We start from the raw sequence: 57,058 nt of genomic DNA on the forward strand, positions 1-57,058 counted from the left end.
GCCGATTACTCATCGCCTGGTCTCCGCTACGGTGATAGCGCCCACCGCGCTGGAAGCCGACGGCTGGGATACCGGGTTGATGGTGTTGGGGACGGAAAAAGCGCTCAAACTGGCGGAAGAAAAAGGCTTGGCGGTTTACCTGATCAGCAAAACCGATGATGGGTTCAGCGCCGTAATGACGCCGCAGTTCAAGGCGTTTCTGGTGAAATAGTTTCTGTGCGGTAAAGACGGGGCGCAGTGCACTGCGCCCCGCTTGCTTATCCTTTTCGGTGCAGTAACAGGTAGACCACAGGAACCACCAACATCGACAACAGCGGTGCACTGAGCATGCCGCCAATCATCGGTGCCGCAATGCGCCGCATTACCTCAGAACCGGCACCGTTACCCCACATGATCGGCAATAGCCCGGCCATAATGGTGGCAACGGTCATCACTTTTGGTCGCACCCGCAATGCCGCCCCCTCGGTGATGGCATCCATCAGCTGTTTTTGCGTGAGCGGCTGTCCCGGCTGGCGATGTTTTTCCAACGCATGGTTCAAGTACAGCACCATTATCACGCCGAATTCCGCCGCCACACCCGCCAGCGCGATAAAGCCAACTGCCCCGGCCACCGACAGGTTGTAGTTCAGCAGATAGAGCAGCCACACCCCGCCGATCAGCGCAAACGGCAGCGTCGCCATGATCAACAACGCATCACGCACGCTGCTGAAGGTGACAAACAGCAGCACGAAAATGATTGCCAATGTTACCGGCAGTACGATTTTCAACTGAGCGCTGGCACGTTCAAGATATTCAAACTGCCCGGACCAGCTCAACGACACCCCGGCCGGCAGCTTGACCTGCTGCGCGACGACCTGCTGCATCTCTTCCACCGCCGATTTGAGATCGCGCCCGCGCAGGTCGACATAAATCCAGTTGGAGAGCCGCGCGTTTTCACTTTTCAGCATAGGCGGCCCTTCGCTAACCCGAATATCCGCCAGCATCGACAGCGGCACCTGGCCGCCGCTGGCGGTCAGTACCGGTAACGCCTGCAACTGCTGTACCGAATCACGCACCTCACGCGGATAACGCACATTGATCGGGTAACGCGCTCGGCCCTCGACGGTTTCGCCAATGTTTTCGCCGCCCACCAGCGTCGCCACCATGGATTGCAGCTCTTTCACCGAAACGCCGTAGCGCGCAGCCCGCTGACGGTCGATATCGATATCCACGTAGCGGCCGCCGGTGATGCGTTCTGCCAGCGCCGAAGTGACGCCCGGCACCTGCTTCACCACCTGCTCAATCTGCCCGGAAATCCGTTCGATATCGGCCATGTTATTGCCGTTCACCTTGATGCCCACCGGACTTTTGATTCCGGTGGCCAACATGTCCAGCCGATTGCGGATCGGCGGAACCCAGACGTTGGCAATACCCGGCACCTTGACCATCGCATCCAGTTCCGCCACCAGCTTGTCCATGGTCATGCCTGGTCGCCACTGGTCACGCGGTTTGAAACGAATGGTGGTTTCCAGCATGGTCAACGGCGCGGGATCGGTAGCACTTTCCGCCCTGCCGGCCTTACCGAACACCGTCGCTACCTCCGGCACGGTTTTGATCAACCTGTCGGTCAGTTGCAGTAGCCTGCTGGCCTCGCGCGCAGACATCCCCGGCAGCGAGGAAGGCATATACAACAGGTCACCTTCGTCGAGCTGCGGCATAAATTCGCTGCCCAACCGGCTAAGCGGATAGGCGGTTAACAGCAACAGCAGGCACGAAATCCCCAGCGTGGTTTTTGGCCGTGCCAACACCGACGCCAGCACCGGCTGGTACAGGCGGATCAGCCAGCGGTTGATCGGATTGGCATGTTCGTCGGGAATGCGGCCGCGGATAAAGTAGCCCATCAGCACCGGCACCAGCGTAATGCCCAGACCGGCCGCCACCGCCATGGCGTAGGTTTTGGTGTAGGCCAGCGGGGAGAACATCCGGCCTTCCTGCGCCTGCAGGGTGAACACCGGAATGAAGGACAGCGTGATAATCAGCAAACTGCAAAACAGCGCCGGCCCCACCTCCACCGCCGCCTGCTCTGAAATGCGCCAATAATCCGTCGACGTCGGCTGCTGTCCGGGATGGCGTTGCCGCCACTGCTCCAGCACCTTATGCATGTTCTCAATCATGACGATGGCCGCATCCACCATGGCGCCAATGGCGATGGCGATTCCCCCCAGCGACATGATATTGGCGTTTACGCCCTGGTAATGCATCACCACAAAGGCGCCAAGAATACCGAGCGGCAGCGTGATCATCGCCACCAGCGCCGAACGAAAATGGAACAGGAACAGCGTGCACACCAAAGCCACCACGATAAACTCCTCCAGGAGCTTGTGGGACAAGGTTTCAATTGCATGTTCGATCAGTTGGGAACGGTCGTACACGGTCACAATTTCCACACCCGGCGGCAGGGTCTGCTGAACCTCCTGCAGCTTGACCTTCAGCGCGTTGATGGTTTCCAGGGCATTTTTGCCGTAGCGCATCACGACGATGCCGCCCGCCACTTCGCCCTCGCCGTTCAGCTCCGCCACGCCCCGGCGGATCTCCGGCCCTTCGCGCAGTGTTGCCACTTGCGACAGCAGGATCGGCACACCGTCACGCACGGTGATTACCACGTTGGCAAAATCGCTGAGTTTTTTCAGGTAGCCCGAGGTGCGAACCATATACTCCGCCTCCCCCATTTCCAGCAGCGCCCCGCCGCCTTCCTGGTTGGCGTCCTGAATGGCACTGACTACCTGTTGATGGGTGATGTTCAGCGCGCGCAGGCTGGGTGGATCCAGCACCACCTGATATTGGCGTACCATGCCGCCCACGCTGGCCACTTCCGCCACGTTAGGGACGGTTTTCAGTTCAAACTTCAGCGTCCAGTCTTGCAGCGCGCGCAGGTCGGCCAGGCTGTGCTTGCCGCTTTTATCCACCAGGGCATACTCGTACACCCAGCCGACGCCGGTGGCGTCCGGCCCCAGTGCCACCTTCACCTGCGGCGGCAGTGAGGATTGCACCTGGCTGAGCGCCTCCAGCACCCGCGAACGCGCCCAGTACAAATCGGTGCCGTCCTCAAACAACACGTAGACGTAGGCGTCGCCAAACATGGAAAAACCCCGTACCGTTTTGGCCCCCGGCACCGAGAGCAACGTGGTGGTCAGCGGATAGGTCACCTGATCTTCAATCACCTGCGGTGCCTTGCCCGGATAGGTGGCACGGACAATCACCTGTACGTCGGACAGGTCCGGCAGCGCATCCAGCGGCGCTTTCTGCAATGCCCAGATCCCCCAACCGGCCAACAGCACCGAAGCCAGCAGCACCAAGAGCCGGTTGCGCAGCGACCAGCGAATCACGAAAGCAATCATAAGTGGCCCCCGTGTTCAGCGCTTGTCGGCACGATTTGGCTGATATGTGAACCTTGTTCATCAACGCTAAAGTGGATTTTTACGCTATCACCGGGTTTGATACCGGCAGGTATTCCCCCTGGCGGCAGGGCAAAATCCATGGTCATCGCCGGCCACTGCAGCTCCGGCACGGGGCCGTGGGACAGCGTGATGGTGCTCTCGTTCACGGCATCCACCACCCCCTCGGCCTGGTATTGTTTCACCTCGTTTTGCGCCGCCATTTGTGGCAAGGCACTGCGCATGCTGGCCTCGGAATCAATCAGGAATTGGCCGGAGGTCACTACCCTTTGCCCAGCATTCAGCCCACGTTTGATTTCTACCCAGCCGTCCTGCACACGACCGGCCACCACGTCAACCGGCGTGAAGTGCCCATTGCCTTCGGCGATCAACACCCTATTGCGATCGCCGCTGTCGATCAGCGCCTCCTGCGGTATCGCCAACACCGGCTGGCCGAGGTTGCCGTGCGACAATGTCAGTTGCAGATACATGCCCGGTCGAAGCTTTTGTTGAGGGTTTTTCAACAGGATGCGCGCTTTGAAGGTTCGGGTCAGCGGATCGACATTGGCCAGCAGTTCGCTCACCTCGCCTTCAAATCGTTCACCAGGCCAGCTGGCGGAAGCGGCCTGCACCTTATCGCCCACTTTCAACAATCCGGCCTGCGCCTGTGGATAATCGGCAACGATCCACACCGGATCGAGGCTGGCTAGTTCAAACAGCCCCTGCGCGGCCGTCACCTGAGCGCCCTCGAGCACGCTCAGCTTATTCACAAAACCATTTTCCGGTGCCGCTATCTGCACCCGCGGTTCGGGTTTACCTGAACGTTCCACCTGCCGGATCACCACCTCGGGCATAAACAGCAACTGCAACCGCTGGCGTGCAGCGGCGGTCAGAGCGCTATCGCCCAGTTTGCGTATTGCCAGATATTCCTGCTGTGCCGCACTCCAGTCGGGGATCCACAGCTGCGCCAGGGCTTCGCCCTTTTTCACCTGTTGCTGACTGGCACGCACGTAGAGTTTTTCCACCAGTCCGTTGGCGCGGGCGGCGACAATCTGAACCCCGCGTTCATCGGTGGCGACGCTGCCGAAAGCGTTCAGTTGTGGCTCCAGTTGGCGCAATTGTGCAGCTTCGGTGCGAACGCCCAGGTTCTGCTGTTGCCGGGCGCTGATGGTCACGCCCCCTTCCGGCTCAGCCTCATCGGCATAGCGCGGCACCAGTTGCATATCCATAAAGGGCGATTTACCCGGTTGGTCAAAACGCTGCCCCGGCATCATCGGGTCGTACCAATAAAGCACCTGCCGCTCACTCTTGACGGCCGGCGCAGGCGCTTCTCCCGCTGCGCCAAACCAGTATCCCGCCAGCCCAGTGCCAATCAGCGCCGCTAACAGCGCCAGCTTGAATTGTATTTTCATTGCATTGATTCCTGAGGGGTGAGATAGCGAATGGCGGCCCAAATCTGTGCCAGTTCCCTGGCAGCCTTGCCGGCGCTGAGGCGACTGTCGAGCAGCGCCCGCCGAGCTTCCAGTACCGCCGACAAATCGCTTTTACCGCTGCGGTACTGCGCTAACAGCAAAGTGACCCGCTGTTGTTGCAGGGGAATAGCCTGCCCCTGTTGGCGCTGCCACTGCGCCTGAGCCGCCTGATATTGCGCCAACAGCGTATCGAGCTGTGCCTGATGATCACGGATCAACAACGTGAGCCGATCGGTGGCCTCCATGCTGCGGGAAACATCAGCGGCATAGTCCTTATCCTGCCGCTGCGAGCGGAACAACGGCAGATCGACGGTAAACATCACCCCGGCCAAATCCTCGTACTCGTCGGCCCGTTTGCCGTAATACACCTCGACGCCGACGTCCGGTATCGCCGCCACCTCTGATTGCGCCGAACGCGCCTTGGCGACGTCCGCCTCACGGCTGGCCTGCAACACCTCGGGGTGTTGACTGATGGCCTGCCGCAATACTTCGCTGTCCGCCGGTAAACGTTCAAAGCGCGGCATGGCCCCGGCGGTATCCGTCGCAGACAGGCCGGTCAACTGCGTCAGACGCGCCTGCGCGACAGCAACATCACGCTGCGCCTCGCTGATGCGATCCTGCATGCTTAGCAGCGTCAGCCTGGCATCCAGCACTCCACTCGCTGGGGTTCCCCCACCGGCTACCGCAGCACGCTGAGTGGCAATCTGGCGTTCACTCTCCGTCACCAGGGCTGAGGCATCCCGCAGGGTTTGCCGGCTCAACGCCAGCGCCAGCCAGGCCTGCGCGGTTTGCTGTTGAAGGCGAGCGCGAATGGTGGCGCTGCCCGCATCCGTCTGGCTGGCTTCGGCGCGCAGGGTATCCGCTTTACGCTGACGTTTGGTGCTGCTGACGTAATCCTGCATGATGCCGATTCGTCCCATGGTCATGCCTTCGCGGGTAAAACGCTGAGCGTTGCCGCCCTGCACCGGCACGTTTTCAATGCCGAACTTCAGCTTGGGATCGGGCAACTGCATTGCCGAATCCGCCATGTTCTGCAAGGCGTCAACCTGATGACGATTAGCGGATAACTCCGCCGAATAACCTTCGGCCGCCGTCAATGACTGTTGCAGCGTCAGATCCGCCGCCAGGGTGGCCGGTGCCCAACAGGCAAGCAGCAGCCAGCCCACCCGCCAAGGGTGAGAAAGGATAATGGTCATAACGCCTCCGTTATGGTCGAGCAGCGGCGATGGCGATCAGCTGATAACCGCCGTCGATCGGCAGGAAGCTGAAATCAACCTCGGTACCCACCGGCAAGACGGCGAATGAAGGCGATGAAGGGAGCAGGAAGCTCATGGTCATTGGCGGCCAACTGAGTGCAGGAATGGCCTGGTGCGCGATAGACACCTTTCGCTCATCCCAGCTTTTGACGACGCCCTGGCTGTGGATTTCAACGGCAGTTCTTGCGGCAGGATCCTGCATTGCCATATCGGCAGCGCTGGCGCTAAAGGAGAAAAACAGGGCGATCACTACGGCAGCAAATACATTACGCATAACGGGTACTCCATAAAATAGTTAACAAACGCGGAAAACCGTCGGGGACGGCAAAGCGGTTGTCAGAACTATTCACGGAACCGGCAGAAAACGATCTCTGCCGGCGGACCTGTTATCGGGGGCGTTTGCCAGGTATTGGAGGGGACTGAGCGAGACGGGAAAGGCGTAATAACGGCCAATTCGCTGCTGGTGGGCAGCGCAGCCAACGTCAGGTTGCTGTGATCCTGTTGGGCTGACTCCGGAACGCAGTGTTTCTCACACAGCGGCTCTTGGGTTTGCATCTGCTGCTGCGACGGCACGCTGTTTTGCATATGCATCATATGCTGAGCCATCGGCGCTTCACCGCTGAACTGCAGGTTGCAGTTGTGGCTGGCCAACGCCAGTTGAGTATTCAACAACAACCAGCTGACGACCAATAACCATGCGCAGGCCCGCTTTTTAGCAAAGCGCAGGCGGTGCATGGATAAGGAGATGGACGCCAAAGCCGACATCAGATCGTTCCAGAGTGGGAGATAGCGGGAGTATATCGACCCGGACCGGGCGCAGGAATGGAATTTACATCCGCTGACAAAGAACTGCTCATCTGTGGGCCGGTAATATAAATGCCATGACTTCAATCAACTGGCGGCGGATTACCCAAACAAAAAGCCCAGCAGATGCTGGGCTTTTAAACCGGGAGACTCTCCGACGGAAGGTTATTTGGTCAACGCGATAATACCCAGCGTCAGACCGGCAACTGCCGCTGCCCCACCGGCGATGGCGCCAGCGGTTTCCCAGTTGTCCTGCGTGGTGCCTTTCATGCAGGTATTGGTGTGCACCAGACGGCCCTGGTCGTCATAGACCGGGACACAAGGGGAATCGGTCGCGCACCCAGCCAGAATGACCGACAGCAATCCAACCGCAATTAACTTTTTCATACTCTTGCCTCAATGTTCGATCACTCTGAAACGCTACGCCGAGTGATATTCGCGCTATTGAGCCATTGTATGCGCAAAAGGCTGAACAAAGCGTTAATGATCCGTCAGGAGATGTAATTTGGGATAACTCCTAGCGGTCCGTCGGCAGGGATTGCAGGCAATAAAAAGCCCGCAAAAATGCGGGCTTGATTCGGAACCTTGAGGCCGGAATTACTTCTGCAGCTTACGCATCACCAGCGTGGCGTTGGTGCCGCCGAAGCCAAAGCTGTTAGACATCACGGTGGTCAACTCGCGTTGAGTTGGCTCAGTCACGATGTTCATGCCAGCGGCTTTCTCATCCAGGTTATCGATGTTGATGCTCGGCGCGATAAAGCCGTGCTCAACCATCAGCAGGCTGTAGATCGCTTCCTGCACGCCCGCGGCACCCAGTGAGTGACCGGTCATGGCCTTGGTGGAAGAGATTGCCGGGGTGTTGTCGCCAAACACTTCGCGAATGGCACCCAGCTCTTTCACGTCGCCCACCGGCGTGGAGGTGCCGTGAACGTTCATGTAGTCGATTGGGGTATCAACGCCCTGCAGCGCCATCTTCATGCAGCGCACCGCGCCTTCACCTGATGGAGCCACCATGTCGGCACCGTCGGAGGTCGCACCGTAGCCGATGATTTCAGCATAGATGTGCGCACCACGCGCCAAAGCGTGTTCCAGCTCTTCAACCACCACCATACCGCCGCCGCCGGCGATGACGAAACCGTCACGGGCAGAGTCGTAAGTACGAGAAGCTTTTTCAGGGGTGTCGTTGTAGCTGGTGGACAGTGCGCCCATCGCATCGAACTCACAGGCCATTTCCCAGCACAGCTCTTCGCCGCCGCCGGCAAAGACCACGTCCTGTTTGCCCAGTTGGATCAGTTCAACCGCGTGACCAATGCAGTGTGCAGAGGTTGCGCAGGCAGAGCTGATGGAATAGTTAACGCCACGAATTTTGAACGGGGTTGCCAGGCAAGCGGAAACGCCTGAAGCCATAGCCTTGGTCACCATGTACGGACCCACGCCGCGCAGGCCTTTGGCACGCATGCCATCGGATCCGGCAACCTGGTTGCGCGGAGAACCACCACCTGAGCCAACAACCAGACCGGTGCGATCGTTGGAAACCTGATCGGCAGCCAGACCTGAGTCCTTGATGGCTTCTTCCATGGAAAGATAGGCATAAACGGACGCGTCGCTCATAAAGCGCATCACTTTACGGTCAATCAGACCCGTAGTGTCCAGTTTAACATCGCCCCATACGTGACTACGCATGCCGGAATCTTTCAGCTCCTGGGAGAAAGTGATCCCAGAACGACCTTCCTGCAGGCTCGCCAGGACCTCCTGCTGGTTGTTACCAATGCTGGAGACGATTCCCAGGCCAGTAATCACTGCACGTTTCATTCAATACCTCTTCCACAATTTTACATTCGGGATTTTGCATCGCACTTTAGCGTACAGATGTACGCCGAACAAGTCCGATCAGCGTTTTTCAGCTTTATTCTTATCCAGTTTGCGCCATAGCGCCAGCGCCGTTAGAATCCCGTCACCCCTTGAGTTACGAGCAACTAACCGTGAGCCACGCCCCGATCCAAACCGCAGCGTTATCCTGGAATGAACAGGGTACACCTGTTTCGAAACAGTTTGATGACGTCTACTTTTCCAATCAGGATGGGCTGGAAGAAACCCGCTATGTGTTTCTCATGGGCAACCGACTGCCGCAACGTTTTGCCGACCACCCTCGCCCGCTGTTTATCGTGGCGGAAACCGGCTTCGGCACCGGGCTTAACTTTTTGACGCTGTGGCAGGCCTTTGCCGGTTTCCGCACGGCGATGCCGGACGCCCCGCTTCAGCGCCTGCACTTTATCAGCTTTGAAAAATTCCCGCTGCTGCAGGCCGATTTGGCGGCGGCGCATGCCCGCTGGCCGGAACTGGCGCCATATGCCGATGAATTACGCGCTCAATGGCCGTTGCCGCTGCCGGGCTGCCACCGCCTGCTGCTGGCCGAAGGGCGCATCACGCTCGATCTGTGGTTTGGCGACGTGAACGCGTTACTGCCTCACTTCGACGCCAGCATGAACCGTCAAATCGATGCCTGGTTCCTCGATGGCTTCGCCCCGGCAAAGAACCCTGATATGTGGACGGAGCAGCTGTTCACCGCCATGGCGCGCTTTGCCCGGCCGGGCGGCAGCCTTGCCACCTTTACCGCCGCAGGCTTCGTGCGTCGCGGCTTACAGCAGGCAGGGTTTGATGTCATCAAAACCAAAGGCTTCGGCCAGAAGCGAGAGATGCTGACCGGCGAGTTGCCTGCCGATGCGCCGGCCGTCGCTCACCCTGCTCCCTGGCTGATGCGCCCGGTGGCGGAGAATACCGATGATATCGCCATCATTGGCGGCGGCGTCGCCAGCGCGCTAACCGCCCTCGCCCTGTTGCGACGCGGCGCAAAAGTCACGCTGTATTGCGCAGATCCGCAGCCGGGCGAAGGGGCATCAGGCAACCGTCAGGGCGCACTCTACCCTTTGCTGAACGGCCGAGCCGATGCGCTGGAAAATTTCTTCAGCGCCGCCTTTCCGTTTGCCCGTCGTCAGTACGATGCACTGGTACGACAGGGCGTGGAATTTGACCATCAATGGTGCGGTGTGAGCCAACTGGCCTTTGACGAGAAGAGCGCCGGGAAAATTGCCAAGATGCTGGCGGTTGAATGGCCGCAGGCGCTCGCCATGCCGGCCGACCGCGCTACGCTCAGCGCCTTGTGTGGCGTCGACAGCGGTTTTGGCGGCATTAACTACCCGCAGGGTGGCTGGCTATGTCCGGCCGAGCTGACGCGCAGTGCGATTGCGCTGGCGCAACGTCAAGGGATGCGCTGCCATTATAACGCTACGCTCAGCGCTCTGACCGCCCAAGAAGCAGGCTGGCAACTCAGCTTTAGCCAAGGTGAAATTCGGCAGCATGCGACGGTGATTCTGGCCAACGGCCATCGGTTGTCCGAACTGACGCAAGGTGAAGCGCTGCCGGTTTATGCGGTGCGCGGTCAGGTATCCCATATTCCTACCACGCCGCAGCTGAGTGCATTGAAGCAGGTGCTGTGTTACGACGGCTACCTGACGCCGGTGAATGCCAATAATCAGCAGCACTGTATCGGCGCCAGTTACCAGCGCGGCGAGACCGCCACCGAATACCGCGAAGAAGAGCAGCAGGAGAATCGGGCTCGCCTGCTGCGTTGCCTGCCGGATCAAACCTGGCCGCTGGAGGTGGACGTCAGCGACCGCCAGGCCCGCTGCGGCGTACGCAGCGCCACTCGCGATCACCTGCCAATGGTAGGTGCAGTGCCCGACTACCAGGCCACGCTAACGCAGTACCAGGATCTGCAACGTCAACACCAACGCGGTGAAGCTATCGCCAATGCGCCGAGCTACCCCAATCTGTTCATGATTGGCGGGTTAGGCTCTCGTGGGTTGTGCTCGGCCCCGCTGGCGGCAGAGATTTTGGCGGCGCAGCTGTTTGGCGAACCTTTGCCGGGCGACGCAGACCTGTTAGCGGCGTTGAACCCGAATAGAATGTGGGTAAGGAAATTACTGAAGGGACGTGCGGTAGCGTAAGAAAAATCACGCAGGGCGCCAGCGACAGCACCCTGCAGAAGCACTATCAGGCGGTAGGCAATGCCGTTTTGTACAGCGTTTCCCACATGCCATACACCAACGCCTGATCCGGTGGTGACAGTTCACCAGCGGCAATGGCTTTATGCAGGCTGCCTTCCACCTGCGCCTTCAGCGCTTCAGCGGAGTGTTCACCCAGCTCTTCGACCTCGGCAACCGCCAACGTCAGATGACCGCGCAGGTAGCCACCGGCAAACAGTTCATCATCGCTGGCGTGCTCTACCATGTCATCAATCAGCGCCAAAATGCGCGCTTCGAATTCTGCGATCATCAAATTTCCTCTCATACCCTTCATCTTTCAAACTCTAGCGTTGTTGGCTGCGCTCACGCACCCCAGTCACTTACCTGAGTAAGCTCCTGGGGATTTGTTTGCTTGCCGCCTAGCTACAGCTTGGAAGCTAATGGGTATCTATTTTCAGTTAAACATATATACCCGTCATACTTGAAGCTGCTTCTTTGTTGGCTGCGCCGACTCGCCCCGGTCACATAGTGGACTATGCTCCCAGGGACTCGCAGGCTTGCCGCCGCGATGCAACTCCAAGTATTTAGGGTATAGTCAGTTGAGATCTTCCGGATAGGGAAAATGCTCCGCCGCCAGCGGTGGCGTATTGTAAAACGATTGTAACGCCTGAATAAAGCGCGCAGGTCTTGTGGGTATTCCCTGCTCCAACAGCAGCAGCACCCGTTCGCGTACCTTGCGTTGGAAGGCAATGCGGTCCGGCTCGCAGTCACCGTTGAGGTTGTCGCAACTGACATTGAACGGGAAACCGGCGGCGACGCAGAACATCCATTCCAAAGATTGCGGTTTAATTTCCACCGCTTCAAATTCACTTTGCGTCTGTGCGTCTCGCCCGTCCGGGCAGTACCAGTAACCGAAATCTACCAACTTGCGGCGCTGTTCGCCGGCGATGCACCAGTGCGAGATTTCATGCATGCCGCTGGCGTAATAGCCATGAGCAAAAACGATCCGGTTATACGGCAGCTGATCGTCGGCCGGCAAATAGATCGGTTCATCGTCGCCTTTGACCAGTCGCGTGTTGTATTCATCGCTGAAGCACTGATTAAAAATTTCAATCAGTTGCTCATATTGATGGGTAGCCTGTGTGTCTGACATAAATAAAAATCCAATAACCACAAAAATAAAGAGGTAATTATTTCATTTTACCGCTCTTTTAGCATGCTAAAAATGCAGGGCCAGCCACTGCTGAATTTCAGCGCCGTGGTTGTCGTACAAGAGCTTGCAGCTCATCACCAGAGAAACGATGACGATCATCGGTCGGATCAGCTTTTGCCCGCGGGTCATCACCATGTGAGCCCCGAGGCGCGCACCGAGCACCTGCCCAACCAGCATCACCAGGCCAATGCCCCACAACACTTTGCCGCCAATGATAAACAACACCAGGCTGCCAAAGTTGGAAGTGAAGTTCAGCACCTTGGCGTGCGCGGTGGATTTGGCCAGGTTAAAACCGCACAGCGTCACGTAGGCCAGCGCATAGAAGGAACCGGCACCGGGCCCAAAGAAGCCATCGTAAAAACCGACGCAGCCACCGGCCACCAGCCCGAACGGCAAGGCGCTCAAACGGCGCTGCCGATCGTTTTCCCCCAACCGCGGCGTCAGCAGGAAGTACAGGCCGATGCCGATCACCAATAACGGCAGCATTTGCCGCAGCAGATCGGTGCGCATGTGCTGCACCAGCACAGCCCCGGCAACGGAACCGATCAGGGCCAGTAAAATGGTCAGCTTCTGATCGTTGAGATCGACCGCTCGTCGGCGGATAAAATACAGACTGGCGGAGAGGGAACCGCCCACCGACTGCAGCTTGTTGGTCGCCAGCGCCTGCGCCGGGGGAACCCCCACCGCCAGCAGCGCCGGTACGGTTAACAGCCCGCCGCCGCCGGCGATAGAGTCGATAAAACCTGCGAGTAACGCCACCACAAACAAAACCCCGAGCATCTCGGGGCCTACGACGAACCAGTCCATTTATACCCCTCTTACTTGAAGCTGCATCTGTGTTGGTTGCACTCACTCACCCGAATCACTTACTCGTGTAAGCTCATCGGGATTCCTTCCCTTACCGCCTTGATGCAACTCCAATTACTTTGGGTATATTATTCCGCAGCGAAATGGTTATCCAGCAAAGCCTGACAGGTCGGCGGTAACGGCGGCGGCACCGGTTTACCCGGTTTGGCGCTCGGCTGATGCGGCACGAACCAGCTTGCCAGCTCGGCACCGCAACCGTCGCCCGGCGGCGGCGTATCCTGTTCTTTACATTCCAGGCTGCCTGCCGGGCAGCGCAGACGCACGTGCATGTGGGCACGATGACCAAACCACGGGCGCACCTTGTGCAGCCAGTCGCGATCGGCACCGGCATCCAGACACAGACGCTGCTTGATCGCCGGGTTAACGAAGATGCGCGTCACTTCCTGATCCTGTGCCGCCGCTTTGATCAACGATTCAATCTGCGGCTGCCACTGGCGAGCAACCACCTGCTTGCCGTCGCTGGAAACCAGATCGATCGGCTGCGGCTTCAGCAACTGCTGCGCACTCCAACGCTGGCGCGGCAACTGTAACCAGATGTCGACATCAAGCCCGGACTGATGGCTGGCATGGCCGCTGCTAAAGCGCCCACCGGCCGGCATTGCCATATCGCCGATCAGCACCGTGCCCAAATTTCTTTGGCTGGCTTTGCTGCTCAGCCGCTGGATAAACGCCAGCAGATCCGGGTGGCCGAAGTAGCGGCGTTGATCGGGTCGCATCACCTGATAATCCGGTGAGTTCAGCGGTAACGGCTGAGCGCCGATAATGCAACCATTGGCAAAACCGCCCACTGCCTGCGGCGCGCCGGCCACCGGGTGGTCGATCTTCTGCCACGGCGTCAGCGCCAGGGCGGAGCCCGAAACCATCAGGGCAAGGATGCCCAACATCCAGTTTTTCATGGGAGTTACCAGCGTGGAACGTTAGAGACCACATCACCGTTTTGCGCACGCTGGCGCAGCAGGTGATCCATCAGCACAATCGCCATCATCGCTTCGGCAATCGGCACCGCACGAATGCCTACGCAAGGATCGTGACGGCCACGGGTGACCATCTCCACCGCTTCGCCCTGACGGTTAATGGTTCTGCCCGGCACCATAATGCTGGAGGTAGGTTTCAGCGCCAGGTGAGCAATGACCGGCTGACCGCTGCTGATGCCACCGAGAATGCCGCCTGCATGGTTGCTCTGGAAGCCTTCCGGAGTGATCTCATCACGGTTTTCGCTGCCGCGCTTGTTGACCACCGCGAAACCGTCGCCGATTTCGACGCCTTTCACCGCATTGATGCTCATCAACGCATGCGCCAGATCCGCATCGAGGCGGTCAAACACCGGCTCACCGAGGCCGACCGGCACGTTTTCGGCAATCACGCTGACCTTGGCGCCAATGGAGTCGCCCTCTTTCTTCAGCGCACGCATCAGTTCATCCAGGGCTTCCAGCTTATCGGGATCCGGGCAGAAGAACGGGTTCTGTTCAACCTGCTCCCAATCTTTCAGCTCGCAGACCACGTCGCCGATCTGCGCCAAATAGCCGCGCACCTGTACGCCATATTTCTGCAGCAGGTATTTCTTGGCAATAGCCCCTGCCGCAACGCGCATGGCGGTTTCACGAGCCGAAGAACGACCACCGCCGCGATAATCGCGCACGCCGTATTTTTGCTCGTAGGTGTAATCCGCATGCCCCGGACGGAACACGTCTTTGATAGCGCCGTAATCTTGTGAACGCTGGTCAGTGTTTTCTATCATCAGCCCAATGCTGGTGCCGGTGGTCACACCTTCAAACACGCCGGAAAGAATACGTACCTGATCCGGTTCGCGACGTTGAGTGGTATAGCGAGAGGTGCCTGGACGGCGACGGTCCAGGTCGTGCTGCAGATCGGCTTCGGTAAGCGGGATACCCGGCGGTACACCGTCTACGATACATCCCAGCGCCACACCGTGAGATTCACCAAATGTGGTGACGCGGAAAATCTGCCCAATACTGTTTCCTGCCATCGCGGCTCCTTACCCTTAATTATTATCTTTGTGGGGCCCGCCAAAGCAGGCCCGAAGAATGCTTAGCTGCGGTAGAGGCTGAAGTGCTCTTTGCAATCCACCAGTTGCTGCTTGGTCAGCATGAACACGCCGTCACCGCCGTTTTCAAACTCCAGCCAGGTGAACGGAATATCCGGATACTGTTCCATCAGATGTACCATGCTGTTACCCACTTCACAAATCAGCACGCCGTCGTCGCTCAGGTAGTCCGGTGCGCAGGCCAGAATACGGCGCACCAGCTTCAGGCCATCGCTGCCGGCCGCCAGGCCCAACTCGGGCTCAAAGCGGAATTCCTGCGGCAGGTCGGACATGTCTTCCGCATCCACGTACGGCGGATTGGTGACGATCAGATCGTACTGGATCGCGGGAACATCGCGGAACAGATCGGAACGGATCGGGATCACCTGTTGTTCAACGCCGAGCGCCTGAATATTGCGCTCGGTCACCGCCAGCACGTCGCTGGAGATATCGACAGCGTCAACTTCCGCTTCCGGGAAAGCGTAGCTGCAGGCAATGGCGATACAGCCGCTGCCGGTACACATGTCGAGAATATGACGCGGCGGGTGCGGGATCAGGGCGCTGAAGCGATCGTTGATCAGTTCGCCAATCGGGGAACGCGGGACCAGCACACGCTCATCAACGTAGAATTCCAGATCGCAGAACCAGGCTTTGTTGGTCAGATAGGCTACCGGGACACGTTCGTTGACGCGGCGGATCACGCGCTCAACGATGCGGTGGCGCTCGCTGGAGGTCAAACGGGCGGTGTGCATGTCCTCTGGAATGTCCAGCGGCAGGAACAGGCTTGGCAGCACCAATTGCACCGCTTCGTCCCACGGATTATCGGTTCCGTGACCATAGTAGATATCAGCGGCGTTAAAACGGCTGACCGTCCAGCGCAGCATATCTTGAATGGTGTGCAGTTCGTTCACTGCTTCCTCGACGAAAATTTTGTCCAATTTGCCCTCCGGCAGGCACTGTGATTCATGATTTAGCCGCATAGTTTGCCATGAAGCCCGCGACAAATCACGCTAACCCCTTGCGCTTTTCATTCTGGCGTGAATTTTGCGTCGACAGAGACCCGCGACAAGGTAAACTATCGCGATAAATGATTTCCGGTGAATTCCAAATGAAGAACAAGCACCCTCTGAGCAAAGATGAATTGCAGCTCTTCAGAGAGTCGGTAGTAGACGCAAAAAAGCTGCGTCAGGACACCATCGTCCACCGTAAACCCAAGCCTGTCACCAAGAAAATTGCTCCACAGCGCCTGCTTCAGGAACAGGTAGACGCCAGTTATTATTTCTCGGATGAATACCAGCCACAGTTGGAAGAGGAAGGCCCGACGCGCTATGTGCGCCCCGGTTACAGTGCCTTTGAACTGAAAAAGCTGCGTCGCGGCGATTATTCACCGGAGCTGTTTCTCGATCTTCATGGCCTGACCCAGATGCAAGCCAAGCAAGAGCTGGGGGCGCTGATCGCCGCCTGCAAGCGCGAACACGTGCACTGCGCCTGCGTGATGCACGGTCACGGCAAGCACATTCTCAAGCAGCAGACGCCGCTATGGTTGGCGCAGCACCCTGACGTGCTGGTGTTTCACCAGGCGCCCAAAGAATGGGGCGGCAGCGCGGCGATTTTACTGCTGGTCGAACTGGCTGAGTGAACGGCAGAAATGACAAAGGGCGATGTTTGACATCGCCCTTTCGTTTTGGCCCCGCCCTGGGGTGCCTTATACTTTAGCCATCACCTGCGATGGACTCACCTGCCACTCAAATTTACCGTAGCTGCCGTCGGCGGCCAAATCGACATTGGCAATCGCCGAGGTCGCGAACATCGGCGGGCATTCGCCCGGACAGAGTTCCGCCACCAGGTAACCCACCAGCGGTAAGTGGGAGACGATCAGCACCGCGTGAACCCCCTGCTGCGCCAGCGCCTGCAGATAGCTGCCGACCAGGCTGGCATCCCCGCCCGGCGTCAGCTCAGGCAGCACTTCTTCGCTTGCCGGCAGGGTCAAGGCTTCGCGAACCGTAGCCAGCGTCTGCTCTGCCCGCAGGTACGGGCTGACCAGCACGCGTTCAATATCCACAGACTTGGTATTTAACCAGGCCGCCATCTGACGTGACTCATCACGGCCACAAACAGTAAGAGGTCTTACCGAATCGCTGGCCGCATCAAGTGCCGCCTCTCCGTGACGCATAATCAAAACTTGCATATTGCACCGCTGTTGTTGACAAAATAACGCTATACAGAAACGCCGAGCGTGCTGTATCGCCGAGTTTTACAACCCCAAAGCAAACGCTTTGAAACGATAACGCGCCGTCTCTTTATGGCGGCCGGGCATTTTGCCTGAAAGTTCACGTAAAGAAAATGCTGTTTTTTACATCAATGGCGCCTTAACGGGAATTCAGCGCTCACATAACAACCAATTCAACAGGTTAAATTTTAACCTTCTCATCATGAATTTTATTGATGGCGGCCAGCCTTTCACCGCCATCAGGCTACGTTACCTCGTCCCTATCTCCCTGTATAGGGTCAGGGATTACCGGTATTGCAAGGAGTGATAGCGATCACATGCAACCTTGATCCTACTCTAGTACAAATCACGTCGCCGCGCCGCTCAGGTCCCCTGCGGATAGAAGCGTTCACCCTGCTGAGCCATGCGCTGCAGGCGTTCGCAAGGCGCAAAATATTCACCGTGCTGCCGCTGCAGGTACTCCAGCGTTTTAACCACCTTATCGGCCCCCAACTGATCCATATAGCGGAAAGGCCCGCCGAGGAATGGAGGAAAACCTATACCGAACACCGCGCCGATATCGCCGTCGCGCGCGCTGCGGATCACGCCTTCATCCAGACAACGTGCGGCTTCATTGAGCATCATCATTACGCAACGCTGAGCGATGACGGCCGGTTGTAAATGCGACTTCGGCGTGATGCCCAGCAAAAGATAGACCGAGGTATCGGCGCGCTTGCTCCGCTGACGCTGCTGGCCTTCACTGGGGTAGAGATAAAAACCACGGCCGTTTTTGCGCCCTTTGCGTCCGTCTTTCAACACCGCCTCGAAGGCGGCTGGAGCGGCAAAGCGCGGCCCTAACTGCTCTACCAGCACCGGGATAATCTTGGTACCGACGTCGATGCCCACTTCATCCAGCAGGGTTATCGGCCCAACCGGGAAACCGAAATCCACCAGCGCCTTGTCCAACGCTTCGATCGGCTCACCTTCCAGCAGGCAACGAGTCGCTTCATTTATATAAGGAGCCAGAATACGGTTAACGTAGAAACCGGCGCGGTCGGCCACCACGATCGCCGTTTTGCCCTGCTTGTGCGCCAGCGCCACGGTGGTGGCAATGGTTTCTTCGCTGGTGGTAGCGTGCGGGATCACCTCAACCAACGGCATTTTATCCACCGGGCTGAAATAATGCAGGCCGATCACCTGCTCAGGGCGCTGCGCCTTGGCGGCAATCTGGCCAATCGGCAGCGATGAGGTATTGGAGGCAAAGATGGTGTGCGGCGCCGCGTGCTGTTCTATCTCGGCCACCATCTGCTGCTTCAGCGCCAGGTCTTCGAACACCGCCTCAATCACCACGTCCACCCGTTCAAAACCGGTGTAATCGGTCGAACCGGAGATCAGCATCATCTGTTTTTGCCGTTCCGCCGGGCGCATGCGTTTACTGCGTACCCGCTTGCCGAGCACGTCCCAACTGTATTTTAACGCGTGGTTAATGCCCGTTTCGTTAACGTCTTTAATTCGCACCGGCAAACCACCCCGCGTGGCGGTCACACAGGCGATACCGCCGCCCATCAGGCCGCCACCCAGAATGCCGATACGGTGCAGTTCATGAGGTTGTGCATTACCACCGCGTTCTTTCTTCAAGGAGGTAGAGGCAAAGAACAGGCTGCGCAACGCGGCGGACTGCGGGGTCATGGCCAATTCGCCAAACGCCCGCGCCTCGGCTTCATAACCGCTGGCGCTGCCGTGATCCAGACCGGTACGCACCACCTGAATAATGCGTTCTGCGGCAGGATAATTGCCGTGCGTTTTCTCCAGCGTTTTCTTGCGCACAATGCTGAACAGCAGGCTTTTACCTAGCGGGCCGTTGAGCAAACGCTCCTGCCACGGCAATTCGCGCCGGCTCTGCCAGCCTTGCTTGACCCGTTCGACGGCAGCCTGTAATAAAATTGACTGGGGCACGGCATCGTCCACCAACCCCATGCGCAACGCCTGACGCGCCCGAATGTGTTTGCCGGTCAGGATCATGTCCAACGCCTTGCTGGCACCAATCAACCGCGGCAAACGCTGGGTGCCACCGGAACCCGGCAGCAAACCTAGCTGCACTTCCGGCAGGCCGAGTGCGGTTTTGTCATCCAGAGAACAAACGCGACTGTGGCACGCCAACGCCAGCTCCAGCCCACCGCCTAAGCAAGCGCCGTGAATAGCCGCCACCACAGGGACCTGGAATGCGGCAATCTGTGCCAGCGTACTTTGGCCTTTTTTCGCCAGCGCTTCGGCCTCTTTGGCAGTGGTACAGGCGGCAATCATGCTGATATCCGCCCCGGCAATAAACGAATCCGGCTTGCCGGAGATAATCACCAGCCCTTCCAGCGCCGGATTCTGCTGCGCGCGGATCAGTACGTCGTTGACCTGCTCGACAAACTCGGCCTTCAGGGTGTTTACCTTCTCCCCCGGAACATCGATGGTGATCACACCAATGTTGTCCGGACGAAGGGTCAGTTGAAAGGCCGAGGGTTTGGCCCGCTGTTCATGCAATGCGTTTTCAAAGCTCATTATTCCACCTCTACGATCATTGCGGCCCCTAACCCTCCGGCTGCGCAGGCGGTCGTCAGCCCCAGTCCGCCGCCACGACGCTTCAGCTCGTGCAACGTTTGGGTGATCATGCGCGCGCCGGTAGCGGCAAATGGGTGACCATAAGCAATTGAGCCACCCAATACGTTGAATTTTTCCATGTCCACTTCGCCAATCGCCCGGCTGCGGCCCAGCTTTTTCTGAGCAAATTCGTCGCTGGCAAACATTTTCAGGTTCGCCAGGGTCTGAGCAGCAAAGGCTTCATGCATGTCGATGAGGGTCAGGTCGGCCAGGCCGATTCCGGCGCGATCCAGCGCCAGCGGCGTAGCGTAAGACGGCCCGAGCAGCATATCTTCCCACACATCGATGGCAGAGAAGGCAAAGCTGCGCAGATAACCCAGCGGTTGCAACCCCAACTCTTTCGCTCGCGACTCACTCATCATCAGCACCGCTGCCGCGCCGTCGGTCAACGGCGTACTGTTGGCTGCGGTAACGCTACCGTGGTTGCGATCGAATGCCGGTTTCAGCTTTGCGTAGGACGCCAGGCTGGAATCTTTGCGGACGTTGTTGTCTTCGGTGATTTGCGTACGGTATGGCGGCACATAGGCCGTCATCACCTCGTCGCGCAGCAGCCCCTGCTCCCAGGCTTTGGCAGCCAGTTGGTGAGAGCGGTGCGCCAGCGCATCCTGCTCTTCCCGGGTGATGCCGTGGCTTTTCGCCATTTGCTCTGCGGTATCGCCCATGCGCAGCCCGGTGGAATATTCCGCCACTGCCGGCGGCACCGGCATCAGGTCACGGAACTTCAGTCGGCTAAACAGCTTGAGACGCTGCGACAGGGTACGGGCTTTGTTAACGTCCACCAGAGTGCGCGCCAGCGCTTTACTGACGCCGATAGGCAGAACGGAAGAAGAGTCAGCGCCACCGGCGATGCCGATACTGATGCTGCCTGCCATGATGCTTTCCGCCACGTTGGCAATCGCCTGGAAGCTGGTAGCGCAGGCACGCGACACGCTATAAGCATCGGTATGCACGCTCATGCCGGTACCGAGCACGATTTCACGCGCAATATTCGGCGCCTCAGGCATTTGCACCACCTGGCCGAACACCAGTTGTTCAATCAGCGCCGGATCGATACCGCTGCGGGCTAACAGTTCACTTACCGCCGTTTTCCCCAGATCCACCGCTGGAATGCCGTGATAAGCGGTCGCCTGTTTGGCAAAGGGGGTCCGCAGTCCATTTACAATCGCAATACGGTCACCGTGACGGGTCACCAACGGCAGTGCCTTACTCATAAACGCTCCTGAAGAAAATAACGCCAGCGCAACGGTCAAGAAGAGGTCTGACCTGATGGGGTCATTGTTAACCAAATGTTTACATTTGGCAAACCGGCAGAAGTGAAAACTGAGAGCAGGAGCAACTTTCTAGAGGGGGATTGAGGAGGAAGCGAGCGGCGCGGGATGACCCCGCACCGTTTTAAAGCCGTGATTAACGCAGGCCGAGCTGGAAAATCAGGGTTTCTGCCTGGCAGGCGAAGGTGAAATCAGCCACCAGTTCCACGCCACCGTCAACCGGTTTAATGCTACTGCTGATGTCGCACGGGTCGGATTCCACACCGCGGGCTTTTTCGGTCAGCGTGGCCAACATTTTTTCTGCATCCTGCTGATTGGCAAACACCTGGCTGTAGGAGGCGGTGCAATCGGTATTGTCCATCACGGTACCGACATCAACACAGCAACAGGCGGCAGTTTCCTGGGCACTACATTTATTAATTGGATTGGACATGATTCATTCTCCTCAGGGACCGCCGTTACGCGAGTCCAAATTGCCATTTAGCTACTGGCGCAAAGACACAAGATTCTGCGTTTATTTTACTCTGCGATGAAACCGATCACTAGCACTTACTTTTTATAGGTGTTTTAAGTGATGGAAATCACAAATGAAAATCGACGTCTGCTAAGGAATGGTAGGAATATTGTTATGCATTGCTGGTTTTTTGTTATGCAGATCTCCTTTTTGATATCAATTTAGAAATATCTCAAAAACATTGTTGCAACATTTTCACAGGTCGGACCTATAATTCAGCCACTGGTCTGATTTGTCTGAATGATAACGGACCCTACAATCCCGCGCTCCTTGTTACTTTGAGTAACATAGTTTAAATAATAAACACATAATGAGGTTTTGGTCATGAGCCAGAAAAACCTATTTACTAAATCAGCTCTCGCAGCTGCAGTGGCAATTATTTCTTCAAACGTGTCTGCCGCAGGATTCCAGCTGAATGAGTTTTCATCAGCTGGTTTAGGACGTTCGTATTCTGGCGAGGGCGCCATGGCGGATACTGCAGCTTCCGCCAGCCGCAACCCGGCCCTGCTGATGATGTATACCCGCCCGGAACTTTCCTTCGGTGCGGTGTTTATCGATCCGGATGTAGACATCTCCGGCAAGTCACCTTCCGGTGCCAGCCTCGACTCCAAGAACATCGCCCCTACCGCCTGGGTGCCAAACCTGCATTATGTTCAACCGATTAACGATCAGTTTGCCGTAGGCGGCTCGGTCACCAGCAACTACGGCCTGGCGACAGAATTCAACGACGGTTACACCGCAGGGGCTTACGGCGGTAAAACTGACCTGACCACACTTAACCTGAACCTGAGCGGTGCTTACCGTCTGAACCAACAATTCAGCTTCGGCCTGGGCTTTGACGCGGTTTACGCCAAAGCCAAGCTCGAGCGTTATGCCGGTGAATTGCCGAGGTTGATCGCAGGTTCTGGCCAGTTGCCACCTCAATTGGCCGGCCCGGTCTCACAGATCCCGGCGGATACTCAAATTTCTCACCTGAAGGGTGACAAATGGGGCTTTGGCTGGAACGCCGGCATTCTGTACGAAGTGGACGAAAACAACCGTTACGGTTTCACCTACCGTTCCGAAGTCAAAATCAAGTTTGACGGCGACTACAAGAGCAGCCTGCCATCCGCCTATAACCCGCTCCTTGGCGCTCTCGGCCTGCCTATGGGCACCGACGGCACCACCATCCCAGGCTCTCTGGATCTGAACCTGCCGGAAATGTGGGAAATCTCGGGTTACAACAAGGTTGCACCGCAGTGGGCTATCCACTACAGCCTGGCTTACACCAGCTGGAGCCAGTTCCAGGAGCTGAAAGCTACCGGCAACAACGGTCAAACCCTGTTTGAGAAGCACGAAGGCTTTAAAGACGCTTACCGCATCGCACTGGGTACTACCTACTTCTACGACGATAACTGGACCTTCCGTACCGGTATCGCCTTCGATGACAGCCCGGTGCCGGCCCAGAACCGTTCTATCTCTATCCCGGATCAGGACCGCTTCTGGTTGAGCGCAGGTACCAGCTACGCATTCAACAAAGACGCCTCTGTTGACGTCGGTGTTTCCTACATGCACGGCCAGAAAGTCACCATCAAAGAAGGTCCATATACCTTCGAATCCGTGGGCAAGGCCTGGCTGTACGGCGCCAACTTCAACTACCGCTTCTAATCTTTTCGATGACGAAGCCAGGAGCGCCCTTCTTAGGGCGCTTTTTTTTGCCCGCCGATCTCAAAACATAAAAAAACCCGCCATCAAAGCGGGTTCTTTCTCTTCGCCAAGCGAGATTACTGCGAGTCGATCTCGTCCAGATCGCCCTGGATCGCCTGAGCGTTCGGGTTGATCTCAGGTTTCAGCGAGCCGCCGTTCGCCAGGAAGTCGTTACGCTGGAAGTAGGCTTCGCGCACCATCAGGTACGGATCGGAAGAGTTGCGCAGCAGGCCGTCGGAATCCAACAGCTCGGCACGGGTTTCAATCCCTTCAACCACCCATTTACCCGCCGACATCCAGAAGGTCAGGTAGCTCAGTACCGGATAGACCGTATCCGCCCAGTCACCGCCCTCTTCACGCAGGGTGAAACTGCCGTAGCCCGGCAACATCACATAAGGACCGTAGCCGACGCCATAATGCCCCAGGGTGCTGCCGAAACGGTTAGGCTCTTCGCGAGCCAGTTTCGGGTTAGCCATCCCGGCCACGTCGATCAGCCCCCCCATCCCCAGAAGGGTGTTGAGGAAGAAACGGTTAAAGTGGATCATCCCCTTATAGGGGTCGCCTTTCAGGAAGGAGTTGACCATGCTGGCCGGCTCTTCCAGGTTAGACGTAAAGTTGCTTATCCCATTACGCGCCGGCATGGGCAGGTAGTTGCGCCAGGCCACGGCCACCGGGCGAAGTACATACGGATCCAGGACGTTATAGTTGAAGTTGAACATCGTCCGGTTAAATCCTTCCAGAGGATCGGATCGCCCTTGTGGTTCATCTTGTGGCGCGCTGGCACAGCCCACCAATAACACCGTTGTGAAAGCCAGCCCAGTCAGGCGAAAGTTCATATTTTTCTCCATAAAAACACGTTCGGTCTTTTTATTTAAGGGACCTGTTTGTTTATCTGAACGTCAATCTGCTCTTTACCGCTGAAATTCTGCAGCGCACTCTCGCCGAACCAATCACCCGCCTGTGGCGTGGCCAGACCATCCTGAGAAATTCGCACCCGCACCTTGACCTGATGCTGAGCCGAAAGCAGGCGTTCAGGCATCATGGCGTTGCTGTCATCCAGAGAAAATGACAGCGGGAAACGGCTTAAGGGCAGTTGTTTTACCGCAACCGGCACTGGATTGGTGCCATCGGTCACTGAAATTACCAGCGTCCCCTGCTGCGGCAAAGCGTTCGTCGCCTGTGGCGATAACGTCACGTTAATGCCAAGTTTAACAGTTTCTTCGCCCGCCTGTGTTTTTGCTTGTTCAATGCTGCGCTTTATCACTTCGGCGCGTTGATCATTGGCTGGCAACAGCTTCAGCATAACCTGCCAGGCGCCAATCGCCTGCTTGAAATCCCCCTGTTCGAAGGCGTTGAACGCCAACAGGCTCAGCACGCGCATATTGGTGTGATCTTCGGCGATCATCTTGCGCAGCATCTGAGTGGCCTGCTTGTTATCCTCTGGATCGTTAGAGCGCGTCAAGACTTCCGCGTAGCCGAGGCGGACTTCCAGACTATTCGGATCAAGTTGATAAGCATGAGCAAATGCCTGGGTGGCGGTGGTGGCGTTATTCAGCGCCATCCCCACGCGACCCAGCATCATCCAGTCGTTGATATTGCGATCGTCCTGCTGCAACGCGGTACGCAGCCCCAGCCCGAGGCGAGCAATCTCTTCCATGCTCAACGGTTGGGCGCGCTCATTAGCGACGCGCGCGCGCAGATCCGGCATTTGCGCCTCGACCTGTTGCCAGTCCAATACCTGCACCAACCCACCGGTTTTCAGATAAAAGCCAAGGGTGACCACCACCAGCAAGGCAACCCCAGGCACCAATGCCCAGCGGTTAATGGGTTTCTCCTGCGTATCCTGCTGGCCGGGGATATCATTGAGCAGGTTTTGCTGCAGCTCTTTCACCAGTTCAGGGCGCTCAGCAACCACGCCCTGCTGTTCGTCCTGCTCCAGCTCATGCAGACGATCCTGATAAAACGCCTTGTTCAGCGTATCGCGGCTCGCAGCGGTGCTTTTACCGCTGTGGCGCATCGCCGGTACCACCAGCAACGCCGCAGCGCCCACCAGCAGGACAATAATAATCAGCCAAAAAGCCATTAGGGTTTCTTCCTGTCAGTCTCTTTCAGCAGCGCCGCCAGACGCTGTTGCTCCTGCTCGGAGAATTCATCGTTAGCGTTAACGGCACCGGTACGACGGTGGCGGGTGCGCAGTATCACTACCGCACCGCCGATCAACACAAACAGCAACGGGCCTACCCACAGGATCAGCGTCGCCGGGGTCACCGGCGGTTCGTAGGTGACGAAATTACCGTAGCGCGCCACCATATAGTCGATAATCTGCTGCTTGTTCTGCCCCTGCATCATCAACTCGTACACCTTGGTACGCATATCGGCCGCTATGATGGCGTTAGAGTCGGCGATGCTGTTGTTCTGGCATTTCGGGCAACGCAGCTGTTCGGTCAGCTCCCGGTATTGCTGTTCCTGCTCGACCGAATTGAACCGATAAGTGTCGATAGCCGCCGCGGCGCTCCAACTCAGTAACGCGGCAAATATCAGGGTCAGCAGCCTCATGCCTCACCCCCATATTTTTTGTACAGCGGCAGCACTTCTTGCTGCCAAACGCGCTCGTTCATGTCTCCGGCGTGGCGGTAGCGGATAATGCCCTGCCCGTCGATCAGGAAGGTTTCCGGTGCGCCGTACACGCCCAAATCCAGCCCCAGCATGCCGTCGCCGTCGTACAGGCTGAGCGCGTACGGGTTGCCCAGCGAGTTCAGCCAGGTCACCGCTTTGCCGCGATCGTCTTTATAGTTCAGCCCCACCACGCGAATGCCGCGCGCGGCCAGCGTATTGAGGTATTGATGTTCGGCACGGCACGTTGGGCACCAGGTCGCCCAGACGTTCAGCAGCATGGGTTTGCCATTGCGCAGCACCGCCTGGTCGTAAGTCTTGCCAGGCTGGTCGAGGGATTCCAGCTTGAAAGCCGGCACCGGCTTGCCGATCAACGCCGATTCCAGCATGGTCGGGTCTTCGCCACCGGCGTTGCGCGTCAGCTGCACCATAAACGCCGCCACCAGCAGCAGGAACAGGATTAATGGGATAAACAGCAGCTTACGGTTCATGCCTGCTCCTCCAGCTTGCCTTCACGCTTGAGTTTTTTGCTCATCCGATAGCGCGGATCGAGTATGCACAGGATACCGCCCAGCGCCATAAACACCCCGCCGAACCAGATCCAGCGTACGAAAGGTTTGTAGTACAACCGCACTGCCCAAGAGCCGTCGTCCAGCTCTTCGCCCAGCGCGGCGTACAGGTCGCGGCTGAAGCCGCCGTCAATCGCCGCTTCGGTCATCATGCTGCGCGCCACGCTGTAATAGCGTTTTTCCGCGTGCAACGTCGCTTCCGGCTTGCCGTTGCGCGTGACATCGATAATGCCGACGCCGCCGCTGTAGTTCGGCCCACGAATATCGTGCACGTCACGGAACACAAAGTGATAGTTATGGATATCCACGCTGTCGCCGGCTTTCATGCGGACATCACGTTCCACACTGTAGTTTTGGCTGAAGGCAATGCCGATTACCGTTACCGCCACGCCAAGGTGGCCCAGCACCATCCCCCAGTGGCTGCGGGAAAGATGGCTCAGCCCACGCCAGAAACCGTGGCGATGCGTTGCACGTTCGTGCAGTTCCATCAGCGTCAGGATTATCACCCAAACGGCCATGATCAGCCCCACCACCGTCATGCCGGCGATGCTGTCTTGCAACAGCCACGGCAGCAGGATCGACAGCACCAGCGTAATCACCAGCGCCACGCTCAGGCGACGCCACAGCTTGGTCGGCTCGTCGCGGCGCCAGCGCACCAACGGGCCAATCCCCATCAGTAACGCCATCGGTGCCATCAGCCAGGTGAACATGGTGTTGAAGAACGGTTCGCCGATAGAAATGCTGCCCAGGCCCAACTGCTTATGCACCAGCGGCAGCAGCGTCCCCAACAGCACCACCAGCATGGCAGCGATCAGCAGTACGTTATTGCCCAGCAAGAAGGTTTCACGCGAGAAGGTTTCGTGCTGCACCCGGCTGCGCACTTGCCCGCCCTTGACCGCATACAGCAGCAGAGAACCGCCTATCACGATCACCAGATAAGCAAGGATAAACATGCCGCGTGCCGGGTCGGAAGCAAAGGAGTGCACCGAAACCAGCACCCCGGAGCGCACCAGGAAGGTGCCCAGCAGGCACAATGAGAAGGCGGTAATCGCCAGCAATACCGTCCAGGCTTTGAAAGTGCCGCGTTTTTCGGTCACCGCCAACGAGTGCATCAGCGCGGTACCGGCCAGCCACGGCATAAATGAAGCGTTCTCGACCGGATCCCAGAACCACCAGCCGCCCCAGCCCAGTTCATAATAAGCCCAGGCGGAGCCCAGCACGATGCCCATGGTGAGGAACACCCAGGCGGCCGTGGTCCAAGGGCGCGACCAGCGCGCCCAGGCCGTATCCAGGCGACCGGCCATCAGTGAAGCGATGGCGAAAGCAAAGGCCACCGAGAAACCGACATACCCCATGTACAGCAGCGGCGGATGGAAAATCAGGCCGATATCCTGCAGCAGCGGGTTAAGGTCGCTACCGTCGATCGGGAAGTTCGGCAGCGTACGGGTGAAGGGGTTGGAGGTCATGATGATAAACAGCAGGAAACCTGCCGTGATCATGCCCATCACCGACAACACGCGCGCCACGGCATCTTGCGGCATCGAACGGCTGCACAGCGCCACCGCCAGCGACCAGCAGCTCAGCAACAGCACCCACAGCAGCAGCGATCCCTCGTGGGCGCCCCAGGTGGCTGCAATGCGGTAATACACCGGCAGTTGGGTGTTGGAGTTGGCGGCCACATAGGCCACGGTAAAGTCATTAACGACAAAGGCGTGCACCAGACAGATGAACGCCAGGGCGATAGCCGCAAACATGCCGTAGGTCAGTGGGCGCGCCACCGCCATCATGCGACGGTCCTGACGCGCCGCGCCCCATTGCGGGTAAATGCTCAGCAGCAGCGAAATCGCCAGCGCCAGGCATAGCAGAAAACTTCCCGTTTCCGGCATCATGATTTAGCGCCCTCGTTCTGCGGGGTGGCGTAGGCCGAAGCCGGTCCCTTATGGTTTTCTTTCATCGCGTCGGCCACTTCCGGCGGCGTGTATTTTTCATCGTGTTTCGCCAGCACTTCACGCGCATTCACCACGTTGCCTTCGCCCAGCACGCCCTGTGCCACAACGCCCTGCCCCTCACGGAACAGATCCGGCAGAATGCCGGTGTAAGTGACGTCGATTGCACCGCGTGCATCATAAACTTTGAAACTGACCTGCAGCGTTTTCTGATCGCGCTTTACCGAACCCGGCATCACCATGCCACCGATGCGCAGGCGTTGGCCCACCTCCGGCTTCTCATGATTTTCGCCCTTGCCCTGCAGAATTTCGCTTGGGGTATAAAACAGATCGATGTTGGAGCGTAGCGCATACAGCATCAGGGTCGCGGTCAGCGCAACGCCGATCAGCACTACGATCGCCAAATACAGGCGACTTTTACGACGAGGATTCACAATGATTTCTCCCGCGGGTTAGCGGTTTTTTGTTTCGACTGCTGCGAATGACGAATACGTCGTTCGCGTGCCTGACGGCGTCCAATCTCATCCAGCAATTGCCGGCGCTGCCAGAAAGTGTGGGCCACCAGCCCCAGCAACGAGAGCAGGGTTACGGCTACCGCCAACCAAACGTAGAAGGCATAGCCGCCCATGGCGAAAAACGCCTGCCAGGAAGTAAAGGCTGCATTCATGGTTGACGCTCCTTGTTAACCAGCCCTGCCACCCAAGGGCGCTGGCGTTCCTGAGACAAAATCAGATTGCGCAAGCGCAGCAAGGTGAGAGTGATGAAAAACAGCAGGTAACCGAGGATTGCCCATCGCAGCGGGGTGCGCATGCTTGGCGCGATGCTCTGTTGCATATTGGTGGAACCCTGATGCAGCGTGTTCCACCATTCGACCGAGAAGTGAATGATCGGGATGTTCACCACCCCGACCAGCACCAGAATGCCGGCGGCGCGGCCCGCCAGGCGGCGGTCCTCAAAGGCGTTGTACAGCGCAATAATGCCAATATAAAGAAACAGCAACACCAGTTCAGACGTCAGGCGGGCGTCCCACACCCACCAGGTGCCCCACATCGGCTTACCCCAGGCGGAGCCGGTGACCAGCGCAATAAAGGTAAACACCGCGCCGACCGGTGCCATCGCCGCCACCACGGTATCGGACATTTTCATCTGCCACACCAGGCCGATAAACGCCGCTACCGCCATTGAGCCATAGATCCCCATCGACCACATCGCCGCCGGCACATGGATATACATGATGCGGAAGCTATCGCCCTGCTGGTAATCCTTGGGTGCGAAGCCGAATCCCCAGACCCAGCCCAGCAACAGGCAAGCCGCTCCGGCCAGTCCCAGCCAGGGGATAAAGCGGCCACAGACGTGATACAGCCGTTCAGGCTGGGCAAACTGATGTAACCATTTCCACATTGTCGTCATTGCTCACGGTAAATTTATACGGTGGCCGCCCCGTTTACCGGGGCGACGAAAATTGCTTGTGCGGTGGAACACGCTCTTGGTGGCGTTAACCCGCGTTTCAATAAGTTAGCTAGTGTACGCTCACTCGCAGCGCCGCTGCGGTGGCGAAAGGCGCCAGCGTTATACTTCCCGCCAGCATCGCGCCCAGTATCGCCAGGTAACCGTCTATCGGCATGCCCATAGAGGCGGCGTCGATAGCGGCGGTGGAAAATATCAGCACCGGGATATACAGCGGCAGCACCAGCAGGCTCAGCAGCACGCCCCCCTTGCGCAACCCGACGGTCAGCGCCACGCCGATAGCGCCAATCAGGCTCAGCGTCGGCGTACCCAGCAACAGCGTAAACGCCACCGCCAGCCAGGTGTGAATGTCCAACGACAGCAGCAGCGCCACCAGCGGCGACAGGATCAACAGGGGTAAGCCTGTTACTACCCAGTGAGCACACACTTTGCCTAACACCGTCATCGGCAGCGGCGTTGGCAATAACAACAGTTGTTCCAGCGAGCCGTCGAGGAAATCATCGCGAAACAGACGCTCCAGCGACAGCAGGGCCGCCAGCAGCGCCGCCACCCAGATAATCCCCGGCGATATACGCGCCAGCAATTGCGGTTCTGGCCCAATCCCTAACGGAAACAGCGTGATAACGATCAGGAAGAACCACAACGGATTAACGATTTCGGACCCTTTGCGAAAGGCAATCTTCAGCTCACGGCGCAATACAGTCAAAAACATTAAAGAGTCTCCACGCGGTTTTCCGTCAGGCTTATTTTCCCTACCGCCTGCGTTGCGCCGGCCAAATCCTGATGCGTGGTCAACAATACCATGCCGCCCTGCTGAGCATGTTGCTCAAAAAGGCTTATTAATTCAGCCACACCCTGCTTGTCTATCGCCGTCAGCGGCTCATCCAGGATCCACAGCGGGCTACTGCTGAGCCACAACCGCGCCAACGCCACACGCCGCTGTTGACCGGCGGAAAGCTGCGCCACCGGTAAATCCTCATAACCCACCAGACCGACCTGCTCCAGCGCTTGCCAAATGGCCTGACGATCGGGCGCACCCCGCACCGCCTGGTAAAACTGCAGGTTCTCAAAGGGCGTCAACATGGTTTTAATCCCCGGCTGATGGCCGAGGAATAACAAATCCTGATAATAACGTTCGCGATGACGCAACGTATTTTGCCCGTGCCAGCAGACTTCTCCGCTTTCCGGTCTTGCCAGGCCCGCCAGAATGCGCAGCAGGCTGGTTTTTCCCGCGCCGTTCGGCCCTTCCACCTGAATAATATCGCCCGGTTTTACCGTAAAGCTTAACGCGCTAAACAGGGTGCGTTCATCACGGACGCAACTCAGATTTTTAGCTTCCAGCATCGGGAGAACTCATATTTTTCTTTGGGATAGCGATCATAGCATAAGCCATCTGCAGCACGTAGCCCGCAGCGGGCCCCTCAACTACTCCAATAGGGGTAATATTGCGCCCCAGATCAAAAATGCGTAGAAAAACCCGGCAACGTTAAACTCTTGTTACTTTTTTCTGCAATTTGCCACATCGCTTTCACAGCTTCCCTGAGCCAACTACGCTTAATCATGACCCTGACAGTCTTTGATGGAGATAACGGATAATGACCAATCAGCAGCAGCGCCCGGATGCAGAGCAGGAAAATAGCCTGCAGGTAGAAAGCAAAGAGCATGAACAGGGCAAGAGCGAAATTGAGGTAAAGGAAGAGAACCTGCCCTCGCGCGCAGCGGCGGTGCATGAGCTGATCCGCATGGAAGGCGAAAAAGAGCTGGAGCGCGACTGGCTGGCGCTACTGTGGTCAGCGGTGGCCGCCGGGCTGTCGATGGGGGCTTCCCTGATGGCGAAAGGCATCTTCCACGCCCGCCTGCCGGACGATCCCAGCCGCTTCTTTATCGAAAATATCGGCTACACCTTTGGCTTTATCATCGTGATCATGGCCCGCCAACAGCTGTTTACCGAAAATACCGTCACCGCGGTACTGCCGATAATGCAAAAACCGACGCCGAGAAACCTCCTGCTCCTGTTTCGCCTGTGGGGCGTGGTGCTGCTGGGGAACCTTGTGGGGACCGGACTGGCGTCGCTGGCGTTTATCCACATGCCGATTTTCGACGAGAACACGCGCAGCGCCTTCGTTAGCCTGTCGGAAGAGGTGATGAAAAACTCGCCGTCTGAAATGTTCGCCAACGGCATTCTGGCGGGCTGGATCATCGCCACCATGGTGTGGATGTTCCCTTCCGCTGGTGCCGCCAAGATTTGGGTGATTGTATTGATGACCTACCTGGTGGCGATCTGCGATCTGACCCACATCGTGGTGGGATCGGTAGAGATCCTTTATCTGGTGTTTAGCGGCGTCATTCCCTGGCATGATTTTATCTACCCGTTTGCTATTCCAACGCTGGCCGGCAACATTATTGGCGGCACCTTTATCTTTGCCTTAATCAGCCATGCGCAGATCCGCAACGACATGAGCGACAAAAACAAGGCAGAGCGGCTGGCGGCGGAAAAACAAACCGGCAAGGCGAGAAAACCGTGATCGCGATCAGCGCAGCGCGCGAAAATCACCGCATATTGGCGAGGGAATGAGCAAACGCACCGCTAAGCGCTTATTCTGCGGGTAAAAAAAGGTATACTGCCCCGGCAGCCCAGGTTGCCGGCCCGCAGCGTCCCCGTAGTTAAACGGATATAACAAGCCCCTCCTAAGGGCTAGTTACTGGTTCGATTCCAGTCGGGGACACCATAAAGTCATCTCTCCCCATTTCTCGTCAGTTCAAAAATCCGTAATACCGAGTCGCTAAGCAGTGTTGCGCATTAAATATGCGATAAGTGATGATATTCGGCATTGCGACATCCAGATACCCTTACTTACATCTCCACATTCCAGTGATGGAAATAACGCTTCAGTTTCTCAATGGTGTGACGCCATTTCGGCGTTGTGGGCTTACACACTGTGTTTTGATTGCCGAAGAATCCGACCTCGTTTACTGCCTCTTGTTCACTGCGGGTTTCCAGCCATTTCACCGGAACAAAATACTCGGACTTATCAGGGTCATCCGCATTCCGCTGATAGAGATCGCTGTACTTAAGCACATCCATCGCCCGCTTTTCACCGTCTTCGGTGTTGATGGTGAAGCTACTGGCAGGCTCAACGGCACTCTGCACAATCCCGACGCCGACGTAACCCGTTGCCGGAATTTTCACCCAGACGCGGTTGCCAGGCTGAAGCTGTTTTAACGTCTGACTATACCAGCTCCCGCCACCTGCGCTGATAAACCCGTAGCGGCGCGCCTCTTCCCAGACGCGACTGTTTGAATCGCCAAACGAGACATAAAACTCACCGTTCCAGGGTTCCTTAGCATTGGCACTGGTGGCCGTAGCTTGAGCAGCATTGGTTTGCGTTTCGCTGGGGTCGATAAGCCAGGCGCGGCTTAAGAACTGCTCGTTACCATGCTGGAATACTTTAAAAAACAGAACGTTAATCGAGATGCCATTCTTACTCAGATAGTCGACGATGCGTTCGGTGGAGGGATCCAGCTCCGCTGCGACAATGATGATTTGATGCGACTGGTTGAGCGACTCTTCTTCCAGTTCGGCATTAAAGCGTTGCTTAAATGCCTCTCCTAAATTTCCGCCATCAGAGAATTTTTCATAAATCTGCGACAGGCGATCGGCGGTTAAATCATCCACCCAGGAGGCGTAATCCAGCGCCTGAGCAACCACTTCACGCGGCGTGCGGTCGCGTTTCAGTTCAATCAGGATCAGCGAGGCATCCGGCGCAATCGCCAGCAGATCGATACGCCCTTTATCGAGTGTATTTTCCTGATGGCCGATGATCATCCACTGATCGGAGAGAATAGTCGGGTCGTTTAAGATCATCTTCTCCAGCAGTTGCTCGCTGGCGAGTTTGCTGATAGTTAGCGGCTGGGGTTTCTCCCCTATCTGCCAGATAGCATGATGAACCGGCATCGTCTGTTCCTTAGTTTAATGCTGCGTCGGTGAGTGTGTCCGCAAGGTGAAACTGGGTTTGCTGGGCGGATTGCTGGCGGGATTTGAGGGTGTCGCAAACCTTGAATAGTTCCTCAACCTTAGTGGCAACTTTTATTTGCTCACTGAAAGGTGGTATCGGAATTAACGTATTCGATACTTTTGCCAAATTTAAATTTGGCTGTGCTCCACCTGCTGCCAAATTTCTTAAGTCTTCATAAGACTTCTCGAAAAACAATTTTACATAGCGACGATGATATTCATTTGTATCAAAAAGCTGAATTGCTGCACAAGCTTGGTTTGTACCCGCCGAAATACATAACTCAGTTATCTGGCCACGAGTTTTGCCTTGGCCATACATTGCAATAATAAGTGTACCTGGAGAGTAAATGGATACATTTGTTTCTTTTACAGCTTTTAGAGAAATTTTCTCAGCAGTATTAAATATAAATGGTAAAGAAGTTTCACCACTTGTAACCCAATTGAACTCAGGATGCTGCCAATAATCAGGATTATCTCTGGATGGTGTTGCCCCAGTACCGACCTGAGCTATTTCGATTATACGGCACCACTCCCACCCCTGCGGTAATTCAAACGGTTTCTCATCATCACTAATTGGCGGCAACGGTTTTTGCTTTTTAATTTTGCTTTCTTTCACCAACTGCGCTTTTTCCTGCTCAATACGTTTCAGCAGTTCTGATGCCGGTTCGTCGTTAGGATCTTGCGGCACCAGTTTTCCCATCACTGCCAGTTGTAGAATGGTTTGCTTAAGCGTGTCGATACTCGCTTCGGTGGTAAACAGTGTGTCGAAATGCTGGCTAATTCGCGCCCAGTTTTCGGCGAGTTCTTCGGCATTTTGGCTATCAGTCAGCGTTGCCAGCAGGGTTTCCACCAGTTGCTGATGTGCATCCAGACTGGTCAGAGATTGCTGCTCTAGTTGGTCGCAGAGGGACATTAGTTCGTCAACTTTATTCACAATCCTTACTTGTTCTGCAATTGCTGTTACTTCAACCACTGCATTAATGGCTTTATCTGTTCCTAACCTTGGTAAGTTCATTCCATGCGTTGATTCATTTGCATAAGCAATAAACCTTGGAGATTTAAGTAAAAGGCGAAGGTAACCAGGGAGAATATTACCGTAGACTTTTATAGGAATAATTTCGGTTGTACATACACCACTATCATCAGCTACCAAAACTTTATCCAGATACGGTCGTAACTTCCCGTAGAGGACATCATTTTTATTAAATTTATTCTTTGAACTTTTAAATGGACGCTCAGAGAACTTAACTCGATTTAAGAGTTTGGATGTACTCTTTTCAATATCTTCAAGTTCAACTATCCACGTATCTGCATCCGCATCTGTTGGTTCTGCTTTATCACACTCGCCATAGTTAGTAATAAAGCCTAACCTCCCCCACTCCCACCCCACCGGCAACTCAAAAGGCTTTTCATCCTCGCTAATCTCAGGCAAAGGCTTCTGCTTTTTAATTTTACCCTGCTTCACCAGCTCCGCTTTCTCGGCAGCAATACGCTTTAGCAACTCAGACGCCGGTTCATCATTCGGGTCCTGCGGCACCAGTTTGCCGCGCACGGCCAGCTCCAGAATCAGCTCGCGCAGCTTCTTAATACCATACAGATCGATTTTGCCGTTACTGCCACGTCCCGCAGTAGAACGGGTTTGCAGCGCGGAAGACCAGATATCGATATGGTCGGTGATCAGCTTCTCAACGCTCATCAGTTCGTCCCCTTGTTGCCTGCCAGCGCGGCACCGAGGATATCGCGCAGTTGGTTACGCAGTTCGCTGATTTCCGCCTGCTGCGACTGGTATTGCGCCAACAGTTCATCCGGATCGTGGCTGATGGTTTCGCCCTGGTACGGGTTCTTGATATCCAGGTTAAAGTTGCGGGCAATGATGTCGTCGATGCTGACTTTCCACGCCTGATGGCTCTCCTCGCGGCTGGCAAAGCCGTCGGCCTCAGAACCCCACCAGTCGATTTCAGTTTGGAACTCTTCAAACTTCATTGGTTTGGTTTTGCTGTAGTTCTTCACGCCATCCGGATACGGATGCTCATAGAACCAGATCTCTTTGGTCGGCTGGCCTTTAGTGAAGAATAGAATATTGGTTTTGATACCGGTGTACGGGTTAAACACCCCGTTGGGCAAACGCACGATGGTGTGCAGATTGCACTCTTCGGTCAGCAGCTTTTTGATTTTGGTCTTCACGCCTTCGCCAAATAGCGTGCCGTCCGGCAACACCACCGCCGCACGGCCTTTGTCAGCCAGCACTTCAATAATCAGCTGCAGGAACAGGTCGGCCGTTTCACGGGTTTGCATCTCGGCCGGGAAGTTTTTCTCGATGCCGTCTTCTTCGGTACCGCCAAAGGGCGGGTTGGTAACGATCACATCAACCTGATCATCCCAGGAAGAGAGCGGCTTATTCAGCGTGTTGTCGTGGCGGATTTGCACCGGCACTTCAATGCCGTGCAGCAGCATATTGGTGGTACACAGCAGATGCGGAAGCTGCTTTTTCTCTACGCCATAGATCTGCTTTTGCAGCGTTTTATGATCTTCAGTAGTGTTGACGTAATGCTCTTTCACATGATCGAACGCGCAAGCAAGGAAACCACCCGTGCCGCATGCAGGGTCCATAATCGACTCACCAAGCTTCGGATCAATACGGTTGACCATAAAACGCGTCACCGCACGCGGGGTATAGAACTCACCCGCATTACCGGCACTTTGCAGGTCGCGCAGGATCTGCTCGTAGATATCGCCAAACAAGTGACGTTCAGAACTGCTGCTAAAGTCTATTTCGTTGAGCTTGTTGATTACCTGACGCAGCAGAGTACCGTTTTTCATGTAGTTATAGGCATCGCTGAACGCCTGCTTGACCACAAAGCCACGCGGGTTCTTATCGATCGGCGCGGTGAGGTTTTTCAGGGTCGGGAACAGGTCGTCGTTTACAAATTCCAGCAATGCATCACCAGTAATGCCTTCGCTGTTCGCCGCCCAGCTACGCCATAAATAGCGCTGTGGGATCGGGAACTGGTAGTCGTCCTGCTCCAGTTCCAGCTCTTCTTCCTGAGTATCAAAAATCTTCAGAAACAGCAGCCACGAAAGTTGCCCCAGACGCTGGGCATCGCCGTCCACACCGGCGTCTTTACGCATAATGTCCTGAAGGGATTTAATCACTGAGCTTATCGACATGTTTTTATTCCATACTTAAAAAAGGATGCCACCGGCAGCAGAGGCAGCCAGTGGCAAAATGTTATAGGTTTTCAGGCAGAGCGCGGCGGTAACTGGTAGATCTCGTTCTCCAGCTCGTTGACGGCTTTCTCGTAAGCCTGCTTGTCACCAAAGCGGGTTTTGATGATCTCAATCGGGCGGCCCAACGTATCGAACGGTTTCAGCTTCAGCACCTGAACGTCTTCGATTTCCCGCACGCCTTCGTCGGCGTATTTATCCAACAGCGTGCTGAGCACCTGCTGCGCCGGCTCGGCATATTTTGTGAAGTAATTACGCTTTCGCACATTGGCGGCGCGCTCCTGACGCGTTAACGGCGGCTGACCGTACACCACATGGCAGAGCAAATCAAACGGGTCGAGATCTTTACCCACCTCTTCCGCCAACAAGTCCCACAGGATCCCCAATTGTTCCAGCTCTTCGATAACCGCCTGTTTGCGAGGCGCTGCCTGCCATTTGCGCACAAAGCTATCCAGTGAAGCGTACTCACCGTCTTTAAGCATGGTTTTACGGGTGTAATCCTGGAAGGACTCCGTGACCAGTTTGCCGTCAGCATCGTAATACTGAACGCGTTTCGCCAGCACGCTGACGGAAACACCATTCACATAAAATTTGCGGACTTTGTTTTCGTCACCTTCGTGGAACTCACCGTTTCCCGTGTTCTTATCGCGGTTAACGTGGTATTCAGCCGCATCTTCCCGCGCTTCATTGGCGATATCATCACCGTCATCGGTGCTATTTTCCGCATCCAGCCGTTCATTAAAATCAGAATTTTCATCGGAAATATCGTCAGGCTTCACCACCAGCACCTTCTCCGGCACGCCATCAAAGCGCTCATCCGCAAACAGCTCGGTGGCTTTTTTGAAGTCGAGGATGGTGAACCACAGCTTGCCGTGCTTTTCGTTGATGCGCGTGCCGCGCCCGATGATCTGTTTGAACTTGGTCATCGACTGAATATTTTGATCCAGCACCACCAGCTTGCAGGTCTGGGCATCAACGCCGGTGGTCATCAGTTCGGAGGTCGTGGCGATCACCGGGTAGGCTTTTTTGGGATTAATAAAGTTATCCAACTGAGCCTTACCGAGATCGTCATCTCCGGTAATTTTCATCACGTACTTTTCGTTCTTCAGCACCTGCTCAGGGTTCAGTACCACCAGCGCATGGCGCATTCGGTCGGCGTGATCGATGTCATTGCAGAAGACGATGGTTTTATCCATCGGGTTGGTGCGCTTCAGGTAATCGGTGATGGTCTGCGCCACCAGCATGGTACGTTCATCAATCACCAGCGTGCGGTCAAAATCTTTCAGGTTATAAATGCGGTCTTCAATCTCTTCGCCGTATTTATCCAGTTGGCCTTTAATCGGCCGCCAGCCTTGCAGGTCGACATCAATATCCACACGCACCACTTTGTACGGGGCGAGGAACCCGTCTTCAATGCCTTCTTTTAGCGAATAGGTGTAAACCGGCTCACCGAAGTAGTCGATATTGGAAACCTCTTCGGTCTCTTTCGGGGTGGCCGTCAAGCCTACTTGGGTGGCACTGCCGAAATATTCCAGGATCTCGCGCCAGGCGGAATCCTCAGATGCGCTGCCACGGTGGCACTCGTCAATCACGATCAGGTCGAAGAAATTCGGAGCAACCTGTTTATAGGCTTTCTGATATTCCTCTGGGCCGGTTATCGCCTGATACAGCGCAAGGTGCACCTCATAGGCCGGATCAAGGTTACGTCCGGTGACTTTAGTCATCGCGGCACCAAAAGGCTGGAAGTCATTATTTTTGGTCTGATCAACCAGAATGTTGCGGTCCGCGAGGAAGAGAATGCGTTTTTTATTTTTCGCTTTCCACAACCGCCAGATTATTTGAAAGGCGGTATAGGTTTTCCCGGTTCCGGTGGCCATGACTAGCAGAATGCGGTTCTTACCTGCCGACACGGCATCTACCGTTCGGTTAATCGCCTGCATCTGGTAATAACGCGGAGACTTCCCACTGCCATCATCGTAATAATCCTGACTGATCACCGGCAACTGCGCCTGAGTATAGCCTTTCCAGACACAGTATTTTTGCCAGAGCTGTTCTGGAGTAGGGAAATCGCTAAGGGTTATTTCTGATTCGAGCTGCTGTGGATTGGTTTTGTCGTGGAAAATAAAACCATCGCCGTTGGAGGCAAACACAAAGGGAACATCAAGCAGGCCGGCATAGTCCAACCCTTGCTGCATCCCTTTACTGATAGCATGCTGATTGGCTTTGGCTTCTATCACCGCCAACGGTAAATTTGGCTTGTGGTACAACACGATATCGGCAGATTTGACTTTGATTCGAGAGGCCAACTTGCCGCGCACAACAATCTTGCCATCACGAAGTTTCACCTCCTGACGGATCTGCGACATCACATCCCAGCCGGCATCTTTGACCGCAGGCAGAATGAATTTAGTGATGATGTCCGTTTCAGTCAGATGAGTCTTGTTTACGCCAGCCATAGCAGAGCTCTCAACGATATAGGGTTAACTCTGATTTTACACACATTAATGCTTCAGGTAATGACATGAAACGATGTTTTGGACAATTGCCCCCACCGCAAGCGAGCATGTCCCCTCACTGAGCATGCCGGCGCAGAACGCTATCTGTATGCTGGAATTTCAGTTTTATCAGAATGATGCATCCTCTCGCCCACAATCTGGCACAACGTCGAATATTAAAGGTATAATCACAGATACTATTTGATCGATTTTAGAAACGAACATGACAAAGCTGACATTACAAGAGCAGATGCTCAAAGCGGGATTAGTAAGCAGTAAAAAGCTGGAGAAAGTACAAAGAACCACGAAAAAATCACGCGTTCAGGCTCGCGAGGCAAGAGAAGCCGTTGAAATCAACAAAAAGGCGCAAATAGAGCGCGATAAACAGCTGAGTGAACAGCAAAAGCAGGCCGCTTTATCTAAAGAATATAAAGCTCAGGTAAAGCAGCTGATTGAAATGAACAGGATCGTCATTTCAAATGGTGACATTAGTTATAACTTCACGGACAACAATTTAATTAAAAATGTACGCGTGGATAAACTGACTCAATCTCAGTTAATTAATGGGCGTCTCGCCATTGCACGGCTGGTTAGTGATAATAACCCTGAGGGTGAATATGCTATTATCCCTGCGGTCGTGGCTAATAAAATTGCACAGCGCGACGCAAGCTATATTGTACTGAGCGCTGAACTCAGCCAGGAAGCCAAAGACGAAGAAGATCCTTACGCCGATTTTGTCGTCCCTGATGATTTGATGTGGTAATCAGAACTTTAGGGCAACGGACTCTCCCTCTTGCCCTAACATCAAAAACCCGTATTCCTGCCGCACCACGAAAAGATCACTTACTGCAAATCAATGATTAGTGTCCGCAGGCTAAAAAATATTTTCATCACGCTTAAAACTGACAAATTAAACGGTCACACCTACAGCATTAAAAAACTTAAAATCGTATTTTAGTTCCCTTCGTTAAAATGTTAATATTGGCAAATGATACGAATGGAGTAATAGCATGTTTCCCAACAAAAAATATTCACGACGAGCAAATCCGCTGACCAGCTATCAATTTTCTCGTCTGCATACTTTTGAATGCGTCGCCCGTCATTTATCTTTTTCACTGGCGGCGGAAGAACTGTCTATTACTCCCAGCGCCGTAAGCCACAGAATTAACCTGCTGGAAAAAGAGCTGGGGTTTCTTTTATTCCAACGATTCCACCGCAGAATTACGCTAACGCCGGATGGCGAGAGAATGCAATGGGCGTTAAATCATTCCTTCGATGCCCTGACACAGGAAATCCTGGATATCAAAAACCGCGAGCTGACGGGCAGCCTGACCATTTATTCTCACCCGTCTCTGGTCCAGTGTTTGCTGATACCCCGCATCGGCGATTTTATTGCTCTGCATCCGACCATTCATTTAAACATTCTCACCGGGCAGGAAAATATCAATTTGGCCAATCGGGGCGTGGATTTAGCCATGTATTTTGGCCGTCCACCATCGGATAAACAGCTGGACGAAATCTTTATGCGGGAGTCCATGGTTCCAATCTGCACGGAGAAATACGCCAAAACGCATAACCTTTATAATGCGCCTGGGAACCTGGCAGACTGCACTCTATTGCATGACAGATACAACTCCGGTGAAGACGAGTGGCAGATCTGGTCACAGCATTTTGATTTGGGCCTGGATACCGACGCCAAAAGCATGGAGTTCGACCGCTCTGACCTGGCGGTGTTGGCGGCAACTCAGCATCTTGGCGTGGCGATGGGGCGACTCAATCTGGTGCAGGACTGGATCAAAAGCGGCGAACTGATTATCCCGTTTACCGACATGATCTTGCCCTGCGAACACAGCTATTTTATGTCGACGCTCTCTGGGCGTCAGTGGCCTAAGATTATCGCATTCAAAGAATGGATGATGAAAATAACCCCTCTGGTCTGAGGGGCCAAAGGCGAAAAGATCGAAATGATCACCATTTTTTCGGAGTATACGAAAACTCAAGCGCACAGCTGTACAATCGTCCGGCCTTTGAATAATAAATATGCTTGCGGCTGTTATCCCACACCACAGCATAGTTATTAGCAAAGTTTATTATTTCAACCGGAGTTTGGTTTGATAATTTCCCCCGCTTCGTATTTTTCACTACAAAGAAATCACCATTATCGCTTAAGGTGATCAAAGGATAACCCCAGGCATATTTTGACACTTGTACAGTAATAATGAATTGGCTTTCACAGTTTATCTGATAGGTATGAATATCAACGTCCATAGTTTATATTTTTGGTGCAATCCTTCTGGTAAAATAAAACAAATATGAGCAGCTCACGACAATAAGCCCCAAAACGATCAGCACTGAACCCAAGACGAACTCGATCTGCAGCGGTTCTCCCAAGATCACCACGCCGGCCAAAATGCCAAAAATAGGCGTCATAAACGTCAGGATACCCAGCGAAGAAGCCTGGTAATGACACAGCAGGGAGAACCAAATTAAATAACTGATAAATGAGACGATAACCGTTTGAAATACCAAACTGCTCCAGGCCACGGAACTCAGCGTGAAATGTACGTTCTGCATCGTCATCGCCAACAGGGATAGCACAATGCAGGCGCCCGTCAGTTGGAACAGCAGCGTCTGTTTTGACGAGCAATTCGCCAAACCGGTTGTTCGAATAAGGATAGTAGAACCGCCCCAGGATAACCCCGCTAATAAGCCATAAATATCCCCACGCAGCTGATTCACGCCCCCAGAGCTCTCGCCCATAGCGGAAATCGCAAGCACCACACCGCCGAAAGCGATGGCAATACCGGCCCACTGTACAGCCGACAAACGCTCGTGCCTGATGAAAAAATGCAGTCCGATGGCAGAAAAAAGGGGGGCCGTGTACAGAAAGACCGCCATGTGCGAGGCGCTGGTATAGCGCAAGCCTTCAGAAACGAAAAAGAACTCCAGCGCGAACGAAAGCCCAACGCCGAAACCGGCTAACAGCGTGCGGGGATCGAATAAAAACTTCTCGCCTTTAAAACGCGCCAAGAGATAGACCGCCAAAGCGGCAATCCCTGATCTGATGGCAATTTGCAGCACGGCGGAAATATCCGGCTCGGCTGCCTTGATCGCCACCTGCTGCAGCCCCCATATGGCGCATATCATCACCATGGCGGCGCCAGCTTTGCCGTCTATATTATTTCTGGCACTCATCTAGCCTCCCGCAAACCGCTGAGTTATAAATGCACGCCTCCCTCACCACGAATAATCAGGTGATATACAATAAAATCGAGGGAAGCCGAAAAAATTATTCTTTAAAGACCAATATTTCCTGGTACATTTTAATCACTTCACTGTCGCTGTCAGTATCCCCGGTATATTCAGTTTGTTGTGCCACATGAATGACCTTCCAACCTCGTTTAGCGAGATCCGGAATAGTCATGCGGCCAATGTCGCGACAGTTAAACAAGGTATCATCACTCAGCCGCATCTCCCCGACACTGGCATAATCATAAGATTTTGACTGACAAACATGCGATTCAGCCGCCATTAACGGCATTGAAAAAAGCCCGATTAACAGTATGAAACATCCTTTCATAATAACCTCCACAACCCTTATCAATTTCATCTGACTTGTAAATAACCCGTGTTAAATAACAAGGCGTAAAATCCATTTAAATATATTTCGTTACGATGAAATTACACGGTATATGCCATTCTCTGACAAGTGATAAATATAGAGCTTTGTGTTAGATGAATTCATCCGAAGATTGACCTCCCCCACGCCCTCCAGCTGAGCATTTTTCGCTCCCTTGCCTCTCCCCAGCATCGAGCCGGTTAAAAACAAACCAAATAATTAGCAAGAAAAGTAACTCATTGTGACGCACATTGTGTTACATATGCGTTCCGCTTTACTCACGCCAAAAAACAATGAAAACGCTCAGAAAACAGCCTGGGCAACTCACTGATGCCAGAGGGTTTCGGAGAGGTTGGCAATCTATACACAGGGATAAAAAATGACATACAAATTGCGCACATTAACTCAGGCTATTGCTCTGGGACTGGTCGTTGGCAGTGCTTCTTTCGCTGCCCAGGCTGAGATCACATTGTTGAAGCAGGACCCGCAGGCCGGCGATCCGTTGAGCCGTCTTAACTTTACCGTTGGCGGCAGCATCCGCCCGCAGTTCAACAATATGACCGGCGATGGCGATAAGGGCTCTTACAAACGTAACGGTTTCGACGGCGGCACCCGCTTCCGTTTTGCCGCCGATTACTACCTGTTCGACGATATTAGCTGGATCAGCTATTACGAGCTGGGTGTCAATATTCCTGCGCTGTTCAACTGGGATAACCACTACGCCGACGGCGCCAATGACACCAGTCGCCGTATGCTCTACACCGGCCTGAAAAGCAAAACCTGGGGACAACTGACCTTCGGCCAGCAAAACAGCATTTACTATGACGTGGTCGGTGCCAAAACCGATATCTGGGACTATGACATGTTGGCTCAGGCGCCAGGCAACGGCATCAACGGCGACTACGACGGTTCCTACCGTTCTCGCAAGATGCTGAAGTACAAAAACAGCTTCGGCGATGCGGATGTTTATGCCTCTTACCTGTTCAGCGATGGCGAATACCTGCCGGGCAACGGCCTGCGCTATAAACGCCAGGGCGGCGGCTCACTGGGCGTGGACTACCATCTGACACCGGATCTGACCTGGGGTACCGCGTGGAACTATACCCGCGCCGAGATGCGCAATCCTTCCACCAGCGGCTCGAAAAATTACGATCAGAATATTGTCGGTACGGCGATCAGCTGGAAGCCGGACAACTGGACCCTGACCTTCGGCGGCGGTTGGTACAACAACTTCCTGACCACCAAAAAAGCCAACGTTAACGACTACTTCGCCGGCGATGCCTGGGGGATTGAATATCTGGCGGGGTATACTGTGCCGGTAGGCCAATATGCGGTGAAATCCGTGATGCCGTACTTTATGGGTGACCGTCTTGAGTACGTAACCGGCCGCAACTATCAGCGTATCGATAACGGTCTTGGCGTGACGGTACAGTTTGATTACGGTTTCCGTGTGGACGTGGAACACGTACTGACGTCCAGCACCGATAACCTCGGCGACATGACTCTGGTGCGTTTGCGCTACGATTTCTGATTGTCAACGATATTAAAAAAGGCCGCTTATGCGGCCTTTTTCATTGCTGATCCGGCATCAGAATCCGCCGCGTGCCGACCGGCCCACCGCTTCACCCAACTGCCAAACCGCCATCGCATAATGGGTGCTGTGGTTGTAGCGAGTGATGGTGTAGAAGTTTGGCAGACCGTACCAATACTGATAACCGGTGCCAACATCCAGACGCAGCAGGCTGGCTTCCTGATTGTCGCCCAGCGATTCCTGCGGGCTCAACCCGGCCTCCGCCAGACTGGCGACGGAATAGCGGGTTTTAAACCCATTTTCCAACCCTGGCGCCTGGCCATTTGCCTGTACTGCCACGGGTTCACCCTTGGCCCAACCGTGTGCTTTAAAGTAGTTGGCAACGCTGCCGATGGCATCCACCGGATCCCACAGGTTGATGTGGCCGTCACCGTTGAAGTCAACCGCATAGCTCTTGAATGAAGACGGCATAAACTGACCGTAACCCATTGCCCCGGCGAATGAACCTCGCAGCTCCAGCGGGTCATCCCCTTCGGTGCGCGACATCAGCAAGAAGGTTTCCAGCTCGCCGGCAAAGTAGTCGGCGCGACGCGGATAATCGAAGGCCAGCGTCGCCAGCGCATCGATAATGCGGGTTTTACCCATCACGCGGCCCCAACGGGTTTCAACGCCGATAATGCCGACAATGATCTCCGGCGGCACGCCGTAAACCTGATAGGCACGCTGCAACGCGTCCTGGTACTGATTCCAGAACTGCACGCCGTTTTGCACGTTGTCCGGGGTGATGAATTTATTACGATAACGCAACCAGGAGCCGTTTGGCCCGGTCGGTCCCTGGGTGCTTGGCGTCGGCGCCTGACGATCCATCAGCCGCAGCACGGAATCCAGCCGACGGGCCTGCGCCAATACGTCATGCAGTTGCTGGCGATCGAAACCGTGCTCCCGCACCATTTTATCGATAAAGCGGGCGGTGTTCGGGTTATTGGCGAAATCGCCGCCCAACGGCTGACCGGAATGCGCCGGCGTCAACAGGAATCCTCCTTTTACGGCGTTGTCCTGAGGCACGGCCGGGGTCGACTTCGGCCCGCTGCTACAGGCAGTGAGTAAGGTAAGCAGAGGGAGAAGAACAACTAAATGACGCATCGGATATCCATATAAACCAGGCCAGTGATAAGTGTGGGTTATGTTAATCCATTGTCGGGTGCGAACAAACTGGATTATGTCGCTCATCACAGAGCAACAAGTCGAAGTATTTTCGAAATGTGACGCAAAGCACAGAAACAAAGCACCACTTAGGGTAGGTCCGCGATACAGACAAAAACCTAAACCTTAATTAAATGAGATAAACTCTCATTTTTACTCGACGCAAAGCCTCCCTACGCTGCTTTTTTAGCGGCTCTTCCCGTCGGCAATGACTGATACAACGGAGTGTAATTTTGGATTCTCTCGGACAGATCGCTAAAAACACCTTTAAAAAATGTATTCCCCGCCGCGCCTACCTTTTCTCCATGCTTATTTTCGCCGCTGGCCTGATCTTGTTGTCCTATCTGTCGCCCTATCTGGATGAAAATCGGTTTCGTGTCTACGCACACAGCGACATCGGCGAGTTTTTTGCGGTGTTCGTCTACCTGCTGTGCATAATGCTGTGGTCGCTGGGCTGGATAGGGTTAACCCTGTGGTTTGTCGCCCGAACCGCCTTTCGGTTCAACGACATCGGCACGCTCGGTTGGCCGCTGGCCCTGATACTGTATGGACTTAGCGTGGTGAATAACTACCATCCCGGCCCTGTCGAACGCTGGCTGATCCTGATAAGCCTGTTAGGGCTGCTGTGCGCACTGCTGCTGCCCTCAGGGTTCCTGGCACGTAAGGCCGGTTAGGCGCGTCGCCGCTGGCTATCTGCGGGGCAAGCGGTCACAATGCCACATCTCTCCCGGCCCAAACAGGAAATGCCATGTCTTGCCACTACCCCGCCCATTACGCCTTCGATAACGAAAGCGACGCCTGGCAGATTCACTTTCGCGATTTTCCTGAACAGCAGGCCGCCTGCTATAAACGTGAAGATATCGAGCTGGAAGCGCAGGAAAGCCTGCTGCTTGCCATCGCCATGGAAATGGAAGAAGGCCGTACGGTGCCTGCCCCTTCCCCTGCTCTGCCGGATGAATTGGCTATCCACCTGCCGGTGTTGGTCAAGCTAAAACTCGAACTGCATAACATTATGCTGGCCGGTGCCACCTCCAAAGCCGATCTGGCGCGCAAACTGGGCTTTAACGCCGGCCAGATGGATCGCCTGCTGGATGTGGCCTATGCCTCAAAGGTGGAAGCGCTGGAACAGGCGCTTTACCTGTTGGGCTATGAAGTCCAGACCTCGGTAGCAGAAGTGCGCCGGGGTTAAGAAAAATATTTTTGTCGGGGGCTAAATATTCTTCACTTTTCGCCGATGTGTTCGTTACCGAATCACCAAAAGCAAAAAGTGAAGGCTAAAAATGGAGTGGAGTCGCCGCAATATCTGGACCGTTATTCTGCTGTCGTGCCTTGTCTTCTGGGTCATCCTGCTGACCGGCGCCAACGCCGTCGCCTGATCCCTTTTCATAACATCACAGCAAGCATAATTATAAGGCCCGCGTCAGCGGGCTAATCCTCTTTTGCCTGATAAAAAAGGTAAATAAAAATCGTTTAAAAACAGTCAGCGCTGGTTAAGAAATCGCCAAAAAATGTGATCAAAAACACAGTATTGTAATCAGGCTGGCAATGGGAGTACATTAGCGCCGATCCTGTCGTGGTTCATGTTTTACCTCAAGGACTATGAAGCGCGACGACCGGGTAATCCGTGGCCGAGGACGTTGTTCTTCCTTTTGAAGGATCCGCCTATTTGCCCTGGACTACCCACAAAATACTCAGCACAACAATCGGGATCATTGGCTTGCGAGGGACTCCAAACGGGAGTTGTTCAGTGAAATATTTTGTTATGGGCGTTTCATTCATGTTGGTGACATGGATTGGCACCTTTATGCTGATGGTTGCATAACCAAGGCATGACCGGGAATTTAGATAAAGGGGCGCACCAGCGCCCCTTTGTTGTTTCTGCTCCCCGGCTATTTCCCCGGCATCATGCGGCGCAAGGTATCGTCCTTACGCAGATAGTGGTGGTACAGCGCCGCCAAGGCATGCGCGCCAATAATAAAGTAACCGGTATTGGCCAGGGTCTCATGCGTACTTTTGATTATCCGGCGCAACCACGGATCTGGCGTAACAAACTGCGGGACCTGCCAGCCCAGCAAAACCCACTCCTTTCCCCCGTAAGCCAGCGTCAGTACGCCCAACACCGGCAACGTTAGAAACAGCAGATAGAGCAACGCATGAAAGATTTTTGCGCCCCATTCCTGCCACTCTTCCAGCGGCGGTGTGGTTGCCGGCGTAGCATAACGCCGACGTAATCCCAGCCGGATGAACATCAGCAAAAAGACCGCCAGGCCAAAGTTAAAATGCAGATTTTTTACCAGCGACGCCAGATCATCCGGTACCGAGTTCTTCAGCAGCATCGCCGCGTAGGTGAGGATCACCATCAGCAGCGTCAGCCAGTGCAAAACAATTTGCGATTTTGCGTAACGATTACCCATACAGGCTTCCAAATAAATAAAGAAAATCTTATTGGATCATAGTGGGTAAATAATGAAGAAAACCTTAGCGGGAAGAAAAAAGCCGGCGCGAATGCACCGGCCTGAAGGCATTACTTGGTCGCGGCCGGGGTGCTGCTCTTGGCCGGCTTGATCAGCCCGTCAGCGCGGAACATCGCTTTGATACCGCGAACCGCCTGGCGGATACGATCCTGATTTTCAATCAATGCAAAACGCACGTGGGTGTCGCCATAATCGCCAAAGCCGATGCCTGGCGATACGCAAACCTTGGCCTCCGCCAACAGGCGTTTGGCAAACTCCAGCGAACCGAGATGCGCATAAGGCTCGGGGATTTTGGCCCAAACGTACATCGAAGCTTTCGGATTTTCCACCATCCAGCCCGCCTCATGCAGCCCTTTGACCAGCACGTTACGGCGCTGGCGATACTGTTCTGCAATATCCAGTACGCATTGCTGGTCGCCTTCCAGGGCAGCAATCGCGGCGACCTGCAGCGGGGTGAACGTCCCGTAGTCGTGATAGCTCTTGATGCGTGACAGTGCGTTGACCAGCTCCGGGTTGCCGACCATAAAGCCGATGCGCCAACCCGCCATGTTGTAGCTTTTCGACAGGGTGAAAAATTCTACCGCGATATCTTTGGCACCCGGCACCTGCATGATCGACGGCGCTTTCCAGCCGTCATAAACGATGTCGGCGTAAGCCAGATCGTGGATCACCAGCACGTCGTATTGCTTGGCCAGCGCCACCACGCGTTCGAAGAAGTCCAGCTCAACGCACTGGGCGGTAGGGTTCGACGGGAAGCCGAGGATCATCATTTTCGGACGCGGAATGGTTTCACGAATGGCGCGCTCCAGCTCACCAAAGAAATCCACGCCGTCCACCAGCGGCACAGAACGCACCTGCGCGCCGGCGATTACCGCACCGTAAATATGGATCGGGTAACTCGGGTTCGGCACCAGCACGGTATCGCCATGATCGAGCGTCGCCAGCATCAGGTGCGCCAGGCCTTCTTTCGAACCAATGGTGACAATGGCTTCAGTTTCGGGATCGATCTCCACCTGGTAGCGGTCGGCATACCAGCGTGAAATCGCACGGCGCAAACGCGGGATACCGCGCGAGGTGGAATAGCCGTGGGTGTCGTCACGCTGCGCAACGGTGCAGAGTTTTTCCACAATGTGCGGCGGCGTCGGCCCGTCGGGGTTGCCCATGCTGAAATCGATAATATCCTCGCCGCGACGGCGTGCAGCCATCTTGAGTTCGGCGGTGATGTTGAATACGTAAGGGGGAAGACGTTCAATACGCGTGAAACGGCGTTGCGGACTATTATCAGCCATAGGGACCTCAAAGTGACGTTAGCGCCCGGACCATCCGAGCGACGCTGGCCAATCTGTCGATTGACCGGATATTGAACATATCTCAGCCCCGGCAGGCTTGTCGATACCTCGCGCAATATTTTTATTTACCGGCCCTGAACTCGCTCGCCAACAGCCCGAACTGCCAGTCATCGCGCCATTGCCCCGCCAGCCGGTAGTTATCGCGCAACGTCCCCTCGAGCAAGAAACCGCATGACTCCAGCAGTCGGCGCGAGGCGATATTACCTTCGGTCACGGTGGCCGTCAGCTTATGAAAATCGCAGGCGTTAAAACCGAAATCCAGTACCGCCCGCAACGACTCCTTGCCGTAGCCCTTGCCCTGCCCGGACGGCAAACTGCCATAGCCCACTTCCGCCTGTTGGTAAGGTAACCACTGCGGACGAAAACCGGTCATCCCTACCACTTCTCCACTGGCCTTTTCTCGCATTACCAGGCACAACCACTGCTCCCCATATTTGTCCCAGACAGGGAGTCTGGCTTCAAAGCGCGTGCGAATTTCTTCTTCACTGAGCGGATCGGCGATATAACGAATCACCTCGGGATCCTGATACAAGCGCAGAAACAGCGGCCAATCGTTGGCCGTTATCGACTGCAGGGTCAAACGTTCAGTGACCAGTTTCATCTAAAATCTCCGAAAAACGAAAATGAGGAAGTTACGAATGAAAGATATCCCTTTATTTTCCTCTATTAAATTCAGATAATCATTAACGTCAAAACAACAAAACCATAACGCCTTACCCGGTCCCCTACAACCGTCCGTCGTTGCCCAGCGGCAGCGCGAGGAGAACACCATGGCTTCCTTACTGATTGACGATATTCCCAGCGCCATTACTGCCGTTAAACGGCAATTGCGACAGGCTTTGCCAAATTACCGCGAAACCTTTCTGGCGCTGGAAGACAACATCCGCCAGCAGGTTGAACAAATTCGCCAGGAACTGGCCGCCGGTCAGAACCCGGTGCCGCAAATCGATGCCGAAGATATTCTGCAGCAACGCGTCAGCGAGCAGCAAAAAGCCTTGATCAAACAGCGTGGTGCCTGCGCCATCCGCGGCGTGTTTCCTCGCGATAAAGCCGAAGCCTGGAACCGGGAAGTTGGCAACTACCTTGAGCGCAACAACTTCGTTGAACGCCTGAAAGGCGCTGCCGAAGATAACTACTTCGGTAAACTGGCCGCCAGCAAACCGCAAATCTACGGTATTTACTGGTCAAAACCGCAGGTGGAAGCACGTCAGGACGCGCGCATGCACGCTGTGCAGGTGTTCCTCAACAGCCTGTGGGAAACCGAGAGTAACGGCAAACAGCACTTTGACCCGACGCGCGTTACCACCTATGCCGATCGCACCCGCCGCCGTCCGCCAAACTCCTCTTCGCTCGGCCTGTCGCCGCACGTCGACAGCGGCACCATCGAACGCTGGCTGGATGAGAATTTCCGTTACGTCTATCGTCACGTGTTCTCAGGCAACTGGCAGGCTTACGATCCCTTTGCCGCCGATGGTCGCACCGAAGTACGTGAAATCGCGTCACCAGCGGTGTGTTCGATGTTCCGCACCTTCCAGGGCTGGACAGCATTAACGCCGCAGCGCACCCAGGCCGGCACGCTGAACCTGGTGCCGATTGCCAACGCCATGGCCTACGTGTTGCTGCGTGCGCTGCAGGATGACGTCGCGGATGACGATCTGTGCGATGCCGCACCAGGCCGAGCGCTGTCGATCTCCGAAAAATGGCATCCCCTTTTATTAAGTGGGATTTCCCCTATTCCCGATTTGGAACCGGGCGACACGGTGTTCTGGCACTGCGACGTGATCCATGCGGTGGAAAACGAACATAACGGCGAGTTCGACAGTAACGTGATGTATATCGCCGCCGCACCGGGCTGCGAGAAGAACGACGCTTACCTGCAACGCCAACTGCCCAGTTTTATGAGCGGCAAAACACCGCCGGACTTCGCCCCCGATGATTTCGAGGTGGATTTCGACGGGCGCGCCACGGTCGACCTGCTGACCCCACTCGGCAAAGAACAGTTAGGCATCAAATAACCGCGTCCCCGTGGTGCGCCGCCGGCCGCCACGGGGCCAATCCGCTGTGATATACTCCGCCCTATCTTTCCGCCGCAGCGAGAGCCCGTCGTGCACCCTTTTTTTGAAATGCTGTTAGCGGTATTCGATCGCGCAGCGCTGATGCTGATCTGCCTGTTTTTCCTCACCCGCACCCGGTTGTTCCGCCAGTTGCTGCAAAAAGAGGACCATACGCCGCTTGAACTGGGCATGGTCACCGCCATTTTCTCGCTGTTTGCGCTGTTCAGCACCTATTCAGGCGTCAACGTGGAAGGCTCGCTGGTCAACGTGCGGGTGATCGCCATCATGGCCGGCGGCATCCTGTTCGGCCCCTGGGTAGGGATAGTCACGGGGATTATCGCCGGGGTGCACCGCTACCTGATTGATATCGACGGTATCACCTCGGTTCCCTGTCTGATCACCAGCATCATTGCCGGTATCAGCGCCGGCTATATCAACCTGAAGGTAAAGAAAGAGCAGCGTTGGCGCGCCGGGATCGTCGGCGGCATGCTGTGCGAATGCCTGACCATGCTGTTGATCGTGCTGTGGGCCAAGCCGACCGAGCTGGGGCTGGATATTGTCTCCAAAATCGCCCTGCCGATGATCCTCGGCACGGTGTGCATCGGCCTGATCGTGCTGCTGGTGCAGAGCGTGGAAGACGAAAAAGAAGTGATTGCCGCGCGGCAAGCCAAGCTGGCGCTGGATATTGCCCGCAAAACGCTGCCCTATTTCCGTAATATCAACAGCGAAACGCTGGCCACCATTTGCGACATCATTCGTCATGACATTCAGGCCGATGCGGTGGCCATCACGGATACCCACCAGGTGCTGGCCTACGTCGGCGTGGGCGAAGAGGCATACCCCATTGGGCGTGAAGGGCTGAGTCGCGTCACCCGCGAAAGCATCCGGCACGGCAAGATCATCATCAAAAATAACCTGGAAAACCCGGCCACGCCGCAGATCCACTCGCAGTTGGTGATCCCGCTGTGGGAAAAGGGAGAAGTGACCGGCGCGCTGAAAATTTACTACTGCCACGCCCACCAGATCACCAATACGCTGAAGGTGATGGCGGTCGGTCTGTCGCAGATCATCTCCACCCAAATGGAGGTCTCGCGTATTGAGCATCTGCGTCAAATGGCGGACAAGGCTGAAATGCGCGCCCTGCAGAGCAAGATTAATCCTCATTTCCTGTTCAACGCCCTGAACGCCATTTCGTCCTCGATCCGCATCAATCCGGACACCGCTCGTCAGCTGATTATCAACCTGTCGCGCTACCTGCGTTATAATTTGGAGCTGAACGACGAGTTGATCGACATCCGCAAGGAACTGCATCAAATTCAAGATTACATCGCCATCGAACAGGCGCGTTTCGGCGCCAAGCTGACGGTGATCTATGATATCGATGACGACATCTCGGTGCGTATTCCCAGCCTGCTGATCCAGCCGCTGGTCGAGAACGCCATTGTGCACGGCATTCAACCGTGCAAGGGCAAAGGGGTAGTGGTGATTGCGGTGAAAGATCAGGGCGATCGGGTCAGGATTTCGGTCAAAGATACCGGTCACGGTATCGACCCGCAGGTCATCGAACGCGTCGCCCGCAATGAGATGCCTGGGCACAATATCGGCCTGCTGAACGTGCATCATCGCGTCTCCCTGCTGTACGGCGAAGGGTTGCGAATTCGTCGTCTGGAGCCCGGCACCGAGATTGCCTTTTACATCAGCAAAAACGGCGGCAAACTGCCGGTGGATAACAGCGCGCTGCCAGCCGGAGAGCCATCATGAAAGCCATCATTGTCGAAGACGAGTTTCTCGCTCAGGAGGAGCTCAGTTATCTGATCAAGAAACACAGCAATATCGTCATCGAAGCCACCTTCGATGACGGGCTGGACGTGCTGAAATACCTGCAAAACCATCAGGTAGACGCCATTTTCCTCGACATCAATATTCCGTCATTGGACGGCGTACTGCTGGCGCAAAACATCAGCAAATTTGCGCACCGGCCTTCCATAGTGTTTATCACCGCCTATAAAGAACATGCGGTGGAAGCGTTCGAAATCGAAGCGTTTGACTACATCCTCAAGCCCTATCACGAGGCACGCATCGTCACCATGCTGCAAAAGCTGGAGGCGCTGCATAACCGCCCGGCCAACCTGCCGGAACAGGCCAGCGCACCGAACCGCAGCAGCCACAGCATTAACCTGATCAAAGACGAGCGGATTATCGTTACCGACATCAACGACATTTACTATGCCGCCGCCGATGAGAAAGTGACGCGGGTTTACACCCGGCGCGAAGAGTTTGTGATGCCGATGAACATCACCGAATTTTACGGCCGCCTGCCCGAGGAGCATTTCTTCCGCTGCCACCGTTCCTACTGCGTCAACCTGTCAAAAATTCGCGAGATCGTCCCTTGGTTCAATAACACCTATATTCTGCGGCTGAGCGACCTCGATTTTGAAGTGCCGGTCAGCCGCAGCAAGGTCAAAGAGTTTCGCAAGCTGATGCGCCTGTAATCGCCAGCGGTTACCAGCGTGGCCCCGGCCCGTAGTAATAACCTGGCGGTGGCGGAGGCGGCATGCGGTAATGCGGGCGATCGCGCCATTCGCGCCGTGGCGGACCGTAATAGATCACCCGCGGTGGTGGGCCATAGTAATAGCCACGCGGACGTTCATAGCCACGATGTTCAGCCCACCAACGTGGATCGCGCCAGCGACCGCCGTCCCAATAGTGACCGCGATTATCGCGATCGCCGATATGCAACGAAAGCCCCGGCACATTCACACCGATGGACACGTCCGCATGGCTCACCAACGGCAGCGACAGCAGTGCGGCCAGTAACAACACTGTTTTTTTCATCTTAACGACTCCTGCAAAGCGGAACCCGTCCGTTCACCGCTAACATAGGCCTGTGCCCGCCGCCGCTCTATAGGAACAGTGCCCATTTACGCCTTTCGCACACATCCTTCACAATTTACCCACAATCTTGCACCGATGATTTACAATAAATCGCTGATATTCTTGATGTAGATCACGTGGCATCAGCTGCATTTCATCCCCTTTTACCCCCTAAAACGGCAACTCATGCGCTGCCAGATGCATTTCATTCCTTCCCTTGTGCAACTCATTCCCGATCCGCCGCCGAGTGGTACTACCAGCCATATAATATGCCCATACCGCGGGGCTACAGACGCTACCGCAAATTCTCGCCAACGGCTGACCGCCCGGCAATACACACACAGGAAGGAGACCGGCCATGAACACTAAACCGGTAAATCGCAGCTTAATCGTTCTGGGCACCATCATCTGCCAGATGGGTCTCGGCACTATCTATACCTGGAGCCTGTTCAACCAGCCGCTGGTCGACAAGTTCCACTGGGGCCTCGGTGACGTCGCCACCACCTTCTCCATCACCAGCTTCTTCCTGGCCTTCGCCACCCTGTTTGCCGGCAAACTACAGGAACGCTTCGGCATCCGTAACCTGACGCTGTTCTCCGGTATCCTGGTAGGTCTGGGGCTGATTGCCAGCGCCTACGTCAGCTCGCTGGACATGATTTACCTGCTGGCCGGCGTGGTGGTCGGTTTCGCGGTAGGTATCGCCTATATCTCTACCCTGTCCAACCTGATCAAATGGTTCCCGGCCAACAAAGGCTTGATCTCGGGTATCTCTGTGGGGGCTTTTGGTAGCGGCAGCCTGTTGTTCAAATACGTCAACGCCGCGCTGATTGCCGACGTGGGCGTCTCCAGTGCCTTCTTCTACTGGGGTGCCATTGTTATGGCGCTGATTGTTCTGGGCTCCCTGCTGCTGAAAGAACCTGTACTGGCAAGCAAATCCGCACAGCAGAGCGCGGGTAACCTGGGCAACGACTTCAGCGTACGCCAGATGCTGGCGACCAAAGAAGCCTACCTGCTGTTCATGATTTTCTTCGCTGCCTGCATGAGTGGTCTCTACCTGATCGGTATCGTCAAAGACATGGGCGTGCAACTGGCCGGAATGGACCTGGCGACCGCCGCCAACACCGTGTCCGCCGTCGCTATCTTTAACACCGCAGGCCGCATCATTCTGGGCACGCTGTCTGACAAAGTGGGCCGTATGCGCGTCATCAGCTTCACCATGCTGGTTACCGTGCTGGCGATTGTGGCGCTGAGCTTCCTCACCCTGAATCACACACTGTTCTTTATCTGCGTCGGCGCAGTCGCCTTCTGCTTCGGGGGCAACATCACCGTGTTCCCAGCGATTGTCGGTGACTTCTTCGGCCTGAAAAACCACAGCAAAAACTACGGCATCATCTATCAAGGCTTCGGTTTGGGCGCGCTGGCAGGGTCATTTGTCGCCAAATACTTCGGCGGCTTCCACGCGACCTTTATGGTGATTGGCGTGCTGTCCATCGCTTCCCTGATTATCACCTTGTTCATCAAGGCACCGAAAGCGGTAGCGCAGGAAGAAGAAACATTCGAGCCGGCGCATCTGGCTAAAGCCTGATAGCTTAGACGGCAAAAAGGGGCGCAACCCACTGGGTTGCGCCCCTTTTTTATCGCTGCGTCAGGTTACAGATGCATCCCCAGCGTCTGGCGCAGGTGGGCACCGGCACCCAGCAAACCCGGTTGGCCATGGGTAATCATGAATACCGGGATCTCACGTACATAATCTTTGAAACGCCCTTTATCCTCGAACGCCGCACGGAAACCGGAAGCTTTAAAGAATTCCATAAAGCGCGGCACAATACCCCCGGCGATGTAAACGCCGCCAAAGGTCCCCAGGTTCAACGCCAGATTGCCGCCGAAACGGCCCAAAATTACGCAAAACAGCGACAGGGCACGGCGGCAATCGATGCAGCTGTCGGCCAATGCGCGCTCGGTAATGTCCTTCGGCTCCAGCTTTTCCGGCAGCCGGTTATCCGACTTGACGATAGCGCGGTAAAGATTGACCAGGCCCGGACCGGACAGGACGCGTTCGGCGGAGACATGACCCACTTCGGCGCGCAACACCTCCAGAATGATGTCCTCTTCTTCGCTGTTCGGCGCAAAGTCCACGTGACCGCCCTCGCCCGGCAGGCTCACCCAGCGGCGGTTAACGTGCACCAGATGCGCCACCCCCAGGC

55 protein-coding genes and 1 tRNA gene (2 of these 56 cut by a window edge) are annotated in these 57,058 nt (G+C 55.4%); 16 read left to right on the plus strand and 40 right to left on the minus strand.

Going from position 1 to position 57,058, the window contains the following annotated elements:
* On the plus strand, positions 1–211 hold the final stretch of the coding sequence (gene apbE, locus M495_RS16910) for an FAD:protein FMN transferase ApbE (RefSeq protein WP_020827897.1). 821 nt of this gene lie to the left of the window's left edge; 211 of the gene's 1,032 nt are visible here — the last part of the coding sequence; the start codon falls outside the window, past its left edge; it ends in the stop codon at positions 209–211.
* A gap of 46 nt (positions 212–257) precedes the next feature.
* Here the strand turns inward: apbE and M495_RS16915 are convergent, their stop codons facing one another.
* The 7 genes from M495_RS16915 to fabB form a co-directional block, all read right to left on the minus strand.
* Complete coding sequence (locus tag M495_RS16915) at positions 258–3,377, minus strand: efflux RND transporter permease subunit (RefSeq protein ID WP_020827898.1); 3,120 nt, start codon at positions 3,375–3,377, stop codon at positions 258–260.
* Positions 3,374–4,825 carry an efflux RND transporter periplasmic adaptor subunit gene (locus M495_RS16920; RefSeq protein WP_020827899.1) on the minus strand — a complete coding sequence of 484 codons (1,452 nt, stop codon included), beginning with the start codon at positions 4,823–4,825 and terminating at the stop codon, positions 3,374–3,376. Before M495_RS16920 ends, M495_RS16915 begins: the two co-directional genes overlap by 4 nt.
* Entirely contained in the window at positions 4,822–6,081 is a 1,260-nt protein-coding gene (locus tag M495_RS16925) for a TolC family protein (protein WP_020827900.1), read from the minus strand. The genes M495_RS16920 and M495_RS16925 overlap by 4 nt, the downstream gene beginning before the upstream one ends.
* Before the next feature lie 10 nt (positions 6,082–6,091).
* Positions 6,092–6,415 (minus strand): copper-binding protein, encoded by a 324-nt coding sequence (locus tag M495_RS16930; RefSeq protein WP_020827901.1) that lies wholly within the window; start codon positions 6,413–6,415, stop codon positions 6,092–6,094.
* A gap of 68 nt (positions 6,416–6,483) precedes the next feature.
* The gene (locus tag M495_RS16935; RefSeq protein WP_020827902.1) at positions 6,484–6,906 is read right to left on the minus strand and encodes a hypothetical protein; all 423 of its coding nucleotides are present in this window, start codon (positions 6,904–6,906) and stop codon (positions 6,484–6,486) included.
* A 204-nt stretch (positions 6,907–7,110) separates the two neighbouring features.
* On the minus strand, positions 7,111–7,332 hold the full coding sequence (locus M495_RS16940; protein ID WP_020827903.1) for a putative periplasmic lipoprotein: 222 nt from the start codon (positions 7,330–7,332) through the stop codon (positions 7,111–7,113).
* Between the two features lie 210 nt (positions 7,333–7,542).
* The gene (fabB, locus tag M495_RS16945) at positions 7,543–8,757 is read right to left on the minus strand and encodes a beta-ketoacyl-ACP synthase I (protein ID WP_020827904.1); all 1,215 of its coding nucleotides are present in this window, start codon (positions 8,755–8,757) and stop codon (positions 7,543–7,545) included.
* A 170-nt stretch (positions 8,758–8,927) separates the two neighbouring features.
* Here fabB and mnmC point away from each other — a divergent pair, with 170 nt between their 5' ends.
* Positions 8,928–10,952 carry a bifunctional tRNA (5-methylaminomethyl-2-thiouridine)(34)-methyltransferase MnmD/FAD-dependent 5-carboxymethylaminomethyl-2-thiouridine(34) oxidoreductase MnmC gene (mnmC, locus tag M495_RS16950; RefSeq protein ID WP_020827905.1) on the plus strand — a complete coding sequence of 675 codons (2,025 nt, stop codon included), beginning with the start codon at positions 8,928–8,930 and terminating at the stop codon, positions 10,950–10,952.
* 46 nt (positions 10,953–10,998) lie between these two features.
* Here the strand turns inward: mnmC and M495_RS16955 are convergent, their stop codons facing one another.
* From M495_RS16955 to prmB, 6 genes are all read right to left on the minus strand, one after another.
* On the minus strand, positions 10,999–11,280 hold the full coding sequence (locus tag M495_RS16955; protein ID WP_020827906.1) for a YfcL family protein: 282 nt from the start codon (positions 11,278–11,280) through the stop codon (positions 10,999–11,001).
* 285 nt (positions 11,281–11,565) lie between these two features.
* A complete protein-coding gene (locus tag M495_RS16960) occupies positions 11,566–12,123 on the minus strand; it encodes an elongation factor P hydroxylase (RefSeq protein WP_020827907.1) in 558 nt (185 codons plus the stop codon).
* Positions 12,124–12,189: 66 nt separating this feature from the next.
* Positions 12,190–12,990, minus strand: a complete 801-nt coding sequence (locus M495_RS16965; RefSeq protein ID WP_020827908.1) for a sulfite exporter TauE/SafE family protein — start codon at positions 12,988–12,990, stop codon at positions 12,190–12,192.
* Positions 12,991–13,118: 128 nt separating this feature from the next.
* Entirely contained in the window at positions 13,119–13,946 is an 828-nt protein-coding gene (gene mepA, locus M495_RS16970; protein ID WP_020827909.1) for a penicillin-insensitive murein endopeptidase, read from the minus strand.
* A gap of 5 nt (positions 13,947–13,951) precedes the next feature.
* Complete coding sequence (gene aroC / locus M495_RS16975; protein WP_020827910.1) at positions 13,952–15,037, minus strand: chorismate synthase; 1,086 nt, start codon at positions 15,035–15,037, stop codon at positions 13,952–13,954.
* A gap of 62 nt (positions 15,038–15,099) precedes the next feature.
* Positions 15,100–16,032, minus strand: a complete 933-nt coding sequence (gene prmB, locus M495_RS16980; protein ID WP_041415542.1) for a 50S ribosomal protein L3 N(5)-glutamine methyltransferase — start codon at positions 16,030–16,032, stop codon at positions 15,100–15,102.
* 170 nt (positions 16,033–16,202) lie between these two features.
* On the opposite strand from prmB, the gene smrB reads away from it, so the two are divergent.
* Entirely contained in the window at positions 16,203–16,733 is a 531-nt protein-coding gene (smrB, locus tag M495_RS16985; protein WP_041415545.1) for an endonuclease SmrB, read from the plus strand.
* 66 nt (positions 16,734–16,799) lie between these two features.
* Here smrB and sixA read toward each other — a convergent pair whose 3' ends face one another.
* The 4 genes from sixA to M495_RS17005 form a co-directional block, all read right to left on the minus strand.
* Complete coding sequence (gene sixA, locus M495_RS16990) at positions 16,800–17,282, minus strand: phosphohistidine phosphatase SixA (protein WP_041414795.1); 483 nt, start codon at positions 17,280–17,282, stop codon at positions 16,800–16,802.
* Between the two features lie 405 nt (positions 17,283–17,687).
* Complete coding sequence (gene fadJ, locus M495_RS16995; protein WP_020827914.1) at positions 17,688–19,853, minus strand: fatty acid oxidation complex subunit alpha FadJ; 2,166 nt, start codon at positions 19,851–19,853, stop codon at positions 17,688–17,690.
* A complete protein-coding gene (gene fadI, locus M495_RS17000) occupies positions 19,853–21,163 on the minus strand; it encodes an acetyl-CoA C-acyltransferase FadI (protein WP_020827915.1) in 1,311 nt (436 codons plus the stop codon). The genes fadJ and fadI overlap by 1 nt, the downstream gene beginning before the upstream one ends.
* Positions 21,164–21,356: 193 nt before the next feature.
* Positions 21,357–21,653 (minus strand): YfcZ/YiiS family protein, encoded by a 297-nt coding sequence (locus M495_RS17005; protein ID WP_020827916.1) that lies wholly within the window; start codon positions 21,651–21,653, stop codon positions 21,357–21,359.
* Positions 21,654–22,058: 405 nt separating this feature from the next.
* Between M495_RS17005 and fadL the strand changes: the two genes are divergently transcribed.
* On the plus strand, positions 22,059–23,381 hold the full coding sequence (gene fadL, locus M495_RS17010) for a long-chain fatty acid transporter FadL (protein ID WP_041414796.1): 1,323 nt from the start codon (positions 22,059–22,061) through the stop codon (positions 23,379–23,381).
* A 116-nt stretch (positions 23,382–23,497) separates the two neighbouring features.
* Here the strand turns inward: fadL and mlaA are convergent, their stop codons facing one another.
* From mlaA to ccmA, 10 genes are all read right to left on the minus strand, one after another.
* Positions 23,498–24,256, minus strand: a complete 759-nt coding sequence (gene mlaA / locus M495_RS17015) for a phospholipid-binding lipoprotein MlaA (protein WP_020827918.1) — start codon at positions 24,254–24,256, stop codon at positions 23,498–23,500.
* 35 nt (positions 24,257–24,291) lie between these two features.
* On the minus strand, positions 24,292–25,503 hold the full coding sequence (gene ccmI, locus M495_RS17020; RefSeq protein ID WP_020827919.1) for a c-type cytochrome biogenesis protein CcmI: 1,212 nt from the start codon (positions 25,501–25,503) through the stop codon (positions 24,292–24,294).
* Positions 25,503–25,976, minus strand: a complete 474-nt coding sequence (locus tag M495_RS17025; protein ID WP_020827920.1) for a cytochrome c-type biogenesis protein — start codon at positions 25,974–25,976, stop codon at positions 25,503–25,505. The genes ccmI and M495_RS17025 overlap by 1 nt, the downstream gene beginning before the upstream one ends.
* A complete protein-coding gene (locus M495_RS17030; RefSeq protein WP_020827921.1) occupies positions 25,973–26,524 on the minus strand; it encodes a DsbE family thiol:disulfide interchange protein in 552 nt (183 codons plus the stop codon). Before M495_RS17030 ends, M495_RS17025 begins: the two co-directional genes overlap by 4 nt.
* Entirely contained in the window at positions 26,521–28,491 is a 1,971-nt protein-coding gene (locus M495_RS17035; RefSeq protein ID WP_020827922.1) for a heme lyase CcmF/NrfE family subunit, read from the minus strand. The genes M495_RS17030 and M495_RS17035 overlap by 4 nt, the downstream gene beginning before the upstream one ends.
* Positions 28,488–28,982: a cytochrome c maturation protein CcmE gene (ccmE, locus tag M495_RS17040; protein WP_012146100.1), complete on the minus strand. Its 495-nt coding sequence runs from the start codon at positions 28,980–28,982 to the stop codon at positions 28,488–28,490. Before ccmE ends, M495_RS17035 begins: the two co-directional genes overlap by 4 nt.
* Complete coding sequence (ccmD, locus tag M495_RS17045; protein WP_020827923.1) at positions 28,979–29,215, minus strand: heme exporter protein CcmD; 237 nt, start codon at positions 29,213–29,215, stop codon at positions 28,979–28,981. The genes ccmE and ccmD overlap by 4 nt, the downstream gene beginning before the upstream one ends.
* Positions 29,212–29,949, minus strand: coding sequence for a heme ABC transporter permease (locus M495_RS17050; protein ID WP_020827924.1), 738 nt, complete (start codon positions 29,947–29,949; stop codon positions 29,212–29,214). The genes ccmD and M495_RS17050 overlap by 4 nt, the downstream gene beginning before the upstream one ends.
* A 118-nt stretch (positions 29,950–30,067) precedes the next feature.
* A complete protein-coding gene (gene ccmB, locus M495_RS17055) occupies positions 30,068–30,727 on the minus strand; it encodes a heme exporter protein CcmB (protein WP_020827925.1) in 660 nt (219 codons plus the stop codon).
* The gene (gene ccmA, locus M495_RS17060) at positions 30,727–31,359 is read right to left on the minus strand and encodes a cytochrome c biogenesis heme-transporting ATPase CcmA (protein WP_020827926.1); all 633 of its coding nucleotides are present in this window, start codon (positions 31,357–31,359) and stop codon (positions 30,727–30,729) included. Before ccmA ends, ccmB begins: the two co-directional genes overlap by 1 nt.
* 251 nt (positions 31,360–31,610) lie before the next feature.
* Between ccmA and M495_RS17065 the strand changes: the two genes are divergently transcribed.
* Together M495_RS17065 and M495_RS17070 are read left to right on the plus strand one after the other, a co-directional pair.
* Complete coding sequence (locus M495_RS17065) at positions 31,611–32,540, plus strand: formate/nitrite transporter family protein (RefSeq protein WP_020827927.1); 930 nt, start codon at positions 31,611–31,613, stop codon at positions 32,538–32,540.
* Between the two features lie 129 nt (positions 32,541–32,669).
* Positions 32,670–32,744, plus strand: a tRNA-Arg gene (locus M495_RS17070).
* A 125-nt stretch (positions 32,745–32,869) separates the two neighbouring features.
* Here the strand turns inward: M495_RS17070 and M495_RS17075 are convergent.
* From M495_RS17075 to hsdR, 4 genes are all read right to left on the minus strand, one after another.
* Positions 32,870–33,970 (minus strand): PDDEXK family nuclease, encoded by a 1,101-nt coding sequence (locus M495_RS17075; RefSeq protein ID WP_020827928.1) that lies wholly within the window; start codon positions 33,968–33,970, stop codon positions 32,870–32,872.
* Positions 33,971–33,980: 10 nt separating this feature from the next.
* Entirely contained in the window at positions 33,981–35,726 is a 1,746-nt protein-coding gene (locus tag M495_RS17080) for a restriction endonuclease subunit S (protein ID WP_020827929.1), read from the minus strand.
* Positions 35,726–37,198, minus strand: coding sequence for an N-6 DNA methylase (locus tag M495_RS17085; protein ID WP_020827930.1), 1,473 nt, complete (start codon positions 37,196–37,198; stop codon positions 35,726–35,728). Before M495_RS17085 ends, M495_RS17080 begins: the two co-directional genes overlap by 1 nt.
* A 71-nt stretch (positions 37,199–37,269) precedes the next feature.
* Positions 37,270–39,711 (minus strand): EcoAI/FtnUII family type I restriction enzme subunit R, encoded by a 2,442-nt coding sequence (hsdR, locus tag M495_RS17090; protein ID WP_020827931.1) that lies wholly within the window; start codon positions 39,709–39,711, stop codon positions 37,270–37,272.
* Positions 39,712–39,973: 262 nt separating this feature from the next.
* Between hsdR and M495_RS17095 the strand changes: the two genes are divergently transcribed.
* Positions 39,974–40,513 carry a DUF2058 domain-containing protein gene (locus M495_RS17095; RefSeq protein ID WP_020827932.1) on the plus strand — a complete coding sequence of 180 codons (540 nt, stop codon included), beginning with the start codon at positions 39,974–39,976 and terminating at the stop codon, positions 40,511–40,513.
* A 247-nt stretch (positions 40,514–40,760) separates the two neighbouring features.
* Positions 40,761–41,690, plus strand: a complete 930-nt coding sequence (gene dsdC / locus M495_RS17100; protein ID WP_020827933.1) for a DNA-binding transcriptional regulator DsdC — start codon at positions 40,761–40,763, stop codon at positions 41,688–41,690.
* A gap of 28 nt (positions 41,691–41,718) precedes the next feature.
* Here the strand turns inward: dsdC and M495_RS17105 are convergent, their stop codons facing one another.
* The 3 genes from M495_RS17105 to M495_RS17115 all read right to left on the minus strand — a co-directional run bounded on the left by M495_RS17105 (position 41,719) and on the right by M495_RS17115 (position 43,330).
* Positions 41,719–42,018, minus strand: a complete 300-nt coding sequence (locus tag M495_RS17105) for a hypothetical protein (protein WP_020827934.1) — start codon at positions 42,016–42,018, stop codon at positions 41,719–41,721.
* Positions 42,019–42,021: 3 nt separating this feature from the next.
* On the minus strand, positions 42,022–42,945 hold the full coding sequence (locus M495_RS17110) for a DMT family transporter (protein WP_020827935.1): 924 nt from the start codon (positions 42,943–42,945) through the stop codon (positions 42,022–42,024).
* Positions 42,946–43,039: 94 nt separating this feature from the next.
* A complete protein-coding gene (locus M495_RS17115) occupies positions 43,040–43,330 on the minus strand; it encodes a hypothetical protein (protein ID WP_020827936.1) in 291 nt (96 codons plus the stop codon).
* 418 nt (positions 43,331–43,748) lie between these two features.
* Between M495_RS17115 and M495_RS17120 the strand changes: the two genes are divergently transcribed.
* On the plus strand, positions 43,749–44,900 hold the full coding sequence (locus M495_RS17120) for a porin (RefSeq protein WP_020827937.1): 1,152 nt from the start codon (positions 43,749–43,751) through the stop codon (positions 44,898–44,900).
* Between the two features lie 57 nt (positions 44,901–44,957).
* Here the strand turns inward: M495_RS17120 and mltB are convergent, their stop codons facing one another.
* Positions 44,958–46,043 carry a lytic murein transglycosylase B gene (gene mltB, locus M495_RS17125; RefSeq protein ID WP_041414798.1) on the minus strand — a complete coding sequence of 362 codons (1,086 nt, stop codon included), beginning with the start codon at positions 46,041–46,043 and terminating at the stop codon, positions 44,958–44,960.
* Positions 46,044–46,336: 293 nt separating this feature from the next.
* Here mltB and M495_RS17130 point away from each other — a divergent pair, with 293 nt between their 5' ends.
* From M495_RS17130 to ypdK, 3 genes are all read left to right on the plus strand, one after another.
* Positions 46,337–46,777 (plus strand): hypothetical protein, encoded by a 441-nt coding sequence (locus M495_RS17130; RefSeq protein ID WP_020827939.1) that lies wholly within the window; start codon positions 46,337–46,339, stop codon positions 46,775–46,777.
* A gap of 74 nt (positions 46,778–46,851) precedes the next feature.
* Positions 46,852–47,292 (plus strand): type II toxin-antitoxin system HicB family antitoxin, encoded by a 441-nt coding sequence (locus tag M495_RS17135; protein WP_020827940.1) that lies wholly within the window; start codon positions 46,852–46,854, stop codon positions 47,290–47,292.
* Between the two features lie 558 nt (positions 47,293–47,850).
* Positions 47,851–47,925 (plus strand): membrane protein YpdK, encoded by a 75-nt coding sequence (ypdK, locus tag M495_RS25600; RefSeq protein WP_104410986.1) that lies wholly within the window; start codon positions 47,851–47,853, stop codon positions 47,923–47,925.
* Between the two features lie 67 nt (positions 47,926–47,992).
* Here the strand turns inward: ypdK and M495_RS17140 are convergent, their stop codons facing one another.
* From M495_RS17140 to M495_RS17150, 3 genes are all read right to left on the minus strand, one after another.
* A complete protein-coding gene (locus M495_RS17140) occupies positions 47,993–48,517 on the minus strand; it encodes a cytochrome b (protein WP_020827942.1) in 525 nt (174 codons plus the stop codon).
* 110 nt (positions 48,518–48,627) lie between these two features.
* Positions 48,628–49,866, minus strand: coding sequence for an alanine transaminase (alaC, locus tag M495_RS17145; RefSeq protein WP_020827943.1), 1,239 nt, complete (start codon positions 49,864–49,866; stop codon positions 48,628–48,630).
* A gap of 121 nt (positions 49,867–49,987) precedes the next feature.
* Positions 49,988–50,527 carry a GNAT family N-acetyltransferase gene (locus tag M495_RS17150; RefSeq protein WP_020827944.1) on the minus strand — a complete coding sequence of 180 codons (540 nt, stop codon included), beginning with the start codon at positions 50,525–50,527 and terminating at the stop codon, positions 49,988–49,990.
* A 169-nt stretch (positions 50,528–50,696) separates the two neighbouring features.
* On the opposite strand from M495_RS17150, the gene M495_RS17155 reads away from it, so the two are divergent.
* From M495_RS17155 to M495_RS17165, 3 genes are all read left to right on the plus strand, one after another.
* Complete coding sequence (locus tag M495_RS17155; protein ID WP_020827945.1) at positions 50,697–51,941, plus strand: DUF1479 domain-containing protein; 1,245 nt, start codon at positions 50,697–50,699, stop codon at positions 51,939–51,941.
* Between the two features lie 108 nt (positions 51,942–52,049).
* Positions 52,050–53,741: a sensor histidine kinase gene (locus M495_RS17160; protein WP_041415550.1), complete on the plus strand. Its 1,692-nt coding sequence runs from the start codon at positions 52,050–52,052 to the stop codon at positions 53,739–53,741.
* Positions 53,738–54,472: a LytR/AlgR family response regulator transcription factor gene (locus tag M495_RS17165; RefSeq protein ID WP_020827947.1), complete on the plus strand. Its 735-nt coding sequence runs from the start codon at positions 53,738–53,740 to the stop codon at positions 54,470–54,472. The genes M495_RS17160 and M495_RS17165 overlap by 4 nt, the downstream gene beginning before the upstream one ends.
* Before the next feature lie 10 nt (positions 54,473–54,482).
* Here the strand turns inward: M495_RS17165 and M495_RS17170 are convergent, their stop codons facing one another.
* Positions 54,483–54,815: a DUF2502 domain-containing protein gene (locus M495_RS17170; RefSeq protein WP_020827948.1), complete on the minus strand. Its 333-nt coding sequence runs from the start codon at positions 54,813–54,815 to the stop codon at positions 54,483–54,485.
* A 397-nt stretch (positions 54,816–55,212) separates the two neighbouring features.
* On the opposite strand from M495_RS17170, the gene M495_RS17175 reads away from it, so the two are divergent.
* The gene (locus M495_RS17175) at positions 55,213–56,439 is read left to right on the plus strand and encodes an L-lactate MFS transporter (protein ID WP_020827949.1); all 1,227 of its coding nucleotides are present in this window, start codon (positions 55,213–55,215) and stop codon (positions 56,437–56,439) included.
* A 65-nt stretch (positions 56,440–56,504) separates the two neighbouring features.
* Here M495_RS17175 and glk read toward each other — a convergent pair whose 3' ends face one another.
* A protein-coding gene (gene glk / locus M495_RS17180; protein WP_122080658.1) for a glucokinase crosses the window boundary here: on the minus strand, positions 56,505–57,058 show its 3' portion. The gene runs 412 nt beyond the window's last position; only the last 554 of its 966 coding nucleotides appear in the window; the start codon falls outside the window, past its right edge; the stop codon is at positions 56,505–56,507.

It is taken from the genome of Serratia liquefaciens ATCC 27592 (assembly GCF_000422085.1).
GTDB classification, from domain to species: Bacteria; Pseudomonadota; Gammaproteobacteria; order Enterobacterales; family Enterobacteriaceae; genus Serratia; species Serratia liquefaciens.

What these genes read in the sequence shown, in the direction of transcription:
- ccmI (WP_020827919.1), bottom strand. Translation starts at nt 25,503, where the DNA reads ATGGCTTTTTGGCTGATTATTATTGTCCTGCTGGTGGGCGCTGCGGCG.
- M495_RS17075 (WP_020827928.1), bottom strand. Translation starts at nt 33,970, where the DNA reads ATGCCGGTTCATCATGCTATCTGGCAGATAGGGGAGAAACCCCAGCCG.
- M495_RS16935 (WP_020827902.1), bottom strand. Translation starts at nt 6,906, where the DNA reads ATGTCGGCTTTGGCGTCCATCTCCTTATCCATGCACCGCCTGCGCTTT.
- ccmD (WP_020827923.1), bottom strand. Translation starts at nt 29,215, where the DNA reads ATGAATGCAGCCTTTACTTCCTGGCAGGCGTTTTTCGCCATGGGCGGC.
- ccmA (WP_020827926.1), bottom strand. Translation starts at nt 31,359, where the DNA reads ATGCTGGAAGCTAAAAATCTGAGTTGCGTCCGTGATGAACGCACCCTG.
- fadJ (WP_020827914.1), bottom strand. Translation starts at nt 19,853, where the DNA reads ATGAGCTTTGAAAACGCATTGCATGAACAGCGGGCCAAACCCTCGGCC.
- dsdC (WP_020827933.1), top strand. Translation starts at nt 40,761, where the DNA reads ATGTTTCCCAACAAAAAATATTCACGACGAGCAAATCCGCTGACCAGC.
- M495_RS17050 (WP_020827924.1), bottom strand. Translation starts at nt 29,949, where the DNA reads ATGTGGAAATGGTTACATCAGTTTGCCCAGCCTGAACGGCTGTATCAC.
- M495_RS16960 (WP_020827907.1), bottom strand. Translation starts at nt 12,123, where the DNA reads ATGTCAGACACACAGGCTACCCATCAATATGAGCAACTGATTGAAATT.
- fadI (WP_020827915.1), bottom strand. Translation starts at nt 21,163, where the DNA reads ATGAGTAAGGCACTGCCGTTGGTGACCCGTCACGGTGACCGTATTGCG.
- M495_RS16920 (WP_020827899.1), bottom strand. Translation starts at nt 4,825, where the DNA reads ATGAAAATACAATTCAAGCTGGCGCTGTTAGCGGCGCTGATTGGCACT.
- hsdR (WP_020827931.1), bottom strand. Translation starts at nt 39,711, where the DNA reads ATGGCTGGCGTAAACAAGACTCATCTGACTGAAACGGACATCATCACT.
- M495_RS17105 (WP_020827934.1), bottom strand. Translation starts at nt 42,018, where the DNA reads ATGGACGTTGATATTCATACCTATCAGATAAACTGTGAAAGCCAATTC.
- M495_RS17065 (WP_020827927.1), top strand. Translation starts at nt 31,611, where the DNA reads ATGACCAATCAGCAGCAGCGCCCGGATGCAGAGCAGGAAAATAGCCTG.
- fabB (WP_020827904.1), bottom strand. Translation starts at nt 8,757, where the DNA reads ATGAAACGTGCAGTGATTACTGGCCTGGGAATCGTCTCCAGCATTGGT.
- M495_RS17110 (WP_020827935.1), bottom strand. Translation starts at nt 42,945, where the DNA reads ATGAGTGCCAGAAATAATATAGACGGCAAAGCTGGCGCCGCCATGGTG.
- M495_RS17085 (WP_020827930.1), bottom strand. Translation starts at nt 37,198, where the DNA reads ATGTCGATAAGCTCAGTGATTAAATCCCTTCAGGACATTATGCGTAAA.
- M495_RS17165 (WP_020827947.1), top strand. Translation starts at nt 53,738, where the DNA reads ATGAAAGCCATCATTGTCGAAGACGAGTTTCTCGCTCAGGAGGAGCTC.
- aroC (WP_020827910.1), bottom strand. Translation starts at nt 15,037, where the DNA reads ATGGCAGGAAACAGTATTGGGCAGATTTTCCGCGTCACCACATTTGGT.
- M495_RS17005 (WP_020827916.1), bottom strand. Translation starts at nt 21,653, where the DNA reads ATGTCCAATCCAATTAATAAATGTAGTGCCCAGGAAACTGCCGCCTGT.
- M495_RS16965 (WP_020827908.1), bottom strand. Translation starts at nt 12,990, where the DNA reads ATGGACTGGTTCGTCGTAGGCCCCGAGATGCTCGGGGTTTTGTTTGTG.
- M495_RS17150 (WP_020827944.1), bottom strand. Translation starts at nt 50,527, where the DNA reads ATGAAACTGGTCACTGAACGTTTGACCCTGCAGTCGATAACGGCCAAC.
- M495_RS17175 (WP_020827949.1), top strand. Translation starts at nt 55,213, where the DNA reads ATGAACACTAAACCGGTAAATCGCAGCTTAATCGTTCTGGGCACCATC.
- mepA (WP_020827909.1), bottom strand. Translation starts at nt 13,946, where the DNA reads ATGAAAAACTGGATGTTGGGCATCCTTGCCCTGATGGTTTCGGGCTCC.
- M495_RS17035 (WP_020827922.1), bottom strand. Translation starts at nt 28,491, where the DNA reads ATGATGCCGGAAACGGGAAGTTTTCTGCTATGCCTGGCGCTGGCGATT.
- M495_RS17025 (WP_020827920.1), bottom strand. Translation starts at nt 25,976, where the DNA reads ATGAGGCTGCTGACCCTGATATTTGCCGCGTTACTGAGTTGGAGCGCC.
- M495_RS17120 (WP_020827937.1), top strand. Translation starts at nt 43,749, where the DNA reads ATGACATACAAATTGCGCACATTAACTCAGGCTATTGCTCTGGGACTG.
- mltB (WP_041414798.1), bottom strand. Translation starts at nt 46,043, where the DNA reads ATGCGTCATTTAGTTGTTCTTCTCCCTCTGCTTACCTTACTCACTGCC.
- M495_RS17115 (WP_020827936.1), bottom strand. Translation starts at nt 43,330, where the DNA reads ATGAAAGGATGTTTCATACTGTTAATCGGGCTTTTTTCAATGCCGTTA.
- M495_RS16925 (WP_020827900.1), bottom strand. Translation starts at nt 6,081, where the DNA reads ATGACCATTATCCTTTCTCACCCTTGGCGGGTGGGCTGGCTGCTGCTT.
- M495_RS16930 (WP_020827901.1), bottom strand. Translation starts at nt 6,415, where the DNA reads ATGCGTAATGTATTTGCTGCCGTAGTGATCGCCCTGTTTTTCTCCTTT.
- M495_RS17135 (WP_020827940.1), top strand. Translation starts at nt 46,852, where the DNA reads ATGTCTTGCCACTACCCCGCCCATTACGCCTTCGATAACGAAAGCGAC.
- smrB (WP_041415545.1), top strand. Translation starts at nt 16,203, where the DNA reads ATGAAGAACAAGCACCCTCTGAGCAAAGATGAATTGCAGCTCTTCAGA.
- M495_RS17155 (WP_020827945.1), top strand. Translation starts at nt 50,697, where the DNA reads ATGGCTTCCTTACTGATTGACGATATTCCCAGCGCCATTACTGCCGTT.
- M495_RS17140 (WP_020827942.1), bottom strand. Translation starts at nt 48,517, where the DNA reads ATGGGTAATCGTTACGCAAAATCGCAAATTGTTTTGCACTGGCTGACG.
- M495_RS16940 (WP_020827903.1), bottom strand. Translation starts at nt 7,332, where the DNA reads ATGAAAAAGTTAATTGCGGTTGGATTGCTGTCGGTCATTCTGGCTGGG.
- fadL (WP_041414796.1), top strand. Translation starts at nt 22,059, where the DNA reads ATGAGCCAGAAAAACCTATTTACTAAATCAGCTCTCGCAGCTGCAGTG.
- M495_RS17030 (WP_020827921.1), bottom strand. Translation starts at nt 26,524, where the DNA reads ATGAACCGTAAGCTGCTGTTTATCCCATTAATCCTGTTCCTGCTGCTG.
- M495_RS17095 (WP_020827932.1), top strand. Translation starts at nt 39,974, where the DNA reads ATGACAAAGCTGACATTACAAGAGCAGATGCTCAAAGCGGGATTAGTA.
- ccmB (WP_020827925.1), bottom strand. Translation starts at nt 30,727, where the DNA reads ATGTTTTTGACTGTATTGCGCCGTGAGCTGAAGATTGCCTTTCGCAAA.
- M495_RS17160 (WP_041415550.1), top strand. Translation starts at nt 52,050, where the DNA reads ATGCTGTTAGCGGTATTCGATCGCGCAGCGCTGATGCTGATCTGCCTG.
- M495_RS16955 (WP_020827906.1), bottom strand. Translation starts at nt 11,280, where the DNA reads ATGATCGCAGAATTCGAAGCGCGCATTTTGGCGCTGATTGATGACATG.
- mlaA (WP_020827918.1), bottom strand. Translation starts at nt 24,256, where the DNA reads ATGAACTTTCGCCTGACTGGGCTGGCTTTCACAACGGTGTTATTGGTG.
- M495_RS17170 (WP_020827948.1), bottom strand. Translation starts at nt 54,815, where the DNA reads ATGAAAAAAACAGTGTTGTTACTGGCCGCACTGCTGTCGCTGCCGTTG.
- sixA (WP_041414795.1), bottom strand. Translation starts at nt 17,282, where the DNA reads ATGCAAGTTTTGATTATGCGTCACGGAGAGGCGGCACTTGATGCGGCC.
- M495_RS16915 (WP_020827898.1), bottom strand. Translation starts at nt 3,377, where the DNA reads ATGATTGCTTTCGTGATTCGCTGGTCGCTGCGCAACCGGCTCTTGGTG.
- M495_RS17080 (WP_020827929.1), bottom strand. Translation starts at nt 35,726, where the DNA reads ATGAGCGTTGAGAAGCTGATCACCGACCATATCGATATCTGGTCTTCC.
- alaC (WP_020827943.1), bottom strand. Translation starts at nt 49,866, where the DNA reads ATGGCTGATAATAGTCCGCAACGCCGTTTCACGCGTATTGAACGTCTT.